This window comes from Williamsia soli (assembly GCF_017377795.1).
GTDB classification, from domain to species: Bacteria; Actinomycetota; Actinomycetes; order Mycobacteriales; family Mycobacteriaceae; genus Williamsia; species Williamsia soli.
Genome location: NZ_JAFRDR010000004.1, coordinates 112,245 through 169,137 on the forward strand (window position 1 = coordinate 112,245; position 56,893 = coordinate 169,137).

The 56,893-nt window shown below is 65.4% G+C and carries 55 protein-coding genes (2 of these 55 only partly in view); 36 read left to right on the top strand and 19 right to left on the bottom strand.

The window, feature by feature from the left end:
- From J3S28_RS12505 to manA, 3 genes are all read left to right on the top strand, one after another.
- Window positions 1-259: the 3' portion of a phosphomannomutase/phosphoglucomutase gene (locus tag J3S28_RS12505; RefSeq protein ID WP_207841033.1), read on the top strand. It extends 1,148 nt beyond the left edge of the window; the window shows 259 of its 1,407 coding nt (coding positions 1,149-1,407); its start codon lies off the left edge, out of view; the stop codon is at window positions 257-259.
- An 88-nt stretch (window positions 260-347) separates the two neighbouring features.
- On the top strand, window positions 348-1,442 hold the full coding sequence (locus J3S28_RS12510; RefSeq protein ID WP_207841034.1) for a hypothetical protein: 1,095 nt from the start codon (window positions 348-350) through the stop codon (window positions 1,440-1,442).
- The gene (manA, locus tag J3S28_RS12515; protein ID WP_207841043.1) at window positions 1,442-2,677 is read left to right on the top strand and encodes a mannose-6-phosphate isomerase, class I; all 1,236 of its coding nucleotides are present in this window, start codon (window positions 1,442-1,444) and stop codon (window positions 2,675-2,677) included. The genes J3S28_RS12510 and manA overlap by 1 nt, the downstream gene beginning before the upstream one ends.
- 65 nt (window positions 2,678-2,742) lie before the next feature.
- Here the strand turns inward: manA and eccE are convergent, their stop codons facing one another.
- Window positions 2,743-4,380, bottom strand: coding sequence for a type VII secretion protein EccE (gene eccE / locus J3S28_RS12520; RefSeq protein WP_307797078.1), 1,638 nt, complete (start codon window positions 4,378-4,380; stop codon window positions 2,743-2,745).
- A gap of 60 nt (window positions 4,381-4,440) precedes the next feature.
- Here eccE and eccB point away from each other — a divergent pair, with 60 nt between their 5' ends.
- Window positions 4,441-5,886 (top strand): type VII secretion protein EccB, encoded by a 1,446-nt coding sequence (eccB, locus tag J3S28_RS12525; RefSeq protein WP_207841045.1) that lies wholly within the window; start codon window positions 4,441-4,443, stop codon window positions 5,884-5,886.
- Between the two features lie 8 nt (window positions 5,887-5,894).
- Here eccB and J3S28_RS12530 read toward each other — a convergent pair whose 3' ends face one another.
- A complete protein-coding gene (locus J3S28_RS12530; RefSeq protein WP_372435999.1) occupies window positions 5,895-6,659 on the bottom strand; it encodes a TetR/AcrR family transcriptional regulator in 765 nt (254 codons plus the stop codon).
- 124 nt (window positions 6,660-6,783) lie between these two features.
- Here J3S28_RS12530 and J3S28_RS12535 point away from each other — a divergent pair, with 124 nt between their 5' ends.
- From J3S28_RS12535 to nrdF, 5 genes are all read left to right on the top strand, one after another.
- Complete coding sequence (locus J3S28_RS12535) at window positions 6,784-7,347, top strand: NADPH-dependent FMN reductase (RefSeq protein ID WP_207841047.1); 564 nt, start codon at window positions 6,784-6,786, stop codon at window positions 7,345-7,347.
- A 361-nt stretch (window positions 7,348-7,708) separates the two neighbouring features.
- On the top strand, window positions 7,709-7,960 hold the full coding sequence (locus J3S28_RS12540; RefSeq protein WP_207841049.1) for a redoxin NrdH: 252 nt from the start codon (window positions 7,709-7,711) through the stop codon (window positions 7,958-7,960).
- Window positions 7,961-8,008: 48 nt separating this feature from the next.
- A complete protein-coding gene (gene nrdI / locus J3S28_RS12545; RefSeq protein WP_207841051.1) occupies window positions 8,009-8,572 on the top strand; it encodes a class Ib ribonucleoside-diphosphate reductase assembly flavoprotein NrdI in 564 nt (187 codons plus the stop codon).
- Window positions 8,548-10,752 carry a class 1b ribonucleoside-diphosphate reductase subunit alpha gene (nrdE, locus tag J3S28_RS12550; RefSeq protein WP_207841053.1) on the top strand — a complete coding sequence of 735 codons (2,205 nt, stop codon included), beginning with the start codon at window positions 8,548-8,550 and terminating at the stop codon, window positions 10,750-10,752. The genes nrdI and nrdE overlap by 25 nt, the downstream gene beginning before the upstream one ends.
- A gap of 40 nt (window positions 10,753-10,792) precedes the next feature.
- Window positions 10,793-11,797, top strand: coding sequence for a class 1b ribonucleoside-diphosphate reductase subunit beta (gene nrdF, locus J3S28_RS12555; RefSeq protein WP_207841056.1), 1,005 nt, complete (start codon window positions 10,793-10,795; stop codon window positions 11,795-11,797).
- Between the two features lie 158 nt (window positions 11,798-11,955).
- Here the strand turns inward: nrdF and J3S28_RS12560 are convergent, their stop codons facing one another.
- Both J3S28_RS12560 and J3S28_RS12565 read right to left on the bottom strand, forming a co-directional pair.
- Window positions 11,956-12,447, bottom strand: a complete 492-nt coding sequence (locus tag J3S28_RS12560; protein WP_207841058.1) for a beta-class carbonic anhydrase — start codon at window positions 12,445-12,447, stop codon at window positions 11,956-11,958.
- Window positions 12,448-12,549: 102 nt separating this feature from the next.
- A complete protein-coding gene (locus J3S28_RS12565; protein ID WP_207841060.1) occupies window positions 12,550-13,530 on the bottom strand; it encodes an ABC transporter substrate-binding protein in 981 nt (326 codons plus the stop codon).
- Window positions 13,531-13,800: 270 nt separating this feature from the next.
- Between J3S28_RS12565 and ctaD (J3S28_RS12570) the strand changes: the two genes are divergently transcribed.
- The 7 genes from ctaD (J3S28_RS12570) to J3S28_RS12600 all read left to right on the top strand — a co-directional run bounded on the left by ctaD (J3S28_RS12570) (window position 13,801) and on the right by J3S28_RS12600 (window position 21,769).
- Window positions 13,801-15,582: an aa3-type cytochrome oxidase subunit I gene (gene ctaD / locus J3S28_RS12570; protein WP_207841062.1), complete on the top strand. Its 1,782-nt coding sequence runs from the start codon at window positions 13,801-13,803 to the stop codon at window positions 15,580-15,582.
- Between the two features lie 171 nt (window positions 15,583-15,753).
- Window positions 15,754-17,529, top strand: a complete 1,776-nt coding sequence (ctaD, locus tag J3S28_RS12575; protein ID WP_207841064.1) for an aa3-type cytochrome oxidase subunit I — start codon at window positions 15,754-15,756, stop codon at window positions 17,527-17,529.
- A gap of 1 nt (window position 17,530) precedes the next feature.
- On the top strand, window positions 17,531-18,793 hold the full coding sequence (gene serB / locus J3S28_RS12580; protein WP_307797080.1) for a phosphoserine phosphatase SerB: 1,263 nt from the start codon (window positions 17,531-17,533) through the stop codon (window positions 18,791-18,793).
- 2 nt (window positions 18,794-18,795) lie between these two features.
- Window positions 18,796-19,593: an aminoacyl-tRNA hydrolase gene (locus tag J3S28_RS12585; RefSeq protein WP_207841066.1), complete on the top strand. Its 798-nt coding sequence runs from the start codon at window positions 18,796-18,798 to the stop codon at window positions 19,591-19,593.
- Window positions 19,594-19,602: 9 nt separating this feature from the next.
- Window positions 19,603-20,046, top strand: a complete 444-nt coding sequence (locus J3S28_RS12590; protein ID WP_207841068.1) for a cupin domain-containing protein — start codon at window positions 19,603-19,605, stop codon at window positions 20,044-20,046.
- A gap of 92 nt (window positions 20,047-20,138) precedes the next feature.
- Window positions 20,139-20,969, top strand: coding sequence for an ABC transporter ATP-binding protein (locus tag J3S28_RS12595; RefSeq protein ID WP_207841070.1), 831 nt, complete (start codon window positions 20,139-20,141; stop codon window positions 20,967-20,969).
- Window positions 20,966-21,769, top strand: a complete 804-nt coding sequence (locus tag J3S28_RS12600; protein ID WP_207841072.1) for an NUDIX hydrolase — start codon at window positions 20,966-20,968, stop codon at window positions 21,767-21,769. The genes J3S28_RS12595 and J3S28_RS12600 overlap by 4 nt, the downstream gene beginning before the upstream one ends.
- Before the next feature lie 14 nt (window positions 21,770-21,783).
- On the opposite strand, the gene ligD is transcribed toward J3S28_RS12600, so the two are convergent.
- Window positions 21,784-22,752, bottom strand: coding sequence for a non-homologous end-joining DNA ligase (gene ligD / locus J3S28_RS12605; RefSeq protein ID WP_207841074.1), 969 nt, complete (start codon window positions 22,750-22,752; stop codon window positions 21,784-21,786).
- A 46-nt stretch (window positions 22,753-22,798) separates the two neighbouring features.
- Between ligD and J3S28_RS12610 the strand changes: the two genes are divergently transcribed.
- Entirely contained in the window at window positions 22,799-23,587 is a 789-nt protein-coding gene (locus J3S28_RS12610) for an enoyl-CoA hydratase-related protein (RefSeq protein WP_207841076.1), read from the top strand.
- A 30-nt stretch (window positions 23,588-23,617) separates the two neighbouring features.
- The gene (locus J3S28_RS12615; RefSeq protein WP_207841078.1) at window positions 23,618-24,583 is read left to right on the top strand and encodes a class I SAM-dependent methyltransferase; all 966 of its coding nucleotides are present in this window, start codon (window positions 23,618-23,620) and stop codon (window positions 24,581-24,583) included.
- A gap of 72 nt (window positions 24,584-24,655) precedes the next feature.
- Here J3S28_RS12615 and J3S28_RS12620 read toward each other — a convergent pair whose 3' ends face one another.
- The 3 genes from J3S28_RS12620 to J3S28_RS12630 form a co-directional block, all read right to left on the bottom strand.
- Window positions 24,656-25,153, bottom strand: coding sequence for an FBP domain-containing protein (locus J3S28_RS12620; RefSeq protein ID WP_207841080.1), 498 nt, complete (start codon window positions 25,151-25,153; stop codon window positions 24,656-24,658).
- A 239-nt stretch (window positions 25,154-25,392) separates the two neighbouring features.
- Window positions 25,393-26,157 carry a MerR family transcriptional regulator gene (locus J3S28_RS12625; RefSeq protein ID WP_207841082.1) on the bottom strand — a complete coding sequence of 255 codons (765 nt, stop codon included), beginning with the start codon at window positions 26,155-26,157 and terminating at the stop codon, window positions 25,393-25,395.
- A 99-nt stretch (window positions 26,158-26,256) separates the two neighbouring features.
- Entirely contained in the window at window positions 26,257-27,021 is a 765-nt protein-coding gene (locus J3S28_RS12630; RefSeq protein ID WP_307797083.1) for an HNH endonuclease family protein, read from the bottom strand.
- 36 nt (window positions 27,022-27,057) lie between these two features.
- On the opposite strand from J3S28_RS12630, the gene J3S28_RS12635 reads away from it, so the two are divergent.
- Window positions 27,058-28,248, top strand: a complete 1,191-nt coding sequence (locus tag J3S28_RS12635; protein ID WP_207841084.1) for a THUMP-like domain-containing protein — start codon at window positions 27,058-27,060, stop codon at window positions 28,246-28,248.
- 87 nt (window positions 28,249-28,335) lie between these two features.
- On the opposite strand, the gene J3S28_RS12640 is transcribed toward J3S28_RS12635, so the two are convergent.
- Window positions 28,336-29,640 (bottom strand): lactonase family protein, encoded by a 1,305-nt coding sequence (locus tag J3S28_RS12640; RefSeq protein ID WP_237341489.1) that lies wholly within the window; start codon window positions 29,638-29,640, stop codon window positions 28,336-28,338.
- Between the two features lie 100 nt (window positions 29,641-29,740).
- On the opposite strand from J3S28_RS12640, the gene J3S28_RS12645 reads away from it, so the two are divergent.
- A complete protein-coding gene (locus J3S28_RS12645) occupies window positions 29,741-30,487 on the top strand; it encodes an acyltransferase (protein WP_207841086.1) in 747 nt (248 codons plus the stop codon).
- Here the strand turns inward: J3S28_RS12645 and J3S28_RS12650 are convergent.
- From J3S28_RS12650 to J3S28_RS12660, 3 genes are read right to left on the bottom strand one after another with little or no spacing between them, the layout of a single operon-like run.
- Entirely contained in the window at window positions 30,474-31,760 is a 1,287-nt protein-coding gene (locus J3S28_RS12650; RefSeq protein ID WP_207841088.1) for a glycosyltransferase family 4 protein, read from the bottom strand. The two genes, J3S28_RS12645 and J3S28_RS12650, sit on opposite strands and share 14 nt — an antisense overlap.
- Window positions 31,757-33,280, bottom strand: coding sequence for a 1,4-alpha-glucan branching protein domain-containing protein (locus J3S28_RS12655; RefSeq protein WP_207841090.1), 1,524 nt, complete (start codon window positions 33,278-33,280; stop codon window positions 31,757-31,759). The genes J3S28_RS12650 and J3S28_RS12655 overlap by 4 nt, the downstream gene beginning before the upstream one ends.
- A gap of 26 nt (window positions 33,281-33,306) precedes the next feature.
- Window positions 33,307-34,110 (bottom strand): class I SAM-dependent methyltransferase, encoded by an 804-nt coding sequence (locus tag J3S28_RS12660; protein WP_207841092.1) that lies wholly within the window; start codon window positions 34,108-34,110, stop codon window positions 33,307-33,309.
- Between the two features lie 228 nt (window positions 34,111-34,338).
- Here J3S28_RS12660 and J3S28_RS12665 point away from each other — a divergent pair, with 228 nt between their 5' ends.
- The 7 genes from J3S28_RS12665 to J3S28_RS12695 all read left to right on the top strand — a co-directional run bounded on the left by J3S28_RS12665 (window position 34,339) and on the right by J3S28_RS12695 (window position 41,425).
- Window positions 34,339-35,124, top strand: coding sequence for an electron transfer flavoprotein subunit beta/FixA family protein (locus J3S28_RS12665; RefSeq protein WP_084894269.1), 786 nt, complete (start codon window positions 34,339-34,341; stop codon window positions 35,122-35,124).
- A 47-nt stretch (window positions 35,125-35,171) separates the two neighbouring features.
- The gene (locus tag J3S28_RS12670; RefSeq protein WP_207841094.1) at window positions 35,172-36,128 is read left to right on the top strand and encodes an electron transfer flavoprotein subunit alpha/FixB family protein; all 957 of its coding nucleotides are present in this window, start codon (window positions 35,172-35,174) and stop codon (window positions 36,126-36,128) included.
- Between the two features lie 142 nt (window positions 36,129-36,270).
- Window positions 36,271-37,116: a GNAT family N-acetyltransferase gene (locus J3S28_RS12675; protein ID WP_207841096.1), complete on the top strand. Its 846-nt coding sequence runs from the start codon at window positions 36,271-36,273 to the stop codon at window positions 37,114-37,116.
- Window positions 37,117-37,217: 101 nt separating this feature from the next.
- On the top strand, window positions 37,218-37,988 hold the full coding sequence (locus tag J3S28_RS12680; protein ID WP_207841098.1) for a lysophospholipid acyltransferase family protein: 771 nt from the start codon (window positions 37,218-37,220) through the stop codon (window positions 37,986-37,988).
- A gap of 64 nt (window positions 37,989-38,052) precedes the next feature.
- Window positions 38,053-39,273 (top strand): cysteine desulfurase family protein, encoded by a 1,221-nt coding sequence (locus tag J3S28_RS12685; protein WP_207841100.1) that lies wholly within the window; start codon window positions 38,053-38,055, stop codon window positions 39,271-39,273.
- Window positions 39,273-40,415 (top strand): tRNA 2-thiouridine(34) synthase MnmA, encoded by a 1,143-nt coding sequence (gene mnmA, locus J3S28_RS12690; protein ID WP_207841102.1) that lies wholly within the window; start codon window positions 39,273-39,275, stop codon window positions 40,413-40,415. Before J3S28_RS12685 ends, mnmA begins: the two co-directional genes overlap by 1 nt.
- Window positions 40,412-41,425: a uroporphyrinogen decarboxylase/cobalamine-independent methonine synthase family protein gene (locus J3S28_RS12695; protein ID WP_207841104.1), complete on the top strand. Its 1,014-nt coding sequence runs from the start codon at window positions 40,412-40,414 to the stop codon at window positions 41,423-41,425. Before mnmA ends, J3S28_RS12695 begins: the two co-directional genes overlap by 4 nt.
- Window positions 41,426-41,526: 101 nt before the next feature.
- Here J3S28_RS12695 and J3S28_RS12700 read toward each other — a convergent pair whose 3' ends face one another.
- Together J3S28_RS12700 and J3S28_RS12705 are read right to left on the bottom strand one after the other, a co-directional pair.
- Entirely contained in the window at window positions 41,527-41,787 is a 261-nt protein-coding gene (locus J3S28_RS12700; protein WP_207841106.1) for a GlsB/YeaQ/YmgE family stress response membrane protein, read from the bottom strand.
- Window positions 41,788-41,840: 53 nt separating this feature from the next.
- Window positions 41,841-42,245 carry an MmcQ/YjbR family DNA-binding protein gene (locus J3S28_RS12705; protein WP_207841108.1) on the bottom strand — a complete coding sequence of 135 codons (405 nt, stop codon included), beginning with the start codon at window positions 42,243-42,245 and terminating at the stop codon, window positions 41,841-41,843.
- A gap of 57 nt (window positions 42,246-42,302) precedes the next feature.
- Here J3S28_RS12705 and ligA point away from each other — a divergent pair, with 57 nt between their 5' ends.
- On the top strand, window positions 42,303-44,453 hold the full coding sequence (gene ligA / locus J3S28_RS12710) for an NAD-dependent DNA ligase LigA (RefSeq protein ID WP_207841110.1): 2,151 nt from the start codon (window positions 42,303-42,305) through the stop codon (window positions 44,451-44,453).
- Here ligA and J3S28_RS12715 read toward each other — a convergent pair.
- Together J3S28_RS12715 and J3S28_RS12720 are read right to left on the bottom strand one after the other, a co-directional pair.
- Entirely contained in the window at window positions 44,450-45,115 is a 666-nt protein-coding gene (locus tag J3S28_RS12715; RefSeq protein WP_207841397.1) for an ACT domain-containing protein, read from the bottom strand. The genes ligA and J3S28_RS12715 overlap by 4 nt on opposite strands.
- A 58-nt stretch (window positions 45,116-45,173) precedes the next feature.
- Window positions 45,174-45,524 (bottom strand): YbjQ family protein, encoded by a 351-nt coding sequence (locus J3S28_RS12720; protein WP_084836644.1) that lies wholly within the window; start codon window positions 45,522-45,524, stop codon window positions 45,174-45,176.
- A 75-nt stretch (window positions 45,525-45,599) separates the two neighbouring features.
- On the opposite strand from J3S28_RS12720, the gene J3S28_RS12725 reads away from it, so the two are divergent.
- From J3S28_RS12725 to gatA, 3 genes are all read left to right on the top strand, one after another.
- Window positions 45,600-46,217 (top strand): antibiotic biosynthesis monooxygenase, encoded by a 618-nt coding sequence (locus J3S28_RS12725; RefSeq protein ID WP_207841112.1) that lies wholly within the window; start codon window positions 45,600-45,602, stop codon window positions 46,215-46,217.
- A 102-nt stretch (window positions 46,218-46,319) separates the two neighbouring features.
- Window positions 46,320-46,619, top strand: coding sequence for an Asp-tRNA(Asn)/Glu-tRNA(Gln) amidotransferase subunit GatC (gene gatC, locus J3S28_RS12730; RefSeq protein ID WP_206186716.1), 300 nt, complete (start codon window positions 46,320-46,322; stop codon window positions 46,617-46,619).
- On the top strand, window positions 46,616-48,112 hold the full coding sequence (gatA, locus tag J3S28_RS12735) for an Asp-tRNA(Asn)/Glu-tRNA(Gln) amidotransferase subunit GatA (protein WP_207841114.1): 1,497 nt from the start codon (window positions 46,616-46,618) through the stop codon (window positions 48,110-48,112). The genes gatC and gatA overlap by 4 nt, the downstream gene beginning before the upstream one ends.
- A 76-nt stretch (window positions 48,113-48,188) precedes the next feature.
- On the opposite strand, the gene J3S28_RS12740 is transcribed toward gatA, so the two are convergent.
- Window positions 48,189-49,391, bottom strand: a complete 1,203-nt coding sequence (locus J3S28_RS12740) for an alpha/beta-hydrolase family protein (protein WP_207841117.1) — start codon at window positions 49,389-49,391, stop codon at window positions 48,189-48,191.
- Entirely contained in the window at window positions 49,388-49,993 is a 606-nt protein-coding gene (locus J3S28_RS12745; RefSeq protein ID WP_237341490.1) for a hypothetical protein, read from the bottom strand. The genes J3S28_RS12740 and J3S28_RS12745 overlap by 4 nt, the downstream gene beginning before the upstream one ends.
- A gap of 165 nt (window positions 49,994-50,158) precedes the next feature.
- On the opposite strand from J3S28_RS12745, the gene J3S28_RS12750 reads away from it, so the two are divergent.
- From J3S28_RS12750 to gatB, 4 genes are all read left to right on the top strand, one after another.
- Entirely contained in the window at window positions 50,159-51,430 is a 1,272-nt protein-coding gene (locus J3S28_RS12750) for a sensor histidine kinase (protein ID WP_207841119.1), read from the top strand.
- 15 nt (window positions 51,431-51,445) lie between these two features.
- A complete protein-coding gene (locus tag J3S28_RS12755; protein ID WP_207841120.1) occupies window positions 51,446-52,099 on the top strand; it encodes a response regulator in 654 nt (217 codons plus the stop codon).
- A gap of 116 nt (window positions 52,100-52,215) precedes the next feature.
- Complete coding sequence (locus J3S28_RS12760) at window positions 52,216-53,247, top strand: ATP-dependent 6-phosphofructokinase (RefSeq protein WP_084836651.1); 1,032 nt, start codon at window positions 52,216-52,218, stop codon at window positions 53,245-53,247.
- A gap of 100 nt (window positions 53,248-53,347) precedes the next feature.
- Entirely contained in the window at window positions 53,348-54,838 is a 1,491-nt protein-coding gene (gatB, locus tag J3S28_RS12765) for an Asp-tRNA(Asn)/Glu-tRNA(Gln) amidotransferase subunit GatB (protein WP_207841122.1), read from the top strand.
- 1 nt (window position 54,839) lies between these two features.
- On the opposite strand, the gene J3S28_RS12770 is transcribed toward gatB, so the two are convergent.
- Window positions 54,840-55,982 carry a PQQ-dependent sugar dehydrogenase gene (locus J3S28_RS12770; RefSeq protein ID WP_237341491.1) on the bottom strand — a complete coding sequence of 381 codons (1,143 nt, stop codon included), beginning with the start codon at window positions 55,980-55,982 and terminating at the stop codon, window positions 54,840-54,842.
- 100 nt (window positions 55,983-56,082) lie between these two features.
- Between J3S28_RS12770 and J3S28_RS28735 the strand changes: the two genes are divergently transcribed.
- Window positions 56,083-56,893, top strand: partial view of a DoxX family protein gene (locus tag J3S28_RS28735; RefSeq protein WP_307797087.1) — the 5' portion only. It continues 275 nt past the right edge of the window; only the first 811 of its 1,086 coding nucleotides appear in the window; its start codon is at window positions 56,083-56,085; its stop codon lies beyond the right edge, outside the window.

Sequence of the window (56,893 nt, forward strand, 5' to 3'; positions counted from 1 at the left end):
ACGTTATTCGAACTCGGGCGAGATCAATTCCACGGTGGACGACCAGGCCGCCCGCACGGCGGCAGTGTTGGCGGAGTTCGCCGATGAGACCGCGGGCACCACCAGGATGGACGGGGTGACGGTCGACCTGACCGATGGCTCGTGGTTCAACCTGCGTGCCTCGAACACCGAGCCGCTGCTGCGGCTCAATGTGGAGGCGGCGTCGCCCTCGCGCGTCGACGCACTGGTGGAGCGGATCCTCGGGGTGGTTCGGGGTTGAGAGCGGAACGTTGCCGGGCAGACGTCGACGGGTCGTGGGCTTGCGTGTGAGACGCCGCCTGATCGGCTCGGAGCACTAGGCTGGTGACATGCTGACCGGAGCTCCCGACCTCGACGATGTCGCCGCCCTGACGGATGCCGACGTCGAAGGTCTGCTGCCCGCGTCCGCGCTGGCCGGAGCACAGGTGCGTGCCGTTGTCGCGGCACGCGAGGAAGGTGCGCTCGAGCCGTTGCGGCATCTGCGGCCTCGCGCGGTCGTCGTCGTCTGCGGCGACGGGACTGCCGGACGCGCGACGGATCTGGTGCTGGCCCTGGTCGGCCCGCATATCGACGTGCCACTCATCAAGACCGCCGTCCTGCCGTCGTGGATCGGGCCGTTGGATGTGGTGGTCGTCGCCGGCGACGACGCGGGTGATCCGCGTCTTGCCGAGGCCGCGTCGAGGGCAGGTCGGAGACAGGCCGAGGTCGTTGTCGCCGGGCCTCTCGAGGGTCCGTTGCGCGAATCCCTTGGTGGACCGGTGCTCGACATGTCCCCGCGGATACGCGTACTCGAACGTTTCCGGTTCGCACACTACGTTTCGGTGCTCGTCGCGGTGCTCGACAACCTGGATGCTGTCCGGATGTCCGGCGAGCGGGCGAAGCTGGCGGAGCTGGCTGACGAACTCGACCGAGAAGCGGCAGGCAACCATCCCGGTAACGAGATGTTCCACAACGCTGCCAAGGAACTCGCCGCCCGGGTGGTCGGCAGACCGACCGTGTGGACCGCGGAGACCCCGGCCGGAATGGCTCTGGCCGCACACGCGGCGCGAACCTTCTTCGCGAGCGCTGGAAGTATCAGTGTGGCAACGGATCTGCATGACGTGGTGGCCGCGGGGCGGCTGCTGCACGGCGCGGCGTTGCCCACCGACTACGATCCAATCTTCCATGATGCGCAGATCGACGGTCCTGCCGCCGAACCGGTACGAGTCCAAGTGCTCACCACCCCCGATCGGGAATGGCTTGCCCGTCGTCTCACCGCGACCCTGCCGGAGGTCGACATACAGATCAGCGGTCCCGCCGAAGCACCGACCGGCGAGTCGCCGCCGTCGGGCCCGCCTGGGTTGGGAGATCTTGTGCCTCTGATGATCCTTGCGCTGCGGACCGATATGGCCGGTGCCTATCTGCGACTGGTGGGGGAACGCTGATGCGCCTGCTCGACGGCGTGGTCAGACCGTATGCCTGGGGGTCGCGGACCGCGTTGGCCGATCTGCGTGGATTGCCGACCCCGAGTGCTCACCCCGAAGCGGAGTTGTGGTTCGGCGCGCATCCGGCGGCGCCGGCGCCGGCGCACGATGGCAACTCGACAGCGACGCTGCTCGAGGTGATCGATTCTGATCCCGCGGGTCAGCTCGGCGCACAGTGTGCTGACCAATTCGGCGGACGTCTGCCGTTCTTGTTGAAGGTGCTCGCGGCAGAAGAACCGCTGTCCCTGCAGGCGCATCCCAGCCTGGAGCAGGCGAAGGAGGGATTCGCGCGCGAGAATGCGCAGGGGATCGAGGTCGGGGCCGCCAACCGTAATTACCGCGACGACAACCACAAACCGGAACTCGTCGTCGCTCTCACCGATTTCGATGCGCTCGCAGGCTTTCGCGATATCGCCGACACCGTCGAGTTGCTGCGGGTCTTGCAGGTACCTGAGTTGGACAGCCATCTGGGTATGCTTGCGGGGCAACCTGATCCGCAGGGGCTCCGAGCCCTGTTCACCACGTGGATCACCCTTCCGGAATCGGCGTTGTCGGTGCTGATCCCGGCCGTTCTGGCCGGGGCGATCCGATACCTCGAATCCGGGCAGACGCAATTCGCACTCGTGGCCCGGACCCTGCTCGAGATCGGCGAGAACTACCCGACGGATCCCGGGGTGCTCGCCGTGTTGCTGCTGAACCGGGTCGCTTTGAAACCCGGGCAGGGACTCTTCCTCCCGGCCGGCAATCTGCACGCGTACCTCGGTGGTACGGCCATCGAGGTGATGGCGAACTCCGACAACGTCTTGCGTGGAGGGCTGACACCCAAGCACGTCGACGTCCCGGAACTGCTCCGCGTGCTCGACTTCACCCCTGTCACCCCAGCGGACATCGCCCCGACGGTGCACACCGTCAACGCCGAAATGATCTATCAGGCGCCGGTTTCGGAGTTCCGGCTGTCCAAGGTGGAGTTGGACGGAACCGGTATGCGCCGGCCATCATCGATCTTGTTCGATGTCCCCGGCCCGCAGATCCTGCTGTGTACCTCCGGATCGATCGAACTGCGCGGATCGGCCAAGCAGTTGCTCGTACCGCAAGGGTCTGCGGCCTGGATCGGCGACGATGAGCCCGACGTCGTGGTGCACGCGGCGTCGGCCCATTCGACGTTTTTCCGTGCGCTTGTGCCGGGCAACTTCTGACTTTCCCCCGTCGAGGCCGCGTCGACCGGGTTCAGACCCCTCAGGTGACCGGATCGGGTCTACGGTCAGCTCTGGCGTGCCATCGACGGGAGGCTGTGCCCGATGAATCCGATCTCGTCTGGCGTGGCGACCATCGTCACCATCGTTGAACCGCTGGGCGTGCCGACCCAGATGTCCTGTGGCGCTGCGTGGTTCTGTTTCAGCCGAACGTCGGCCTCGGTGCTGTCGGTGCCCGGCGGCAGCAGCATGATGATCGTTGGCGCGTCGACTGCGACAGGCGACATCCCGTGGAAGACCGCCACCGTGAAGTGACCCGGCGAGACCCGGCCGCCGGCGAGGGCCAACAATCCGGGGTCGCCGACCGCCGTCACGAACTGGTGCCACTGAGCGGGATCGTCGGTGTGGACCAGCACGCGGGCGCCCACCGCGATCGCCCGCAGCAGCACCTGCTGGGCCAGATGCAGACCGCCACTGATGGCGACGACGTGTGGACCGCCTCCGAGCAGGTCGACGGCGACGGCGCGGCCACTGTGATCGGCGCCGATGAGCTGGCCGCATCCGGCAGCTGACAAGCGCAGGGCCGCCAGTGATTCGAGGGTGTGCGCCTGTTCGCCGACGGCCGGCAACGCGTCCGCCGCACCGACCGGCAGGCTCGCGGCGAGGGCGGCACGCTGACGGCCGACGAGGTCGATCAGTCCGTCGATCACCGGCTCGTCGTCACCGAGTGTGTTGAAGCGGACGAGCGCGCGGAGCGACGTCGTGCGGTCGCCCGCGGACCTCAGCCTGAGGGTGAGGGTGGTCGAGAGTGAGGGGACCGCCCACACCGAGCCGAGCATCGACGGCAGATGCTCGGGATCGACAGCGTAGGTCCGCATCCGGAGGCGGTCGGTGGTGACCGAGTCCCAATCCTCCCTGGCGGAACCGGAGTCGGCGCCATGCGCCAACTGTGTTGTCGCCGCGGTGATCTGGGCGGCGGAGAGGATGCTCACCGACAATCCGCGTTCGGCGATCCGGTTCGCGACCCTGCGGGTGGCGACGATGGCGGTACGCAGCGCACCCTCGGAGCCACCGCCGCGGCGGGCGACAGCGTCGGGACACCGCGTGGGGTCGAGACGCAGCACCACCAGCACCGAGCGGTACGCCGTGGCGGGCAGCGGTCCCAGGGTGCGTCGGTACACCTGTGCCACCCGACCCGTGCCGTGCGTGCGGATCCCGTGACTGATCACGTCGATCGACTCGAGGGCGATGTCGAATTGGTCGACGCACTCCGCCAGCGTCGACAGGGGTACGGCGGGGCCGCCGGTGCTTCGACCGGGGTCGAGGAAGTTCAAACCAGGTGCGGGGGTGTCGATACGGACGACGGTCACCATGCACGCGCCGTCCCAACGTGCGCCGATCGGACCTGCTTCGGGAACCGGGATGTCGAAGGGGGCCTGATCAGGCTTGGAACCGTCGGACTGGGGCGACCCGAACACCTGACGGCGCCACAGACCCACGCGGAGACCGATGCGCCTCGCGCCCGACATCCGTCCGGGTAGCGCGACCAGCATCAGCGACGCCGCGACGGCGACAGCCACAGCACACCACCACAGGGCACCGGCGTCGTAGGACAACACCAGAGCCCCCGCGATCAATAGTTCGATCCACACGATCGAGCTCCGCTGCGATACGCCCGGCCCGACGATCTTCATGAAATCCCCCACACCCATCGTCCCCCGCGATGCTGCTATACGCTACACCGCGGGAGGACGGGGGGTACGGCTGTGCCGGCTCAATTGACGACAAAGGCTCAGGTCAATGGCTATCGCTTTTTGCTGCGCCGACTCGAGCATGCGCTGATCCGGCGCGACGTGAGGATGCTGCACGATCCGATGCGTTCGCAGATGCGCTCACTGATGGTCGGTGTGGTGCTCGCGGTACTCGTCGTGGCTGGATTCGGTGTGTATGGGTTGATCAAACCGCAGGGCGCGGTGGGGAATTCGAAGATCATCGTGAGCAAGAAGGCGGGCGCGACGTATGTCGTCGTCGACGGTCGTCTGCATCCGGTGCTCAATCTCACCTCTGCCCGGTTGATCATCGGTACCGACGATTCGCCGAAATCGGTGGGTGAGAAGAAGCTCACCGGGTACCCCCGGGGTCCGCTCCTGGGCATCCCCGGCGCGCCTACTGCTCTGCCTGGGCCGGCTAACAAGGGGCAGTCGAACTGGACGGTCTGTGACACCGTCGTGGCGGGGCAGGTGACCACGGTCGCCGCGACCGCCGAACCTGAGCTCGGCGACCAGATCCGGGCCGCAGGCGGTGGGGAAGCGGTGTTGGTGTCAGCGGGCGATGAGGTGTTCCTGGTCGCGGGCGGCACGCGGTCTCGCGTCGACGTCGGCAGTGTCCCGGTGCGGCGGGCCCTGGACATCGACGGTGCAGATGTACGACCCATCAGCCCCGGTGTCCTCAACGCGCTCCCGGAGGTCGATCCGCTTGTGGTGCCGGCCATCCCGAACAGGGGTGCCCCCTCTGCACTCGGTCGCGACATCCCGATCGGCGCTGTGATCAAGGCTACGACGCTGACGGGCGAGCCGACGTTCTACGTCGCGTTGGCGCAGGGCGTGCAGCAGATCGGTGAGGTCGCGGCCGAGGTCATTCGACAGGCCGACCCCGTCGGGGGTGACAGCGTCCCGACCGTGAGTCCGGCAGAGTTGACCGGGGTTGAGACGGTGAGCCTTCTCCCGGTGGACGAGTTCCCGGTGAAGGTGCCCCGATGGGCTGGTGTCGAGGCCGATCCCGTGCTGTGTCACGCATGGTCGAGGTCTGCCGACGATCACGAAGCGGACGCGCGGTTGCTGCTCGGCTCGATACTGCCGTTGGGCACGCGCGAGATGCCCGTCGTACTCGCCGGTGCCGACGGCCCCGGCCCGGGCCTGGACGCGGTCTTCGTCGAACCGGGGCGCGGGCATCTCATCCAGGTGACCGGATCCGAACCGGACAGCACCCGCGCGGAATCGCTGTTCTACGTCAACGATTCAGGTGTCCGTTACGGGATCCCAGACCTGGACACCGCCGCGACCATCGGGCTCGGGGACACCCCCGCTCTGGCGCCGTGGTCGATCGTGTCGCTGCTCGCGGCCGGGCCAACCCTGTCCCGAGACAACGCCCTGGTGTCGCACGATGGCATGGCGCCGGATCCGGCCGGCAGTCGAATCGAGCCGCCGACCTGAACGACGGGTCAGGGTAGAGGACGTAGCGCGCGGACCAGGTTCTCCCAGTAGTCGCCGATCTCCTCCACGGACATTCGGTCGTTGTTGCGCATGTGATGGATCGCAGGTGCTTCCAGCGGAGCCAGCACAGCCATGCACATCACTTCGAGGTTTCCGCGGAAGCCGATCTGCGTCAACAGCATTCGTGTGTGCATGACAACGACGGTGCGGGTGGGGTGACTGAAGCGCTGGGGACCGGTGTCCTCGGCCTCGAGGAGGATGTCGAGGTGTGCCGAAGCCGTCGCCAGGCGGGCCCGTCCGAACGCGATCAAGCGATCGAGCGGGTCGACCCGCTCACCGGGCGCTCCGGGACCCAGCGGCGCGGGCCCGGTCAAGAAGGCCTGCTGCAACTGCATCTCGGAATGGTTGAGCAGTGCGAGCATCAGGCCGGTCCGGTTGCCGAATCTACGGAAGACGGTGCCTTTGCCGACGCCGGCCTCGCGAGCGACCGCGTCCATGGTCACCGCCGAGGCCCCCTGCGATTCGATCAGGCGGGTTGCGGCCTCCATGAGTAATTGGCGGTTGCGAGCGGCGTCGGCACGCTCGGATTCACCCGACTCGGGGACTGGGAACACATGCTCGTGGGCGTTCGACAGCGGCAGCGCCCTGTCGGTTGCGGCGGTGGGCGCGGCGGCGGGTGTGGGTGAGCCGAGACCGACAACCGGCAGCGCAGTGCTGTTGCCGGTGTGCTGGGGGTCCACACCCTGCGACGGGTGCCGAGAGGGCGTTGACACAACCCTGACTGTATCGGGTACCAAGATCGGGAATGGATTCGGACCACGGTCCGTTTGAGGTGGTGTCATGTGATCGACGCGAGAAGACCCGGGCGATCAACGGCCCGGATGAAGGAGGACTGTGATGGGCGACGAGAACAATACGAAGATCCTGGTGCTGGTCGGAAGTCTGCGGAAGGGCTCGGTCAACCGCTCCCTCGCTCAGGTGGCGGCGGACAATGCTCCTGCCGGCGTCGAGGTTCAGATGTATGCAGGCCTGGAGTTGCTGCCCTTTTACAACGAGGACATCGACGTCGAACCGGTGAATGCCGAGGTCGTCCGGCTGCGCGCGGCCGTCGGGGACGCCGATGCCGTGCTGATCTCGACCCCGGAATACAACGGGACGATTCCTGCCGTCTTGAAGAACGCGATCGACTGGCTTTCCCGTCCATACGGTGCAGGTGCGATCACGGGTAAGTCCGTTGGCGTCCTGGGCGCCGCACTGGCGCAGTTCGGCGGCAAATGGTCGCACGACGACACCAGTCGCGCGGTGGGTATCGCCGGCGGCCGCGTGGTCGAGGACATCGAACTCCACCTCCCGATCGGGCGGCTGGAAGGCCGACCGGTCACCGACGTTCCCGAGGTCGTCGAGCAGCTGCGGCAGGCCGTCACCGTGCTCGCTGCCGCAACCACCGAGGTTGCTGCCTGATCTTCCCCACAAACGTCCCCGTCAGCAGTGTCCGAGGGAACGCCGCCCTCGGACACTGCCGACGGGGACGTTTGTGTCCGCCGCATCATGGATTCTCGATCTGTGACGCACGACACGCCGGGACACGCCGGAATTCACGCTGGTGCACACACGCGACCTGGGACTTTCATGAATGTCATTCGCAACGTGTTGTGTTGTTCCCGAATGTCAGGCACTAGGTGTAGTGTTTGGAACACTGAACGGCCGCCAGGGGTTGAACCTGAGGAACAACACCGACAAGCCGACAGAATCAAGATTTGAAACACGTTTGAGCAGGTCGCGTCAACCGACCGTCGGCACGTCAAGAGGGAGTTCTGGGGATATGACAGCTTCGGCCACCGCAACCATCACCGTCTACACCAAGCCTGCGTGCGTGCAGTGCAACGCCACGTACAAGGCCCTCGACAAGAACGGTCTCGCGTACGAGATCGTCGACATCACCGAAGACTCTGACGCCCGCGACTACGTCATGGCCCTCGGTTACCTGCAGGCACCTGTTGTCGTCACCGGTGACAGCCACTGGTCGGGTTTCCGCCCCGATCGCATCAAGGCGCTCGTCACAGCAGCTGCCTGATCCATCGTTCTCAGCTCTACCCGTCGGCAACATCGTGGAGGTCGGGATATGGGGAAGATTCCCGGACGCTCCGCACCCGCAGAGTTCTCCGAGGCGCCGCTGATCGTCTACTTCTCGAGCGTCTCGGAGAACACGCACCGATTCGTCGAAAAGCTCGGACTGCGAGCGCGCCGGATCCCGCTGATCGATCACGACGGCAGTTTCACCGTCGATGAGCCCTACGTTCTGATCTGCCCCACCTATGGTGGCGGTAAGACATCGGGCGGACACGGAGCCGAAGGCGGAGCTGGACCGGTCAAGAGCGCCGGCGGCTTCGTTCCGAAGCAGGTCATCAGGTTTCTGAACAACCCACACAACCGTTCCCTGATCACCGCTGTCATAGCGGCAGGGAATACTAACTTCGGTGAAGAGTTCTGTTTCGCCGGAGACATCATCTCGCGTAAATGCCAGGTGCCCTATCTGTATCGGTTCGAGCTGATGGGTGACACCGAGGACGTCGAGCGGGTCCAGACCGGACTCCACCACTTCGCCCAAAGATCATCTGCCCCAGACCAAACAGCCCCAGACCACGCCCAGGAGTCGTCACAGTGTCGCCAACCGCAACCCCAGTAACCGATGCGCGAGTAGACGCCTCGGCCAGCAAGTCCGGTACCCACGCCGACCCGTCGGGGCGCGACCCGGGTGAGATGGACTACCACTCGCTCAACGCGATGCTGAACCTGTACGACGCCGACGGCAAGATCCAGTTCGAGAAGGATCGCGAGGCGGCCAACCAGTACTTCCTGCAGCACGTCAACCAGAACACCGTCTTCTTCCACAACCTGGAAGAGAAGCTCAAGTACCTCGTCGAGGAAAACTATTACGAGCCCGAGGTTTTGGCGAAGTACGACCGTGAGTTCGTCAAGGGACTCTTCGATCACGCCTACAGCAAGAAGTTCCGCTTCCCGACTTTCCTGGGCGCGTTCAAGTACTACACCTCGTACACGCTGAAGACGTTCGACGGCAAACGCTATCTCGAGCGATTCGAGGATCGGGTGTCGATGGTGGCGCTGACCCTCGCCGACGGCGACACCGCGTTGGCTCGCGACCTGGTCGACGAGATCATCGAAGGCCGCTTCCAACCGGCCACCCCCACGTTCCTGAACTCCGGTAAGAAGCAGCGCGGGGAGCCCGTGTCATGCTTCTTGCTGCGTATCGAAGACAACATGGAATCGATCGGTCGCTCGATCAACTCTGCGCTGCAGCTGTCCAAGCGGGGCGGCGGAGTTGCGCTGCTGCTGAGCAACATTCGTGAGCACGGCGCGCCGATCAAGAAGATCGAGAACCAGAGCTCGGGTGTCATCCCGATCATGAAGCTGCTCGAGGACTCGTTCAGCTACGCCAATCAGCTCGGGGCCCGTCAGGGTGCGGGCGCGGTGTACCTGCACGCGCACCACCCCGACATCTACCGCTTCCTCGACACCAAACGCGAGAACGCCGACGAGAAGATCCGGATCAAGACGCTCTCGCTCGGTGTCGTGATCCCGGACATCACGTTCGAACTCGCCAAGCGCAACGACGACATGTACCTGTTCAGCCCGTACGACGTCGAACGTATCTACGGGGTGCCGTTCGCCGACATCAGCGTCTCCGAGAAGTACCACGAGATGGTCGAGGACCGTCGGATCCGCAAGACCAAGATCAAGGCGCGCGAGTTCTTCCAGACCCTGGCGGAGCTGCAGTTCGAATCGGGCTACCCGTACATCATGTTCGAGGACACGGTGAACAACGCCAACCCGATCGACGGCAAGATCACCCACTCCAACCTGTGCTCGGAGATCCTGCAGGTCTCGACCGCCTCGACGTTCAACGACGACCTCTCGTACTCCCGTGTGGGCAAGGACATCTCGTGCAACCTCGGGTCGCTCAACATCGCCAAGACGATGGACTCTCCGGACATCGCGCACACCATCGAGACCGCCATCCGTGGATTGACCGCGGTGTCGGATCAGACCGCGATCACCTCGGTGCCGTCGATCCAGGAGGGCAACGACTCCTCGCACGCCATCGGCCTCGGCCAGATGAACCTGCACGGATACCTCGCCCGTGAGCGGATCTACTACGGATCCGAAGAGGGCATCGACTTCACGAACATCTACTTCTACACGGTGCTGTTCTATGCCTTGCGGGCCTCGAACCGGATCGCCAAGGAGCGCGGCAAGGCGTTCGGTGGGTTCGAGCGGTCCAAGTACGCCACCGGTGAGTTCTTCGACAAGTACCTCGAGAAGACCTGGGAACCGGAGACCGACAAGGTCCGGGACCTGTTCGGGCAGGCGGGGATCGCGATTCCGACGCAGGACGAATGGCGCGAACTCAAGGCGAGCGTGCAGGAACACGGCATCTACAACCAGAACCTGCAGGCGGTTCCGCCGACCGGTTCGATCAGCTACATCAACCACTCGACGAGCTCGATCCACCCGGTGGCGGCCAAGATCGAGATCCGCAAAGAGGGCAAGATCGGCCGCGTCTACTACCCGGCGCCTTTCATGGACAACGACAACCTGGGCTACTACCAGGACGCGTACGAGATCGGCTACGAGAAGATCATCGACACGTATGCCGCCGCCACCCAGCATGTCGACCAGGGTCTGAGTCTGACGCTGTTCTTCAAGGACACCGCCACCACCCGCGACGTCAACAAGGCGCAGATCTACGCGTGGCGTAAGGGCATCAAGACGCTCTATTACATCCGCCTGCGCCAGATGGCTCTCGAGGGGACCGAGGTGGAAAATTGCGTCTCATGCATGCTGTAAACATCTGGAATACAACACCTTCGAACATCAGGGGAGCCCGATGACGTCCACCCAGAGCCACAGCCCGGCCGACGGAGCGCCGATCAAGCTGGTCAGCCGGGTCTCGGCGATCAACTGGAACCGCGTACCCGACGAGAAGGACGCGGAGGTCTGGGATCGTCTGACCGGCAACTTCTGGTTGCCGGAAAAAGTGCCGGTGTCCAACGACATCCCGTCGTGGGGGACGCTCACCGAGGTCGAGAAGCAGCTCACCATGCGGGTCTTCACCGGCCTGACGCTGCTCGACACCATCCAGGGCACCGTCGGCGCCGTCAGCCTCATCCCGGATGCGAGCACCCCGCACGAAGAGGCGGTGCTGACCAACATCGCGTTCATGGAGTCGGTGCACGCCAAGAGCTACAGCTCGATCTTCTCTACGCTGTGCTCCACCAAGGACATCGACGAGGCGTTCCGGTGGTCCGAGGAGAACGAGCAGCTGCAGACCAAAGCGCGCATCGTGATGGACTACTACCGTGGCGACGACCCTCTCAAGCGCAAGATCGCCTCGACGCTGCTCGAGTCGTTCCTCTTCTACAGCGGTTTCTATCTGCCGATGTACTGGTCGTCGCGCGCCAAGCTCACCAACACCGCCGACCTGATCCGGTTGATCATCCGCGACGAGGCCGTCCACGGGTACTACATCGGCTACAAGTACCAGCGCGCGTTGGAGACCCAGTCGCCCGAGCGTCGTCAAGAACTGAAGGACTACACCTTCGAGCTGCTGTTCGAGCTCTACGACAACGAGACCGATTACACCGAGGCGCTCTACGACGACGTCGGTCTCAGTGAAGACGTCAAGAAGTTCTTGCGCTACAACGCCAACAAGGCGCTGATGAACCTCGGTTACGAGGCGATGTTCCCGCGGGATGAGACCGACGTGAACCCGGCAATCCTGTCGGCGCTCTCACCGAACGCCGACGAGAACCACGACTTCTTCTCGGGATCCGGCAGCTCCTACGTCATCGGTAAGGCCATCAACACCGAAGACGAGGACTGGGACTTCTAGCCCACCCAGAAGTTCGCGCCACCTACGATGAAACGCGCCAGTAGCAGCTGGCGCGTTTCGTCGTAAGTGGCGCGAATTCTGTTGGGGGAGTCCAAGCACAACGCTCCACCGGCCGCGTGGCCAGTGGAGCGTTTCTGTGCAGAGCCCCCGCCCCGATCTCAGGCAGAAACTTCTTCGAGCTTTCCGGTGGCGACATCGAAGATGAAGCCGCGCAAGGATGTGGTCTTGGTGACGAACGGGGAGTTCTCGATGCGGGCCAGTGACTGTTTCACGTCCTCGTGAAGGTCGGGGAACGCCTCGGCCGACCAGGGCGGCTTGACACCGAGCTCATCCTGGATGCCGCGCTTGAACTCGTCGTCGGTGAACGTGAGCATTCCGCAGTCGGTGTGGTGGATCAGGATGATCTCGGTGGTGCCGAGCAAACGCTGACTGATGGCGAGCGAGCGGATCTCGTCGTCGGTGACGACGCCGCCTGCGTTGCGGATGACGTGCGCCTCACCGTCCTTGAGTCCGAGAATGCGGTAGACGTCGAGGCGAGCGTCCATGCACGCGACGACTGCTACATGGCGACTCGGCGGTAGCGGAAGGGGGCCGGAGAACTCCGCCGCGTAAGCGCGGTTGTTGTCCAGGTATTCGTCGGTGACAGTCATGCAGTCATGCTCATGGGTGCATCAGTTGGGGCACAGGGTTGTCCTCAGGGTGATTCCAATCCCATCCGTTACTCCGACCCTGCCGAATGGTTGACCTGCAGATCAGTTCAGGGAGTCCCGGACATTCCCCAGCACGACATTTGCAGCCGACAGGCCGCCTGAGCTGTACCAGACGTCATCGGCAACGATCAGCACCCGACGCCAGCTCGGAGCGCCCATGTCCAGCCAGCGGTCGCTCTCCATGACGGACGTGCCGTACTTCTCGCCGTCCGTGCCCTGGAAACTGACGTAGACGACGTCGCCGTCCGCGATCTCGAAGTTCTTGTCGTCGATGATCGTGGGCTCGGGTTCCCGTTGTCCCGGCGGCCGTTGCACTCCGATGTCGGTGAGGACCTGCGCCGCAAACGCGTCGGTGCCTTCCACGATCTCGGAATCCTTGGCGAAGCGCACCAAGGATGCCTGCGAATACCGGGCACCGATACGGTCGCCGACCGCCTTGGAACTGTCGAGGTACGCCTGGAGCCGTTCTTTGCCGGCGCCCGTCCGGCCCACCGCTGCAGCGACGGCCGAAAAGCGTTTCTCCCACTCCTGTGCAGGGTCGATCGAGACGACCTCGACGGATCCCATGGCGCCGTCGAGGGGTGAATCGCCAGAGCTGAGGACCAGGTCCGGGTTCGCCGCTGCCGCCATGGCGACATTCGGCCGGCTCTTCTCGCCGATGGTCGGGAGGTCGTGCACCGCATCGCCCATGAACGTCGGCAGCGAGCCTCCGATCGTCGTGCTGGCCACTACCCGGTTCTGCAGACCCAGCGCGCACAGCGCATCCAGCAGATTTGGATCGGCGACCACAATCCGTCGGGGATCGGGAGCACCGGCGTCGGCGGGAGCGGCCGGCTGACACGTCAGGTTGGTGTCCCGCGTCGGATCGACCAGGTCGACCGATGCGATCCGGGTGGTAGTCGTCGTGATCGTGCCCTCGCCACCGGGAACCTCGGAGTCGATACACCCACTCACGGCTACGCTGACCAGCGCGGTAAGGACCACAGCCGCCCAGCCGCGCGGACGGCGGAACACATCGCTCACTGGAGGACTCTTTCGGTTCTGCGGGCAGCCGGACAAGGGTTGAATTCTCGAACAAACTAGCACTCGCGATCGTGCTGACCGCCCAGGCCACGAGGGGCCCGGGTTGTTGCTCAAAACAAATACGACACTTCGTAGGACCCACTCAAACGGCGCTCCCGCGACGGGATACGATCGTGCACAGCGCACATTCATCGCCGTGCCCTCATGTCGTGGGCGGGAGAACATCTCGCCCGGCGGCGTTCCGGAGTGGCCACGCAGGTAGGAGGATCAGTGACCGCGGTAGACCAGCCCACTACTCAGGTGGCTCCGGTACGGCCTTACCCCGAGCGCACGGGGGCCAAGGGGTCGTTCATCTACAAGATGTTGACGACCACCGACCACAAACTGCTCGGCATCATGTATTTGGTTGCCTGCTTCGCGTTCTTCCTCATCGGTGGCCTGATGGCCTTGCTGATGCGGTCCGAGTTGACTGTTCCGGGCCTGCAGTTCCTGTCGACCGAGCAGTACAACCAGCTGTTCACCATGCACGGCACCGTGATGCTGCTGATGTACGCGACGCCGATCGTCATCGGCTTCGCCAACGTGGTGCTGCCCCTCCAGATCGGCGCGCCGGACGTGGCGTTCCCGCGGTTGAACGCCTTCAGCTTCTGGCTGTTCGTGTTCGGCTCGACGGTGGCCGTGGCCGGATTCATCACCCCCGGTGGTGCGGCCGACTTCGGCTGGACCGCCTACACGCCACTGACCGATGCGGTGCACTCTCCGGGTGCCGGCGCCGACATGTGGATCCTCGGCCTGGCCGTCTCCGGTCTGGGCACGATTCTCGGTGCGGTCAACATGATCACCACCGTCGTCTGCCTGCGCGCGCCCGGCATGACGATGTTCCGGATGCCGATCTTCACCTGGAACATCCTGGTCACCAGCGTGCTGATCCTGCTGGCGTTCCCGCTGCTCACGGCGGCGTTGATGGGTCTGGAGGTCGACCGACAATTTGGCGCCCAGCTCTATGACCCGGCCAACGGTGGCGTGATCTTGTGGCAGCACCTGTTCTGGTTCTTCGGTCACCCTGAGGTCTACATCATCGCGCTGCCGTTCTTCGGCATCGTCTCGGAGATCTTCCCGGTGTTCAGCCGTAAACCCATCTTCGGGTACAGCGGTCTGGTCTATGCAACCTTGGCGATCGCTGCGTTGTCGGTGGCGGTGTGGGCGCACCATATGTACGCCACGGGTGCAGTGCTGTTGCCGTTCTTCTCGTTCATGACCTTCTTGATCGCGGTGCCCACGGGTGTGAAGTTCTTCAACTGGATAGGCACGATGTGGAAAGGTCATATGACCTTTGAGACACCCATGCTCTTTTCTGTCGGCTTCATCATCACGTTCCTGTTCGGTGGTTTGACCGGTGTGCTGTTGGCGAGCCCGCCGCTGGACTTCCACCTCTCGGACAGCTACTTCGTCGTCGCGCACTTCCACTACGTGCTGTTCGGCACCATCGTGTTCGCCACCTATGCCGGTATCTACTTCTGGTTCCCGAAGATGACCGGGCGGATGCTGGATGAGCGTTTGGGCAAGATCCATTTCTGGTTGACGATGATCGGCTTCCACACCACGTTCCTGGTGCAGCACTGGGTCGGAAACGAGGGCATGCCGCGTCGGTACGCCGACTATCTGTCCTCGGACGGGTTCACCACGTTGAACATCGTGTCGACGGTCGGTGCGTTCATCCTCGGTGCTTCGACGCTGCCGTTCCTGTGGAACGTGTTCAAGAGCTACCGCTACGGCGAAGTGGTGACCGTCGACGACCCGTGGGGCTTCGGTAACTCGCTGGAGTGGGCGACCAGTTGCCCGCCGCCGCGGCACAACTTCACCGAGCTCCCACGCATTCGGTCGGAGCGGCCTGCGTTCGAGTTGCACTACCCGCACATGGTCGAGCGGATGCGGGAAGAAGCCCACGTCGGTGCCGCTCACGGCAAGACCAGTGACAAGGCCGAGAAAGCTCGTCGCGATCCGCTGACAGTCGGAACCCACGAGTCGTCGACCGACCCAGATCCGAGCTGATCGCGCCACCTTCTACACCGAAACCGGCTATCTCCTACGAACCGTCGTAGGGGATAGCCGGTTTCGTCGGCCCATAGGGTTTACGATCATCTCCAGTGCGCTTCGCGCCGCCGTGGGCCAAACAGCCGACCACGACGACTCGGAGCGAGTGGCGGCGCCATAGGAGGATCTGTGACTGCGTTAGACCAGCCCACAAATGCGGTGGCTCCGGTACGGCCTTACCCCGACCGCACCGGGCCTAAGGGCTCGTTCATCTACAAGTTGTTGACGACCACCGACCACAAACTGCTCGGCATCATGTATTTGGTTGCCTGCTTTGCGTTCTTCCTCATCGGTGGTCTGATGGCCTTGCTGATGCGGTCCGAGTTGACTGTTCCAGGTCTGCAGTTCCTGTCGACTGAGCAGTACAACCAGCTGTTCACCATGCACGGCACCGTGATGCTGCTGATGTACGCGACGCCGATCGTGATCGGTTTCGCGAACGTGGTGCTGCCATTGCAGATCGGCGCGCCGGACGTGGCGTTCCCGCGGTTGAATGCCTTCAGTTTCTGGCTGTTCGTGTTCGGCTCGACGGTGGCCGTGGCCGGATTCATCACCCCCGGTGGTGCGGCTGACTTCGGCTGGACCGCTTACACGCCACTGACCGATGCGGTGCACTCTCCGGGTGCCGGCGCCGACATGTGGATCCTCGGCCTGGGTGTCTCCGGTCTGGGTACGATTCTCGGTGCGGTCAACATGGTCACCACCGTGGTGTGCCTGCGCGCGCCCGGCATGACGATGTTTCGGATGCCGATCTTCACCTGGAACATCCTGGTCACCAGCGTGCTGATCCTGCTGGCGTTCCCGCTGCTGACGGCGGCGTTGATGGGTCTGGAGGTCGACCGACAATTTGGCGCCCAGCTCTATGACCCGGCCAACGGTGGCGTGATCTTGTGGCAGCACCTGTTCTGGTTCTTCGGTCACCCTGAGGTCTACATCATCGCGCTGCCGTTCTTCGGCATCGTCTCGGAGATCTTCCCGGTGTTCAGCCGTAAACCCATCTTCGGGTACTCGACGCTCGTCTATGCAACCCTGGCGATCGCTGCGTTGTCGGTGGCGGTGTGGGCGCACCATATGTACGCCACGGGTGCGGTCCTGTTGCCGTTCTTCTCGTTCATGACCTTCATCATCGCGGTGCCCACGGGTGTGAAGTTCTTCAACTGGATAGGCACGATGTGGAAAGGTCACTTGACCTTCGAGACACCCATGCTCTTTTCCGTCGGCTTCATCATCACGTTCCTCTTCGGTGGTTTGACCGGAGTCCTGCTCGCGAGCCCGCCGCTGGACTTCCACCTCTCGGACAGCTACTTCGTCGTCGCGCACTTCCACTACGTGCTGTTCGGCACCATCGTGTTCGCCACCTATGCCGGTATCTACTTCTGGTTCCCGAAGATGACCGGGCGGATGCTGGATGAGCGTTTGGGCAAGATCCATTTCTGGTTGACGATGATCGGCTTCCACACCACGTTCCTGGTGCAGCACTGGGTCGGAAACGAGGGCATGCCGCGTCGGTACGCCGACTATCTGTCCTCGGACGGGTTCACCACACTCAACGTGATCTCGACAGTGGGTGCGTTCATCCTCGGTGCTTCGACGCTGCCGTTCCTGTGGAACGTGTTCAAGAGCTACCGCTACGGCGAAGTGGTGACCGTCGACGACCCGTGGGGCTTCGGCAATTCGCTGGAGTGGGCGACCAGTTGCCCGCCGCCGCGGCACAACTTCACCGAGCTTCCGCGCATTCGGTCGGAGCGGCCTGCGTTCGAGTTGCACTACCCGCATATGGTGGACCGCATGCGCGACGAAGCCCACGTTGGCCAAAAGAGTCACAAAGCCGAAGAGATCAAAGAAGAGCCGTTGACGGTCGGGAGTCACGAATCGTCGGGCGAATCAGATTCCGGTTCGAACTGAGGTGACCACCGATATCAACCCCGGCCGCGCCGACACCGCGGGGCCGGAGGGCACGTCTGTGCTCATCACCGTGACCGGACACGACAAACCTGGCGTCACGTCAGTCCTGTTCGGGGCATTGTCTACCCGCAACGTCAGCATCCTCGATGTCGAGCAGGTGGTCATTCGCGGCCGCCTCACGCTCGGCGTCCTCGTCCGGTGCATCGGTGACAGCGAGGAGCTGCAGGAGGTCATCGAGCAGGCGATGGACTCGGTAGGCGTCGACGTCACCGTCGAGGTCGGCGCCGAGAACGGCGACCGCAGGCTCTCGACGCACGCTGTGGTTGTCCTCGGAAGTCCGGTCAGCGCGAAGAGTTTCAGCGCTCTCGCCGGTGAACTCGCCCGCCAGGGTGGCAACATCGATTCGATCCGGGGCATCGCGGACTACCCGGTGACCGGCCTGGAGCTGCTCATCAGTGTCGATCGCGACAGCGTCGCGGCAGACGCCGCGCTGCGTAAAGGGCTGGCCGGTGTCGCGAGCAAGTACGGCATCGACGTTGCGGTCGAGCGTGGTGGCCTGGCCCGCCGGGCCAAACGTCTCATCGTCTTCGACGTCGACTCGACGCTGATCCAAGGCGAGGTCATCGAGATGCTCGCCGCTCGTGCGGGCCGCGAAGCCGAGGTCGCCGCGGTAACCGAGGCTGCTATGCGCGGTGAGCTCGATTTCGCCCAATCGCTGCACGAGCGCGTCGCCGCGCTGGCCGGACTCGATGTATCCGTGCTCGACGAGGTCGCGAACGAACTGGAACTGACGCCGGGCGCGCGGACGACCATCCGGACGCTGCACCGGATGGGTTATCACTGTGGCGTGGTCTCCGGCGGATTCCGCCAGGTCATCGAACCGCTGGCCCACGAGCTCGAACTCGACTTCGTCAAGGCGAACACGTTGGAGATCGGCTCCAACAACAAGCTGACCGGACGGGTTATCGGTGAGGTCGTCGACCGTGCCGGAAAAGCAAAGGCGCTCAGGGCGTTTGCCGACAGTGTCGGCGTGCCGATGGAACAGACGATCGCCGTCGGCGACGGTGCCAACGACATCGACATGCTGACGGTCGCCGGATTGGGTATCGCGTTCAACGCCAAACCTGCGCTACAGGAAGTCGCCGATGCGGCCCTGTCGCATCCGTTCCTCGATGCCGTGCTGTTCATCCTCGGCGTGACCCGGGACGAGATCGAGGCCGCGGATGCGATCGACGGCGTCATGCGCCGGGTACCGCTGAACTGACCATGGATTCGGAGCCGGACGACGTCTCGGAGGCCCAAGGCAGTGAGGCTCGGCCATCGACCTTTGCTGAGCGATTCGATCGATTGGTCGGATACGTTGGCGGGCACAGTGATCCGCCGGATCCCGGGCAGGTGCTCGCCATGCAGATGGTGCTGCACATACCCAAGGCAGAGCAGCCCGATCGCACCGACCTTCTGAATGCCGCGGCATCGGCGGTCGCACTGCTGTGTCTGGACGAGCGCAGTGGTGGCGACGGCCCATGGGCGGGGCCGATGGATGCCTGGTGCGATGCGCGGATCAGGAAGATTGCGCGGCGTGCGCGCGGTGCTCATTGGGAAGCCGCGCAGGAGGTTCCAGGGGTGACGGCCGGCTGTGGGACGGCGAGCGCCAGGGCCATTGTCCCGGGTCCGGTGGGGGAAACCGACAAACGCATTGCTCGCCTGCAGATCGGTGGCACCGAGATCTCGGGAGAAACAGCTGCCGGCCGGGCGCCCGACGGACCAGTGCTGTGGGTCAACCCTGCGCTCGAGATGACGGTCGGGAAGCTCGCGGCACAGGTCGGGCATGCCTCGATGCTGGCTGTCAAGCTGATGAATCGAGAGCAAGCGGCCCAATGGTTTTCTGCCGGCTGTCCGGTGTCTGTTCGAGACTCGTCGACCGGCGATTGGGATCGACTCCTCGCCGCAGATGCGGACGGAACGGCTGTCGCGGTCAGAGATGCCGGCTTCACCGAGATCGCGCCCGGTTCGGTCACCGTGATCGCCGAGACGAGCCGGGCGGTCCGGCCGGCGCCGGACTAATCTGGCCGTATGACAGAGCTGCCGGAGTGGGCCGTCGACCTCGCATTGGAGCCCCACCCCGAGGGCGGTTTCTATCGGCAGACATGGGTCAGCGATCTGACCATCCCGAAATCGGTGCTACCGGAGGGGTATCCCGCGGAGCGCGCCGCCGGTACCGCAATCCTTTTCTTGCTCCTACCCGGCCAGCATTCTGCATGGCACACCGTGCGCAGCGCGGAGATCTGGCTGCACCACCGCGGGTCCCCGGTTGCACTGGGCCTGGGTGGTCAGGGCAGCGCACCAGCGGATGAACACACGGTGCTGGTCGGCTCGGACATCCTCGCCGGGCAGCATCCGCAGTACGTGTTGTCTCCGGGACAGTGGCAGCGTGCCACCCCTCATGGAGACGAACCGTCGCTGGTGAGTTGTATTGTCGTGCCGGGCTTCGACTTTGCCGACTTCACGATGGGTTGACGCCGGCACGGCCGTAGATACGCGACCCGCGGATTCGGCGACACTCTGGGCATCGGACGGTCAGTCGCCCCGCGGTGCGGCACGATAGGGGGGTGCGTGAAACCGACCCAGACCTATTGATCGACTTCGAGGACGTGGCGTTGCGGCGCGGCGGAAACACCCTCGTCGGGCCCATCTCCTGGAAGGTCGAGCTCGACGAACGGTGGGTGATCCTCGGCCCCAACGGTGCAGGCAAGACCTCCCTGATGCGGATGGCGGCCGCCGAAACCCACCCCTCCAGCGGCAGCGCGTTCCTGCTCGGTGAACCGGTCGGCCGCACTGAGGTCCGCGAGCTGACCACCAGGATTGGCGTCACCTCGGCGTTGCTCGGTGAGCGGATCCCGGAACAGGAGATGGTCAGCGACCTCGTCATCTCCGCCGGTTACGCGGTGCTCGGCCGCTGGAAAGAGGCGTACGACGACGTTGATCGTGAACAGGCCCTCGAGATGCTCGAGTCGATGGGGGCCGAACACCTTGCCGACCGCACTTTCGGCACGCTGTCGGAGGGCGAACGCAAACGCGTACTCGTCGCGCGGGCCCTCATGATCAACCCGGAGCTGCTGCTGCTCGACGAACCCGCCGCAGGCCTGGACCTAGGTGGTCGTGAGGAACTGGTGGCCCGGCTCGCAGTCCTGGCGACCGACCCCGACGCCCCGGCGACCGTCCTGGTGACGCATCATGTCGAAGAGATCCCGATCGGGTTCACTCACGCGATGCTGCTCAAGGAGGGTCTGGTCGTGGCTCAAGGCCTGATCGAAGACGTCATCACCGCCGAGAACCTGTCCAGCGCATTCAGCCAGTCCATCGCTCTGGACAAGGCCGACGGCCGGTTCTTCGCCCGCCGGGCACGTGCGGCCGGTGGCCATCGGAGGCGTGCCGAATGACGTTCACCCTCGTCGACGACCCGGAATCGGTTCCGATGCGCGACGCCGCCACCGTGGTGCTCGTGCGGACTGGGGCGAGTGCGCCGATCGAGGTGTTCCTGATGCGTCGGGTGAAGCAGATGGAGTTCGCCGGCGGCATGACGGTGTTCCCCGGCGGCGGTGTCGACCCGCGCGACGCCGAGGTCGATCTTGCCTGGACTGGACCCGACGAAGACTGGTGGGCCGAACAGTTTCACACCGAGCCTGCGACCGCCCAGGCGCTGGTCTGCGCAGCAGTACGCGAACTCTTCGAAGAATGTGGCGTGCTTCTGGCTGCCCGCTCGGACGGCAGCTTCCCCGACACGTCACAACTGACGGCTGAACGTGCCGGGCTCGTCGACAAATCCCTGTCATTCGCGCAGTTCCTGCGCGAGGCCGGTCTGTCGCTGCGTGCGGATCTGCTTCGCCCACTCGCGCACTGGATCACCCCGCTCGGTGAGAAGCGTCGCTACGACACCCGGTTCTTTCTCGCCGTCTTGCCGGAGGGGCAGACCGCTGACGGTGAGACCACCGAGGCGTCCGAGACCGGTTGGGCGACCCCTCAGGCGGCGATCGCGTCGTGGGATGAAGGAAAACACTTCTTGCTGCCTCCCACCTGGACCCAGCTGAAAGAACTCTCGAGTTTCGACAGTGTCGACGACGCGCTCGCCGCCGACCGGGTGGTCGAGAGCATCACCCCGAACTTCGTGTCCACCGGCGAAAAGGTCCGAATCGAGTTCGACGGCGAGGAGGAATACCGTCGTATCAACGATCTCTTCTGATCAGGGAAACGTGCTCAGGCGTCGGGATCAGGTGTCGGTTCGGCGCCTTCGCGCTCGTCGCGGTCGGCCCACTCCAGCAAGGTGTCGAGGCGGTAGGCGCGATCGTCGATCTCCGCGTGTAGATCGCCGAGTTCGGCGTATCGGGCCGGCACGGTCGCGATCGTGAGGGCCTGAGGTTCCACCTCGTCGATCTCGTCCCAGCTGATGGGTGTCGAGACGGTGCCTTCTGGGTTGCCGCGCACCGAGTACGCACTGGCAATCGTGTGGTCTCGAGTGTTCTGGTTGTAGTCGACGAACACAGCGGTGGGGTCGCGGTCTTTGCGCCACCACGTGGTGGTCACCTCGCTCGGCGCCCTGCGCTCGACCTCTCTGGCGAAGGCATGCGCTGCTCGGCGGACGTCGGCGAACCCCCAGTCGGGCTCGATGCGGACATAGATGTGCAGGCCGGATCCGCCTGACGTCTTCGGGAATCCGCGTATACCGAGTTCGTCGAGGACCTCGTTGGCTACGTGAGCGGTCCGCCGCACCTTGTCGAAGGAACAATCGGGCATCGGATCGAGGTCGATGCGCCACTCATCGGGCTTTTCTGTGTCGTAGCGCCGAGAATTCCAGGGATGGAATTCGACAGTCGACATCTGGACCGCCCAGATCACGCTGCCGAGCTCGGTCACACAGACCTCATCGGCTGTTCTGCCGAACCGCGGGAAAAAGATGTTGACGGTCTCGAGCCAGTCCGGGGCGCCCGCGGGGATCCGCTTCTGGTGGACCTTCTGCCCGGCGACGCCTTTGGGGTAGCGATGCAGCATGCACGGCCGATCGAGGAGGGCCCGCACGATTCCGTCGCCGACCGACAGGTAGTAGTTGACGAGGTCGAGCTTGGTCTCACCGCGAGCCGGAAAGTACTCGCGCTGTGGGCTCGAGACGCGCACCACGCGGCCACCGACCTCGATCTCGACTGCCTCACCGTGTGGGGTCGCTGCCATCCCCCGACAGTAGGGGATCACCGGTGCACCCGGTAGCCTGCGGAGCATGCCTGAGTTCGTGACGTTGCAGACCTCTGACGAGTTTCCCGGGGTCGCGACCATCCTGCTGAACCGTCCCCCGATGAACGCGCTGAGCCGCCAGGTCCAGGCCGAGCTGGCCGAGGCCGCACGAGAAGCGACCGTGCGCGACGACATCAAGGCAGTGGTCGTCTACGGCGGTCCGAAAGTGCTCGCCGCGGGCGCCGACATCAAAGAACTCAACGATCTGACGTTCTCCGAGGTTCAGAAGGTCGCAGGCCGCCTGCAGGCCGACCTCGGTTCCATCGCCGCCATCCCGAAGCCGACCGTTGCGGCCATCACCGGATATGCACTGGGCGGCGGACTCGAGGTGGCACTCGGTGCCGACCGCCGGATCGCCGGGGACAACGCCAAACTGGGAGTGCCCGAGATCTTGCTCGGCGTGATTCCCGGTGGCGGAGGTACCCAGCGTCTCGCTCGACTGATCGGCCCCGCGAAGGCCAAGGACCTGGTGTTCACCGGGCGTTTCGTCGGTGCGGCAGAAGCGCTGGATATCGGACTCGTCGACGAGGTCGTCGCACCGGACGAGGTCTACAACGCTGCGCTCAAATGGGCGTCGAAGTTCAGTGGCGCCGCGAGCGTCGCGCTCGCCGCCGCCAAAGCTGCCATCGACGAGGGCCTCGACGTCGATCTGGCCACCGGACTCAAGATCGAAGAGCACGTCTTCGCGGCACTGTTCTCCACCGACGACCGGAAGATCGGAATGGCCTCCTTCGTCGAGAACGGCCCGGGCAAGGCCGAGTTCACCGGTAAGTAGCCTCCCTCTACGGAAAGTGGTTGTAGACCCATGACTTCGTCTCCCAGCGATCCCGCTCCCAACCCGCACGCCAGTGCCGATGAGGTGCAGGCAGCGCTCAAGGACACCAAGCTCGCCCAGGTGCTCTACCACGATTGGGAAGCAGAGACCTACGACGACAAGTGGTCGATCAGCTACGACGAACGGTGCATCGATTACGCCCGTGGCCGATTCGACGCGGTGGCCGGCGACCAGCCGTTGCCGTACGGACGCGCCTTGGAACTCGGTTGTGGCACCGGCTTTTTCCTTCTGAACCTCATGCAGGGTGGCATCGCCACCAAGGGATCGGTCACCGATCTCTCGCCCGGCATGGTCAAGGTCGCCCTGCGCAATGCCGAGAACCTCGGCCTCGACGTCGACGGCAGGGTTGCCGATGCCGAGACGATTCCTTACGAAGACAACACCTTCGACCTCGTCGTCGGGCATGCGGTCCTGCACCACATCCCCGACGTCGAGAGGTCGTTGCGTGAGGTGTTGCGTGTTCTCAAGCCCGGCGGCCGCTTCGTGTTCGCGGGTGAACCGTCGACGATCGGTGACTTCTACGCCCGCTGGCTCTCGCGTGCCACCTGGGCCGCGACCACGAACATCACCAAACTCGGTCCGCTGCAGGACTGGCGCAGGCCGCAGGCAGAACTCGACGAATCCTCCCGCGCCGCAGCACTGGAAGCCGTTGTCGACATCCACACCTTCGACCCCGCAGATCTCGAGACGATGTCGCGGTCGGCAGGCGCCGTCAACGTCAAGACCGCGACCGAGGAGTTCGCTGCCGCGATGCTGGGGTGGCCCGTCAGGACCTTCGAGGCCGCAGTACCTCCGGAAAAGCTCGGTTGGGGCTGGGCCCGGTTCGCCTTCGGTGGCTGGAAGCGGCTCACCTGGGTGGATGAGAACATCCTGCGAAAAGTGGTGCCGCCCAAGTTCTTCTACAACGTCATCGTCACCGGTACGAAGCCGAACTGAGATCAGTCTGAAGGCACAGAAGAAGACCCCCACCACGACCGGTGGGGGTCTTTTTCGTCCTGGCGCGAGCGATCAGACGTCCTCGACGGACAACGCATTGGAGACGAACGCCTCAACGCGTTGCCTCAGCCCCGCCACCGCTTCGGATCGCAACGCATCGAGGTCGGTGGCTTTGTGGAAGGCCGGCGGAAGTCGGCGAGCGTTCCGTGGACAGCTGAAGTCCTCACACACGAGGACGCCGATCGTATCGCCGCGACGCCCGGCCTGTCCTGCCCGACGAGTCGAGAACATCACTGCCACGCTGGTGAGGTTGACGTCGCGGCACCACGCGCACATCGCCCGCCTTTTCGGTACGGCGTCCGCTTGCGTCAGCAGCAGCGTCACGAGTTCGCCCTGATGGGGCACACAGATGTACCCGCGGCGCGGGATCCTTCGGTCCCGCCATCCGTAGAAATCGAGTGCGTCGAAGTCGGTCTCGTCGAAATCGGCCGGGAAGGTGACCCGTTTGATCTCGCTGCGCGTCGCGCCATGAAACGAGTCGATGATCTGTTGCTGAGTGAGGTGCTGCATGGTGCATCCATCCCGGCAGGCATCGGCGACGCAATACCTGCCATTGGAGAACCGCGTCCGCGACGCGGTGAGTCGAATCCCCGACGGCGTCGGGGCGAGGACATGGCTACGCAGCCGACCGTGGGGGTCGGCTGCGGGGCGCAGTCATCTCGATGCGGCGCTCGGGGCGCCAGCACCTGCTTCGTCTCGATGGATCACCTGACCACCGTACCGCGGGGGAGGACGATGACGCATCCCGATTATTGCGCGAGCACCGTATCGGCGTAGACCGCCATCGCGTCTCGGTAGTAGCCCGCAAGGCCTTTCGCGACCTTGTCGTACGTCGCGGTGAACCGCGGATCGTCGACGTACATCTCACCGAGGCATCTGAAGGCCGTGGCATCGGGTGTCCACATCCTCGATATCGTCCGGTACGCCGCGTCGATCTCGACCTGGACGACCGGGTCGTCGACGGGTGTCTTCGCGGCCATCAGTTCCGCCATGCGGATCATGGCCGCCGTCTGCTCACGTTGCAACTGCTCGATGTCCTGCGGCGTCATCGAGGCCGTGCGATTCTTCGACTCCTGCCACTGCTCGGGCCAGCGTTCTTGTGCCTCCTCGTCGTATTCGGTCGGGTCGAATCCGTCGAAGAGATTCTCGGGGCGGGCGATGTTCGACACGGTGGTTTCTCCTTCGTGTTCTTTGAGTTCTGCGATGGTCCGGGCCACTGTGTCCGCCACCAGCGTGAGCCGGTCGCGTTCACGCAACAATCTCGCGTGATGGCCGCGTAAGGCCTCGACCTGGTCGGACTGCTGGTCGAGTATTGTCTGGATCTCGGCGAGTCCGAGATCGAGTTCCCGCAGCACGCGAATCTGTTGCAGTCGCAACAGATCATCTGCCTCGTAGTAGCGGTAGCCGTTGCTCCGTACGCCGGCGGCCGGCAGCAGCCCGATCTCGTCGTAGTGACGCAGGGTCCGCGATGTGACCCCGGACATCCGGGCGACCTCCACGATCGACCACGACATCTGCCACCTCCACCTGAACCATTCGGCAACTCCGACCATCCATGACGCTAGAGGTTGACGTCGCGTAAACGTCAAGACCCGCGCCCGAAAGTGGTGGGTTCAGCAGGTCGACAGGACCCCCACCATGGCGTCCTTTTCCGCGGTGGTGACCCAGAGTCCGTAGCGGGCTTTCACCTCCATCTGCCGGGCGACGTAGGTACAGCGATAGGCCTTGTTCGGAGGTAACCAGGTGGCAGAGTCGCCGTTGCCCTTCTGCTGATTCGTCGGGCCATCGGTGGCCTGGAGGTTGGCCGGGTCGTTGGCGAAGTCGGTGCGCTTGGCCTTGTCCCATTGCGCGGCGCCTTTCTGCCACGCGTCGGACAGTGCGACGACATGGTCGATCTGCACTGCGGGAGAGGTCTTCTCGCCGCGGACGAAAGCGATGGTCTTCCCGGAATACGGGTCGACGAGTACCCCGGTGAGCACCACGCAGTCCCGGGTCCCGGGTCGAACGGTGATGGCGGTGAGGTCGCGGCGCAGGACGTCGTTACGGGTGTCGCAACCGTTGTGACCCTCGGGAACATTGACATCGTCGGTCCAGGCCTGGCCGAACTCGCTCCGGTCATAGCCGGTTTTCGGGGCGCGCCCCTTGACGTCGAGCGAGTCGAGTTGGGCTTTCGCGATAGACGGTGAGACCGGCGCAGTCGGTGATGAGAGCGGGGGAGCGGGAGCCGAAGTCGTCATCGACGGTGCCGCACCCTGCTCGCCCCCGCCGGTGTTCGCGCCGATCCAGGTCAGGCCCGCGATCGTCACCACCGCGATCAGTGACACCGGACCGGCGGCCCGGCAACGCATACGGCGGCATCGGGGTTTGGGTCGGTTCACGTTCTCCTCTTGGCGGGCATCGATACTGTTATACCTGTGGGATACGACTTCACCATCGACGACGTCACTTTTCTGCGGTCGGATTCCGGACGCAGCGCTCTCGCGTACGCCGATTCGCTTGTCCTGCAACCGGACACAATGCTCGCCGACATCGGAAATCTCTCTCGGCGATTCCCGGAACACCAGGCGGCGTTGGTGGAGACCGTTACGTGTCGTCGGAAGGCGGTCGGTAAGCTGCGCCATCCGGATCGGTTGTTGCTGACTGCTGATGCCCTGCAGCAGGCGACCGCGTTTCAGGTCGCCGAACACCGCGCCGCTGAGATAGCGGACCGGTATCCGGACGCGACCGTGCACGATGTCACCTGCTCCATCGGCGCCGATCTCGCTGCACTGACGGCGGCCGAAGGCATCGCCGGAACGATCGGCAGCGATCTCGACATGGTCAGGCTCGCGATGGCGGCCCACAACGTCCCCGGCGCGACCCTGGCTCGCGCCGATGCGCTGACACCGACGAGCAACGCGGACGTCGTGATCGCCGATCCGGCCCGCCGCAGTGGAGGTAGGCGCAGCTTTCGGATCGAGGACACCCAGCCTCCGCTCCTGGAGGTACTTGCGGTGTACGCGGGCAGGCCACTCGTGGTGAAATCGGCGCCGGGCGTGGACTATCGACTGCTACGGGACCGGTACGGATTCGCAGGTGAGGTGCAGCTGGTGTCGTTGAACGGGGGCGTTCGGGAGGCCTGCCTCTGGTCGCAGCCGAGTCCCGGTGTACGTCGCCGCGCAACGGTGATCCGTACGGCTGGAACGGGTTTCGAGATCACCGACGCCGCGGATGATGCGGCAGGCGTCGATGACGCCGGCACCTGGATTCTCGACCCCGACGGTGCGGTGATCCGGGCAGGCCTGGTCCGGCATTTCGCGCAGGCGCACGGGCTGTGGCAACTCGACCCCCAGATCGCTTATCTCAGCGGCGAGGAGTTGCCGCCGGGGGAGCGTGGCTGGCGGGTCATCGAGCAACTCGGCTTCTCGGAGAAGAATCTCAAGCGCCGACTCGCCGAATTGGAGTGCGGAACTCTGGAGATCACCGTCCGTGGCATCGATCTAGACCCGGATCGGTTGCGTAAACGGCTCAAGCTCAAGGGTTCACGATCGCTCGCTGTGGTGATCACGCGCGTCGGAAGGGCCGGGGTCATGTTCATCTGCGAGGCCGGTGTCCGGCAGACTTAACGAGCCGTCACGAACCCAGCTGGTGCAGGCATACCCACCTGCTGCAGCACGTGGGTTTGCCTGGAGGGCCTGGGTTTGTGGGACCGGCTACTGCTGCTTCGGTAGGTCGTAGAAGTAGACCTCGCCGAGGTTGGTGGCGGTGGCGACCTGACCGGACGCCGACACCGCGACCCCGGTGGTGAAACCGACCGAACCCGGGACGGCCAGTTCGCGTTTGGTGGTTCCGTCGGCGGCGTTCAGTTCCATCAGGGTGAGCTCGTCCTCGCCAGGCTTTCGGACCACGGTCCAGGCGGTGCCGTAGTTGGTCAGCGCCGAGAGGCTGACCGACCGCAGATCCGTACGCTGCCACACCGGAACCGCTTTGTCGCCTTCATCTTTGAACGCTCTGACCGGTGAGTCGAGAACCCCGGTGGGGATGAGCAACCCGTCGGGTGTGATGGTCATGGTCGCGAACCCGTAGTTGTCGACGAAGTAGTCCCACTTCGGGGTCCCGGTCAAAGCGTCGAGTGCATAGATGCTGCCGAGCCGGTTGAAGACGTACACCGTGCGACGGTCCGCAGACAGGGTCGGTGGGCCGATGACACCGCCGGGAATCTCGGCCTGCCACGATTCGCGGATACCGCGTCCACCGTCTTGCTCGGCGTATTCGTAGCCGCGCACCTGGGACGCGATGGCACCTTCGGGCCAGTAGTTCAGATAAAAGCGTTCACGGTCCGAGTCGACGGCGGGCGGCGCCTGCACGGGGCAGCGGGGGCCTCCGGACACGCAGTCGCCGAGACCGTACAGCGGCTGATTCGGGTCGGCATCAGGGCGCAGGGCGATGCCCGGTGCCGCGAGTTTGCCGGTCTGCGAATCAAACAGCAGGATCTGGCCCAGGTGACTGACCATCAACACCAGTCCGGGTGCCGCGAACTTCGCCGAGAGCGGCACTCCCACGGTGCCGAAGCGCCAGCGGACGTCCCCGGATCCGGTGAGCCCGAAGAAGGTCCCCGCCTCACCGAGATAGATGTTCTCGTACTGATCGACGAGCATGGCGTTGAGCTGAACACCGTCGGCGAGGTGTTTACAGAAGTTCTTCCGGCCGGCGCGAGGGTCGAACAGGAAGGTGTTGCAGCCCGACTCGGTGCCGGCGGTGACGCCGACACTGGAGCGTCCGGAGATGGTCAGCGGAGCCGAGATCGGTCCTCCGACAGGCCGCGACCAGGAGAGCGTGAGTTGATCGCTGACCTCGGGGTAGACGAAGTTCGAGTTCTGAGCGTTCCCGCCGAAACTCGACCACCCTGCGCTCGGGATCGAACGGACATCATCGACGCCGTCCGAGCAGGAGCTGATCAGCACCGCGAGCAGCGGCACCAGCACCAGCAGGGCGCGTGTGGTGGTCCGGCGGCGCATCGTGCTCCTCATCGTCACTCGCACTTCTCTTCGATCGCCCGTGAGCCTATCGCGAACGACCAGCACGACCCGGTAACGGTGTCCATTAGGGTTCCTAGACATGACGAGCATGTGGAATGCCCCGCTGCATCGCCGGTGGCGGGCAGGCCGGCGCCGAGACAAGGCGCAGGCCAGGTTCCTGACCCGGGAGTCGTTGCACTGGGTGATCGCGAATCGGGCGTACTCGCCCTGGTATCTCGTGCGCTATGCGCGACTGCTGCGGTTCCGGCTTGCCAATCCGCATGTGGTGCTGCGGGGAATGGTGTTCCTGGGCAAGGACGTCGAGATCCACGCGACCCCGGAGTTGTCGCGGATGGAGATCGGTCGTTGGGTGCACATCGGTGACGGGAACTCGATCCGATGCCACGAGGGCTCCCTCAAGATCGGTGACAAGGTCGTGTTCGGCGAGAACAACGTGGTCAACACCTACCTCGACATCGAGATCGGCGCGTCGACGCTGGTCGCCGACTGGTGCTACATCTGCGACTTCGACCACAAGATGGACGACATCACCGTCGCGATCAAGGATCAGGGGATCGTCAAGGGTCCGGTCCGGATCGGTCCCGACACGTGGATTGCCGCGAAAGTCTCGGTGCTGCGTAACACGGTGGTCGGCCGCGGGTGCGTGCTCGGTTCGCACGCTGTCGTCAAGGGTGTGATCCCTGACTTCTCGATCGCTGTCGGCGCTCCCGCGCGGGTGGTCAAGAACCGTAAGGACGACTGGGCCACCAACGCGCAGGAGCGCGCCGAATTGGAACGGGCCTTGGCCGACATCGAGCGCAAGAAGGCTGCTGCTAAGGGAGAATGACGTCGGCCGGCTTTGCCGGATCTCGTTCGGGTAGCGGACGTTCGACGATGTTCGGCCGTCCGAGTGGACGGCGGATCCGGCGCTTGGCACCGAGATATACCCCGGCCGTGCGCTGGGCGACCTGATTCCACGCGAAGCCTTCCGCGACACGATGGCGTGCGGCGATCGCGCGATTCTGCGCGGCCTCGGGGTCGGTGAGGGTGCCGCGGACAGCGGCGGTCAGTCCGGTGACGTCGCCAGGGGCGAAGCTCATACCGGTGACCCCGTCGGTGACCGCCTCGCCGAGCCCACCCGCGGTGGAGGTCACCAGCGGTGCGCCGGTCGCAGCTGCCTCCAGTGCGACGATCCCGAAGGGTTCGTACCGGCTGGGGAGCACCATGGCGTCGCACCGGTGCAGCAGTGTGGTCAGACCTGTGCGATCGACGCTTCCGACGAAGCGGACCGCCCGCGAGACACGATGCTTGCGGGCGACCTCCTGCAGCCAGGCCAGCTGGGTTCCGTCCCCGGCGACGGTGAGTGTGGTGCCCGGGTGTGTGCGGCGCACGCGGGCAAGCGCCGCGATCGCGTCTTGCAGGCCCTTCTCGTATTCGAGCCGGCCTGCGAACAGGAGCTCGGGGCCACCCGTGCGGCGGGTCCGGGTGGCGAACGGCCAGGCGTCGATGTCGATGCCGTTGTGGATGGTGTGGATTTCGGCGAGTTCCGGTCCGAAGAGCCTGTTGACCTCGTCGTGCATCGATACCGAACACGTGATCAGAGCGTCCGATTCCGCGGCGAGCCACCACTCGATCGAATGGACCTGCCTGTTGACCCGACCGCTGACCCAGCCGCTGTGCCTGCCGGCTTCGGTGGCGTGGAACGTGCTCACCAGCGGTACGTCGAAGTGTTCGGCGAGTGCGATCGCCGGGTGCGCCACCAGCCAGTCATGGGCGTGAACGACATCGGGGATCCACGGGCCTTTTGCGCCAAGGTTTTTCGAGTCGCCGAGCTTCAAGCCTGCACGAATGAGTGAGTGGCCCATCGCCAGTACCCAGGCCATCATGTCCTCGCCGAACACGAAGTGCGGCGGATCCTCGGCGGCTGCGATCACCCGGACGCCCTCACAGATGCGGTCGCTGCCGGGGTGGCTCAGACCGTCGCTACCGCTGGGCTGGCGGGAGAGCACCACCACTTCGTGGCCGGCGCCTGCCAACTCCACCGCCAGGTGATGGACATGACGACCGAGGCCGCCAACGACCACCGGCGGGTACTCCCACGACACGATCAGGACTCTCATGCAACCCCCAGCCGGCGGGCGTCGAGCCCGGGGAAAAGATTGTCGGCGGCGTTCCACCGCGCCGCGAGGTTGTCCGCCAGCGGTTCTCGGCCGCGGTCGGCGGCATCGCAGATCTCGCGGGTCGCGTGGGCGTGGGTGTAGAGCCGGTTGCGGGCGTAGTCGGCGGCGGTGTCCTTGGAGACCATGAACGGCCAGTCCGACGACGCCGTCAACAGTGCCTCGCGCAGAATCTGATCGCTGACCCGGTCCCGTGCCATCAGGCCGCGGTCTCCTCGCTTGGTGACGGTGGCCAGCGCGCTCTGCACGACTTCGGCATTGATCTGCACCAGGTCCGCCACCTGGGGGCCGTTCCACACGCGCCAATCCTTGCCCGAACCCCATGACGATCTCTGCAGAGGAGCAGGTGTGCCGACGTATCCCTGTTCGCGTGCCACCCCGAGCGTGCCGACCCGGATACCGGCTTCCGGGAGGGCACGCAGTACCGCCTCGAGCCATTGCGGCCCCTCATGCCACCAGTGCCCGAACAGTTCGGTGTCGAAGGCGGCCACCACCAGCGCCGGCCTTCCGATGCGTGCACTCTCGTCGATAAGACGGGCGCGGACGCAGTCCACGAAGTCGGCGACATGGCGCTCCAGCGCTGCCTTCGCGCGGTCCGGTTCGTACGGTTTCTTCTCGGACCCGCTGACGCCGCGCCCCGTGACCCGGGCTGGTTTGAGCCCGAAATGATGGTCGTAGGTGTGGAAGTCGCGGTACGCCGCGTGGCCCGGGTAGCCCGATTTCGGCGACCAGACCCGGTAAGACACCTGCAGGTCGCGTCCGAAGGCGACGACGTCGCTGTCATGGACCGGCCGGCCCAGCGCGGTGTCCCCGTGGAGCGCAGGGCCATCGACTAGGAAATGACCGACGCCCGCACGCTGATAATCGATCTCCATGCCCGGCGCATAGGCACATTCCGGCGCCCAGATACCGCCGGGACCGGAGCCGAACCGCTGCGCTCCGTCGGCGAGACCCTCGCGCAGCGAGAAGTCGCGCAGCCGTGGATCCAGCAGTGGTCCGAAGGGGTGCGCGAGTGGGCCGCCGAGGAGCTCGATGGTGCCCGCGTCGAGTATCGACCGGACCAGAGCCGAACAGCCGTGGCGCCAATGCGTCTCGAAATCGGTGAGTGCCGCTGCCGCGGCACGGTATTCGCGTCCGCCGAGGGCGTTGATAGCCGATGACGGCCGAGCGTCGGTGCCGGATTCGTCTCCGGCCACGGCGGCCTCGCTCGCCCGCACTTGCCAGTCGCCCAGCCACTGGTGCATCGCAGAGAGGCAGTGCGGGTCGTCGAGCTGGGCGGCGAGAACCGGGGTGATACCGAGGCTGAGCTGGTCGGTGAATCCGTCCGCGGCCAGCCGGCGCAGTGCCGCGAAGACAGGTTGATACGACCCCGCCCACGATTGGTAGAGCCATTCCTCGCCGACGGGCCAGCGGCCGTGGTTCGCGAGCCACGGCAGGTGAGAGTGCAGTACCAGAGAGAACATCCCCGGAACCGTGTGACCGTCTGCGGTCAAGGCTTCACCGCGACGTACAGCAGATCCAGACTGGCGTCGAGGTTGGAATCACTGATGTCGAAGTCGGCGGTGGTGATCGCTGCGACGTCGGCGGTGAGCTCCTGCGGCCACGGCTGCCCCGACAGCGCGCGCTCGATCTGAGCGTCGATGAACGACCCGCCCCAGACCGCATCGAGATCTCGCAGAACTGTGCCATGCGACACACCCAGCGTCTCGGTCACGGCGAATCCCTGTGTGGTGAGGAGCTCGCGCAACTCCGCCGGATTCAGTTCGCGGGTGTGAAACGGGTTGAGCGGGGTGTCGCGGCCGGGGGAGAACGTGATGCGGTTGGGGGTGGAGATGAGAAGTTCCCCGCCGGGGCGCAGCACTCGCAGGCATTCGGAGATGAAGGCCTGCTGGTCCCATAGATGTTCGATGACCTGGAAGTTGACCACGGTGTCGACGGAGGAGTCCGGTAGTGGCAGATCGATCAGGTTGGCCTGGTGAATCGTCAGATGTGAGTAGCGCGCACGGGTGTGTTCGACCGCCGAGCGGTCGTAGTCGACGCAGGTCACGGCAGTAGCGACCCTGGAGATGAGGTTCGCTCCGTACCCCTCGCCCGACCCGGCTTCGAGCACCGTGCGGTCGCGGCACCGTTCGAGGATGTACTCGTAAGCCACCTCGTGTCGCCGGAACCAGTAGTTCTCCTCGGCTATGCCGGGCACCGTCCTCTCGCCGGTCAATGCAAGCGTTTCGTGCTCTGTTTGCACTGGCTGCGGCGTTGAAATGGTGTCGTGTGATCCACGCGGTCCTCTGGCCATGAGGGGAGCCTAGTAGGCGACGAACGAGACCTGAAGCAGCAGCTAGAACCGGAGTACAGAACTCGGGAAGAACCGCACGAATGTGACGCACTTCATTGCACGCGTAATCTGGTGTTCGACCTGGCATTAGGCCGCGCTAAGGTGGGTAAGACCCCGGAGTACTTACCGCTTAGTAAGTTCCTTTCGGTAAGTTGTCCAGAACCCTACGCAGGAGGTCGACGAAGACCCATGACAAACATTGTCGTTCTGATCAAGCAGGTCCCTGACACCTACTCCGAGCGCAAGCTCAGCGATGGTGATTACACCCTGGATCGCGAAGCTGCCGACGCCGTTCTCGATGAGATCAACGAGAAGGCCGTCGAAGAGGCGCTGAAGATCAAAGAGGCAGGCGAAGGCGAGGTGACGGTGCTCGCAGTCGGACCCGACCGCACCACCGACGCCATCCGCAAGGCTCTCTCGATGGGCGCCGACAAGGCGATCCACATCAAAGACGACGCGATCCACGGCAGCGACGCGATCCAGACCGCATGGGTCATCGCCCGCGCCCTGGGCACCGTCGAAGGTGTCGAGCTGGTCATCGCCGGCAACGAGGCGACCGACGGTCGCGTCGGCGCCGTGCCCGCGATCATCGCCGAGTACCTCGAACTGCCTCACCTGACCCACATGCGCAAGCTCAGTGTCGACGGCGACAAGCTGTCCGGTGAGCGCGAGACCGACGAGGGCATCTTCCACCTCGAGGCCACGCTCCCGGCCATCGTCAGCGTCGGTGAGAAGATCAACGAGCCCCGCTTCCCGTCCTTCAAGGGCATCATGGCTGCGAAAAAGAAAGAGGTTCAGGTTCTTTCGCTCGCGGACATCGGTGTGGAAGCAGAAGAGGTCGGACTGGCCAACGCCGGTTCGACGGTCACCAGCTCGACCCCGAAGCCGCCGAAGACCGCGGGCGAGAAGGTCGTCGATGAGGGTGACGGCGGCACGAAGGTCGCCGAGTACCTGGTCGGTCAGAAAATCATCTGACGGCCGGCCACACCACCCATCGACCACAGTCCCAAGGAGTAACCACCATGGCTGAAGTACTTGTCCTCGCTGAGCTGGACGCCGAAGGTGCCCTGAAGAAGGTCACCTCTGAGCTCATCACCGCTGCCCGTTCGCTGGGCAGCCCGTCGGTCGTCGTCGCCGGTAAGCCCGGTACCACCGACAGTATCGCCGACGCACTGAAGGAAGCCGGCGCAGAGAAGATCTACGTCGCCGAGTCCGATGACGTCGCCGGCTACCTGATCACCCCGCAGGTCGACATCCTCGGCACTGTCGTGGAGCAGGCATCGCCCGCCGGTGTGATCGTGGCCGCGACCGCGGACGGCAAAGAGATCGCCGGCCGTCTCGCCGCGCGCCTGGGTTCAGGCGTGCACGCCGACGTCATCGAGGTCAAGGAAGGCGGCGCCGGTGTGTACTCCATCTTCGGTGGCGCCTTCACCGTCGAGGCAACCGCCGGCGGCGACGTTCCCGTGTACTCGGTCCGTCCCGGTGCCGTCGAGGCCGCACCGCAGGCCGGCGCCGGCGAGCGCGTCGATGTCGAGGTGCCCGCAGCGCCTGAGAACGGCGTCAAGATCACCAAGGTCGAGCCCAACGTCGGTGGCGACCGTCCCGAGCTGACCGAGGCCACCATCGTGGTCTCCGGTGGCCGCGGTGTCGGCAGTGCCGACAAATTCTCGGTCGTCGAGGAGCTCGCCGACTCGCTCGGTGCCGCAGTCGGCGCATCGCGCGCCGCAGTCGACTCCGGGTACTACCCGGGTCAGTTCCAGGTCGGTCAGACCGGCAAGACGGTCTCGCCCCAGCTGTACGTGGCGCTCGGCATCTCCGGTGCCATCCAGCACCGCGCAGGCATGCAGACCTCCAAGACGATCGTGGCGGTCAACAAAGACGAAGAGGCCCCGATCTTCGAGATCGCGGACTTCGGCATCGTCGGCGACCTGTTCAACGTCGCCCCGCAGCTGACCGAAGCGGTCAAAGCACGCAAGTGACACCGCCCGGCTGCTGACAGCCTGAACACTCAAACGGCCCCCTGGTCACCGACCCGGGGGTCGTTTGCTGTTCACTCACCTTGCATCGACACGTCACGCCGCCGCAGCCGCGAGGTACACCTGGCTCGATAGACCTGTGCCCATGAGGACTACAGCAGAGACCAGTCGTGCCGGAGACGAAGCGCAGCGGAGCTCGACCAGAATCACTGCAGCACTCGTAACCGGCTCGACCTACAGCCTGTTCCTGAGCACCGACCTCCACGACATCGACCTGATCGCCCGGCTCCGCTATCGCGTCTTCGCCGACGAACCGGGGTTCGCCGATTCGATGGCGGCGATCACCGACGGCCGCGACACCGACCGCTTCGACGAACACTGCGACCACCTGATCGTGCGCCACAACCTCACCGGAGAAGCGGTCGGCTGCTACCGGCTGTTGCCGCCGCCCGGCGCAATCGCCGCCGGAGGTCTGTACACCGCAACGGAATTCGACCTCACCGAGCTCGATGACCTCGCCCCCCAGACGGTGGAGATGGGCCGGGCCTGTGTGGCGGCCGAGCACCGTTCGGGCGCGGTGCTGGCGTTGATGTGGGCCGGGATCCTCGTCTATCTCGAGCGCACGGATTACCGCTACCTGATGGGCGCGACGTCGGTCCCGGTCCTGCGGGACGTCGACGGCGGGGTCGCGGGGTCACAGATCCGGGGGATCCGCGATTTCGTCTCCGAGCGTCACCGCGGACCCTGGCAGGTCCATCCTCACCAGCCGGTGCTGCTCGACGGCAAGGCACTCGATGAGATCGCTGCACCCGCTCGGCTGGCGTTCCCGCCCCTGCTGACCGGATACCTGCGCATGGGTGCCTGGATCTGCGGGGAGCCCGCCCACGACCCGGACTTCGGGGTCGCCGACTTCCCGACCGTGCTCGACCGCAGGCGGGCCAACACCAGGTATCTGGAACGGCTTCGTCACATCACGGCGGGCGCGCGATAGTGGGCGCGCGAGCGACGCACAGCTGGTTCCCGTCCAGCTCGTGCGACGACAGTTGTCTCACCGACGAGTCGGTGGCCGGCCGGGTCCGGCAAGGATGGCGGGTGTTCGCTCTGCTGACCACCGCGGCCCTGGTGCTGTCGGTGGGGATGGCCATCGGGCTGCTGCCCCGCAGCGCCCGCGCACGCTACGTCCGGACCGCTGCGCACCTGATGATCAGCTCGCTCGGCATCCGGATCGAGGTCCATGACGATCGACCGAACCACCTCGATGAACGGAACCCGCAGGATCGATCGGACAACGGTCTGATCGTGTCGAACCACATCTCGTTCCTCGATGTGCTCGCGATCGCGTCGGTGAGGCCGGCACGTTTCGTGGCGAAGGCGGAACTGGCAACCTGGCCGGTCATCGGACCCATCACCCGCAGGCTCGCGGTGATCCCGATCCGGCGGGAGTCATTGCGCGAACTCCCCGCCGTCGTCGACACCGCACGCAGCGGTCTGCTCGCGGGGGACAACGTGGGCGTCTTTCCCGAGGGCACCACGCGATGCGGGCGGGGCGGAGGCCGTTTCCGGCCCGCGCTCTTCCAGGCGGCGGTCGACACGGGCGTCCCCATACACCCGGTGGTGGTGAGTTTCCACACATCCACCGGCGAACTGAGCACTGCTGCGTGCTTCATCGGCGCCGACGACATCGGCGACACGATGCGCAGGGTCCTGGCGGCGAAGGGCCTCGTCGTCCGAATACAGATGTGCGAGCAGCAGCTACCCGGGGACGACCGTCGTGAGCTGGCGCGGCGTTGCGAACGAGTGGTGTTCGGCCATCCGGTCGCGCTGACCTCCACGGACACCACCTCGGTGGCCCTGGCGGCCTGATCCGGGCACGGCAGCTACCAGCGGGAACAGAACCACCTGCAGATGTGGTTATCCTTGGTTGGTTATGTTCTCAGCCGATCGAAGCCCGATTTACCTCGACCACGCTGCCGCGACCCACATGGTTCCCGCCGCAGTCGTGGCGATGAACCAGATCCTGGGAACGGCCGGAAACGCTTCCTCGCTGCACGGATCTGGTCGCCGAGCGCGCAGGCAGCTCGAGGAATCTCGCGAATCGATCGCCGCGTCGCTGGGTGGGCGACCGTCCGAGGTGATCTTCACCGGCGGCGGAACAGAGAGTGACAACCTGGCCGTCAAGGGTATTTTCTGGGCTCGCAACAAGCCCGACGCCGCCCGCCCGAATGGCAGGCCGCGCATCATCGCCTCCGCCATCGAGCATCATGCGGTGCTGGACCCGGTGCTGTGGCTGGCCGACTCCGCAGGTGCCGAGGTGACCTGGTTACCTGTCGACAGTCGCGGACTCGTCGATCCCGCGGACCTGCGCGCCGAACTCGCCGCTCACGCCGACGCGACGGCTCTGGTCAGCGTGATGTGGGCCAACAACGAGGTCGGTACGGTCCAGCCGGTCGTCGAGCTCGCCGCGATCTGCCGCGAGTTCGATGTGCCCATGCATTCGGACGCCATCCAGGCTGCCGGCCACCTTCCGATCGACTTCGCAGCGAGCGGCCTCTCGGCGATGAGCGTCGCTGCCCACAAATTCGGAGGCCCGCACGGCATCGGTGCGCTGATGCTGGGTCGCGACGTCGACTGTGTGCCCCTGTTGCATGGGGGCGGACACGAACGCGATGTCCGGTCCGGTACTCCGGATGTGGCAGCTTCGGTCGGAATGGCTGTGGCGCTCGATCATTCGGTTCGCGAGCTGACGACGACCATGCCTGCGGTCGCGGTGCTGCGGGACAGGCTTTTCGACGTGCTCACGCGGTCCACGGATGACTGTGTGATCAACGGGCCTCTCGGCGATGACAGGTTGCCCGGGAACGTGCACGTCTCGTTCCCCGGCTGCGAAGGTGACTCGCTCCTGATGTTGCTCGACGCCAACGGCATCGAGTGTTCTACCGGGTCGGCGTGCACGGCGGGAGTGGCGCAGGCCAGTCATGTGCTGACCGCGATGGGCGTCTCGACCGCCCGCGCCCGCAGCTCGCTGCGGTTCTCGTTGGCCCCGTCGACGACCGCAGAGGAGATCGACGCCGTCGGAGCGGTCATCGGTGAGGTGGTGTCCCGGGCACGGGCGGCAGGAATGGCGACGGCTATGGCAGGAGAGCGCTGATGCGGGTACTGGCGGCGATGAGTGGCGGAGTCGACTCTGCCGTGGCGGCGGCACGCGCCGTCGACGCCGGTCACGACGTGGTGGGCGTGCATCTTGCCTTGTCCACCGCTCCCGGCGCCTTACGCACCGGTTCACGAGGTTGTTGCTCGCGCGAAGACGCCGGAGACGCGCGTCGCGCTGCCGACGTGCTCGGAATCCCGTTTTACGTATGGGATTTCGCTGATCGCTTCAAGGACGACGTGATCGACGAGTTCGTGGCGGCCTACGCGGCCGGCCAGACCCCGAACCCGTGCCTGACGTGCAACGAGAAGATCAAGTTCTCGGCATTGTCCGAGCGTGCGGTCGCGCTGGGTTTCGACGCGGTGGCCACCGGTCACTACGCGCGGCTCGAGAACGGGGAACTGCGCCGGGCCGTCGACGAGGACAAGGACCAGTCCTACGTGCTGGCCGTGTTGACCCCGGAGCAGCTCTCGCGCGCGATGTTCCCTGTCGGCGACACCCCGAAGGACCAGATCCGCGCCGAGGCCGCAGCTCGCGAGCTGTCGGTGGCGAACAAGCCCGATTCCCACGACATCTGCTTCATCCCGACCGGCGACACCCGAGCCTTCCTCGGTGCCACCATCGGTGTCCGGCCCGGCAAGGTGGTCGATGCCGACTCCGGTGCCGAACTCGGAGATCACGAGGGTGTCCACGGCTTCACGATCGGGCAGCGCAAGGGGCTGGGTATCGATGCCCCCGCCGCAGACGGCAAGCCTCGCTACGTCACCGAGATCGACCCGGATTCCGGCACGGTCACGGTGGGATCGTCTGAGCACCTGCAGGTCTGGACGATTGTTGCGCGCCGGGCCATCTGGACCTCGGGCACGACGCCGACCGAACCCTTCGAGGCGATGGTCCAGGTCCGCGCTCATGGTGGGTTGGCTCTCGCCGACGTCGAGCCGATGGACGGCGATGGCACCGACGGCGTGGAGGGACCGGCATTCCGGATCAGGCTGCGCAGCCCGTTGACCGGAGTCGCGCGTGGTCAGGCGGCGGTGCTCTACCGGCCCGACGCCGACGCGGGCGATCTGGTACTCGGCAGCGGCCGGATCGCGGTCACCGGATCGGTCCCCGGCGAACTCGCCACCAGCGCGGGCACGTGAGTTCGATCCCGGTGGGCACCGGGTCCGGCGTCGGCTCGATGCCGGGGCTCGACCCGCTTCGAGCTGCCGAGATCAGCGTCGGTGAGTGCGAATTCGCGTTTCTTCCCGAATTACCCGCGCGTGGGCTCGGCGCCGACATGGTCGGTCGTGCGGCGGCCCTGCTCGTGGACATACCGATGGACTATGCCGCCTCCGGGTACCGACTCTCGACCAGGCAGTCGGTCATGGGCAGGCGGAGTCGTGATTTTCTCAGCGCCGACCTCGACGCCTTCGAGGAGGCGTGGGAGCGGGCGGGCCTGCGCGGCACCGAACGGACGGTGAAGGTGCAGGCCTGTGGGCCGTTCACGCTCGCGGCGTCGGTCGAACTCACCAACGGGCACAAGATCTTGCACGACCGTGGGGCCTGGACCGATCTCGTCGATTCGCTGGCCGAAGGCCTCCGCGTACATGCCGATGAGGTCCAGAAACGGACCGGCTCCACGGTGGTCGTGCAGATCGACGAGCCGATGATCAGCCGGGTGATCGAAGGGTCGGTGACTCCGCTGACGCGGTTCAACATCATCAACCCGATCCCGGAGCAGGTGCTCGCCGAACAGTTCGACAACTTCATGACCGTGGTCGCCAGGCCTGTGATCTTGCATGACTGCTCGGCGGACGTTCCGTGGAATCTGTTGGCACGCACTCGTTTCACCGGCGTCAGCGTCGATCTGGCACAGATACGGACGGCAGATCTCGACGGCATCGGTCAGCTTCTCGACGAGGGACGGGACGTGATCATCGGGGCGGTGCCGGGTACCGCCCCGGACCCCGTGCCCGCGGCAGAGCAGGTCGCTGCCTCATGCGCAGAGCTGACCGACCGGATCGGTCTGTCGCGCAAGGTACTTGCCGAGCATGTCGTCGTCAGTCCGGCCTGTGGCCTGGCCGGCGCGGACGACGAGTGGGCCAAGAGAGCACTCGGACTGTGTTCGACTGCGGCGCACGGGCTGTTGGCCGACCCGACCGCAGTCTGAACCACCGCCGGGAACATTTCGCCGCCGGGTCGACTCTGACCTGTATGAGCTACTACGAACGGACCTGCGGCCGCCCGTCGAGGTGCAGCCCCCGCCGCCGGTCAGGCGGCCGAGCGCTTTTTGTACCAGAGCCACCCTCCGGTCACCAGTATCGCGCCCACCAGCGAACCGATGATGCCGCTGGGTCGGAAATCGAGGCCGTCGCCGGCGATGAGACTGATGAGCAGACCGCCGACGAATGATCCGACGAGGCCGGCGACGATGGCCAGACCCCAGTTGATCCCACCTTCGGGTCTACCGACGATGAGTTGGGCGCCGGCGCCGATCAGCATGCCGAACAGAATGAGACCGATGATGAGCATGCGAGGAGTATATGCAGGTGAGGTCACGTGTCCCGCCCCGCCACACCCACCGATCAGCGCAGTTCTGCAGGTCGCTCCCCGTCATCGAGACGGGCGATCAGCTTTTTCGGAGCGATCAGGCGGTAGCTCGCGTCGAGGAGTTCTGCGACCTCCCGCCAATCCGGCTTCTTCGACAAGTCCAGACCCAGCCAGCCGTACGGACCCACGTATGCCGGGTAGAAGAAGCGGGCATCCTGCTCCAGTGCGGCGCGGTCGGTTTCCTCGACCTTGAACAGCAGAGAGGTCTCGAACTGCGGCCCACCCTTGACCCCACCGCCGTACATCCCGAACATCTTGCCGCCGCGAAAGGTGGGCCGACCGTGTGCGACGACCTCCGTCGCGTCGGGAAACGCGAGCGCGACCTCGCGAAGCCGGATCAAGACCGGGTCGTCGTCGGAGAACATGATCGGGTGCGGCATGGGACCAGCGTAAAAGACCTCGGATGATCTGTCGGTCCACTCGACTATCTTGGTTGAGTGGCCGACAGTGCAGATATCACCGAAGAGACGCCCGCCGAACCGACGCCGTCCGCGGCGAGGGAGAAGTGGTCGAAGCTGGCGGAAGAGCTGCGTGATCACCAGTTTCGTTACTACGTGAAGGACGCGCCGGTCATCACCGACGGCGAGTTCGACACGCTGCTGCGCAATCTCCAGGCGCTCGAAGAGCAGTACCCGGAGCTGGCCGTCGCTGATTCGCCGACCAAGCTCGTCGGCGGCGGTTTCGCGACCGAGTTCAAGGCGGTCGACCATCTCGAACGGATGATGTCGCTGGACAACGTCTTCGACGCCGACGAGATGCGGGCGTGGGTGGCCAGGGTGGAGGCGGACGCCGGGACCGGTCTGGACTACCTCTGCGAACTCAAGATCGACGGGGTGGCACTGAGCCTGGTCTACGAGAAGGGTGTACTCGTCCGCGGCACCACCCGCGGGGACGGACGGACAGGGGAGGATGTCACCCTCAACGCCAAGACCATCGACGACGTCCCCCACCGACTCTCGGCATCGGACGAGTACCCCATCCCGGACCTGCTCGAGGTCCGCGGCGAGGTCTTTTTCCGGGTGGAGGACTTCGAGGCGTTGAACGCGTCCCTCGTGGAGGCCGGCAAGGCGCCGTTCGCCAACCCGCGAAACTCTGCCGCAGGTTCCCTACGGCAGAAGAATCCACAGATCACAGCGCGGCGCCGGCTCGGGATGATCTGCCACGGGCTGGGCCGACTCGAAGGCATGACGCCGAAGACCTTGCGCGACATCTATCTGGCACTCGGGGCCTGGGGCCTGCCGGTGTCGAAGCACACCACCACACTCGTTGGCGCCGAAGCAATCTTGGAGAAGATCGAGTACTGGGGCGAACATCGCCACGACGTCGAACACGAGATCGACGGCATCGTCGTCAAGGTCGACGATTTCAGTCTGCAACGTCGACTCGGATCCACCTCGCGAGCACCGCGCTGGGCCATCGCCTACAAATATCCGCCAGAGGAAGCAACCACAAAGCTGCTCGACATCCTGGTCAACGTCGGCCGGACCGGCCGCGTGACCCCCTTCGCCTCGATGACCCCGGTGTTGGTGGCCGGGTCCACCGTCTCGATGGCAACGCTGCACAACGGATCCGAGGTCAAACGCAAAGGTGTCCTGATCGGTGACACCGTCACCATCCGCAAAGCGGGCGATGTCATCCCGGAGGTGTTGGGACCCGTCGTCGATCTCCGCGATGGCACAGAGCGCGAGTTCGAGATGCCGACGCGCTGCCCCGAGTGTGGCACCGAGTTGGCGCCGCAGAAAGAAGGTGACGCCGACATACGTTGCCCGAACAGTCGATCCTGTCCGGCGCAGCTACGCGAGCGGCTGTTCCATATCGCCGGCCGCGGTTCGTTCGACATCGAAGCGCTGGGCTACGAGGCCGCATCCGCCTTGCTGACCAACAATGTGCTCGACAACGAAGGTGATCTTTTCAGTCTCACCGAGGACGATCTGCTCAAGACCAATCTCTTCACCACGAAGGCCGGGGAACTCTCCGCCAACGGCAAACGGTTGCTGGCGAACCTGGCAGCCGCCAAGAAGGTACCTCTGTGGCGGGTCTTGGTGGGCCTGTCGATCAGGCATGTCGGGCCGAGTGCGGCGCGGGCGCTGGCCACCGAGTTCGGCAACCTCGCGGCGATCGAGTCCGCGACGGTCGAACAGTTGGCTGATGTCGAGGGTATGGGAAACACGTTGGCGCAGAGCGTCGTCGACTGGTTCGAGGTGGATTGGCACCGGGAGATCGTCGAGAAGTGGCGTGCTGCGGGGGTGCAGATGGAGGACGAGCGCGATGCATCCATCCCGCGCAACCTCGAGGGTTTGAGCATCGTCGTGACCGGGTCACTGCAGGACTTCTCACGCGATGGGGCGAAAGAAGCGATCCTGATGCGCGGCGGCAAGGCGTCGGGGTCGGTGTCGAAGAAGACCGCGTTTGTCGTCCTCGGTGAGTCACCTGGCTCCAAGGCGGCCAAAGCGGAGCAACTCGGGGTGCCGATCCTCGACGAGGACGGATTCAAGAAGCTGCTCGCCGAGGGCCCCCCGGCGGCGGAGCCAGACGACGCGGACTCAGAGGAAGAAACCGAAGACCCGGACAAGCCGGTCGAGGCCTAGGGCTGGGCCAACACCGTCGTCACGATCTTCGACAGATAACCCAGGCGGGTGATCTCCGAGGGACGGAAGTCCGGCCCACCGGGCCGACCCAGGAGCAGCGCCTTCCCGGGCGAACCGATCGGTGCTGCGGCCAACCGGGTGTCCATGTCCCGCCACAGCGCGGGCACCCAGCTCGATTCCGGATCGAGTTCCTGAGCGTGGGTGATCGGCAGCCAACTCGCATCGGTCACTTGGGTTTCAGGAGCACTGGAGCTGCCGAACAGCTGAATGGCGCCGGCGCCGCCCGAGGTGATGATGGTGGCCCAAGCCACTCGGAGCACACCTGGAGCGGCGTCGACGAGCACCTGCAATCGTTCGCGGCCCGCACCGGCGATGTCGTTGACGAGTTCGAGTTCGCGATGGGTCTCGAGGACCCCGGTGTAGGGCCGAATCGAATCGACCCGGACGCCGTCCACCTTTTCGGCCGCGGTGATCAGGGTGTCGGGCAGGGCGCCGCGCGGTACCTCCACGACGATGTCATCGACCGCGTAGCCTTCGCCTCGCTCGACGACATCGAGCGACAGGATGTCGGCACCGATCGAGCCGAGCGAGACAGCGAGCAATCCGAGCGATCCGGGGCGGTCTTGGAGGTAGACGCGCAAGAGGTATGACACGCCGGATATTGTCGCACCGCGCGGTCACCTGCGCCGCGCGCCCGGTCGCGACCGTCGTCGGGCCCGGTCAGAACTCGCTGGGACCGGGGACCGTTCCGGGCAGGGGTTCGATGGCGACCGCGGTTCCGTATGCGCAGACCTCGATGCCGGTCCCACCGAACTCTGTGGTCTCGAAACGGAACGCCGTGACGGCGTTGGCGCCGCGTTGCTGGGCCTCGTTTGCCAGGCGCTGCAGCGCTTCCTGCCGGCAGTCGTGCAGCAGCTGGGTGATGCCTTTGAGCTCACCGCCTGCCATGGCCTTGAATCCGGCGCCGATGTTCGAACCGATGTTCCGGGAGCGAACCGTGAGGCCGAAACATTCGCCGAACGCGTAGTTGATTCGGTAGCCGGGGATCTCATTGGATGTGACGATGATCATTCGTCGACCCTACCGAGCAGGCGCGTTGTCGGCAGCGGTTGTGCACTTGCACCCGGAAGGCGGGACCATGACGTCATGGTTACCGAACACAGTCCACAAGACTCCGGTGATCCGAGCGAGCAACAGTCGAATCTGCCCGATCGGCAGGACGATTCAGATGTGACCACATCCGTTGCCCGACGGATCGAACCAGAGCGCGAACACGACTTCGTCGCCTGGACCGATGCCGGCATCGCGCTGGCCCGGACGTTCCCCGGATTCCTGGGTGGCGGCTGGGTCCGTTCGTCCAGGATTCGCGACGAGTACTACGTGATGTACCGATTCGAGACCCACGCGCAGGTCGACGACTGGGTGTCGTCGCCGGTCCGAAAGGCGTGGTTGTCGCGCGGGGAAGGCATCGCCGTCGACTACGCGACCCATCGTCTGTCGGGCATCGAGGGCTGGTTCGAGCCCCAGTCGACGTTGACGAACGCGGTCCGGATCCTCAACCCCCCGCCGCCGCGCTGGAAACAGGCGATCACCATCTGGCTGGGTTTCTTCCCGTTGAGCCTGGCCATCAACTTCCTGGTCATCGCTCATCTGGGCACCCTGCCGTTGGTGGTCAAGACTCTGATAGCGACGTTGATCAACACGCCGCTGATGGTCTACCTGGTCTTGCCGTGGATCACCGCAAGGCTCAAACGCTGGCTGTGACCGGACGGCCTGCCGGGGGAGTGCGCTCGGCGACTAGGCTGGTCCGGGGTTCCGGCCCATGGCCACGAGCCACACCACCGATTTTAGAAAGGGTGCATCTGCGTGTCTGCCATCTCGCGCGATGAGGTTGCGCATCTGGCCCGGCTGTCGCGGCTGGCGCTGACCGACGACGAACTCGACCACTACGCAGGACAGCTCGATTCGATCCTGTCGCACGTCGCCAACATCTCCGAGGTCGCCGCCGCCGACATCCCCGGGACCGCACACCCGGCTGATCTGGCCAACGTGCTGCGGCCCGATGTCGTTGTTCCAGGCCTGACCACCGAAGAAGCGCTGTCCGGCGCGCCCAACGTCGAGCAGGGCCGTTTCGCCGTACCGCAGATCCTCGGAGAAGACGAATGAGCGCCCCCACCACCCGCGAGTCCGGTGCCATCACGGGACAGTCGGCTGCCGAACTCGCCGAGAAGATCCATTCCGGCGACCTGTCCGCCGTCGAGGTCACCCAGGCCCACCTGGATCGCATCGGCGAGGTAGACGGCGAGCTGCACGCCTTCCTGCACGTGAACTCCGGCGAAGCGCTCACCGCTGCCGCTGAGGTCGACAAGGCTGTCGCGGCCGGACAGAAGCCTGCCTCGCCACTTGCGGGTGTGCCGCTCGCGCTGAAGGACGTGTTCACGACCACTGACGCGCCGACCACCTGCGGTTCGAAGATGCTCGAGGGTTGGGTGCCCCCGTACGACGCGACGGTCACCGCACGGTTGCGTGCCGCGGGGATCCCGATCCTCGGCAAGACCAACATGGACGAGTTCGCGATGGGGTCCTCCACGGAGAACTCGGCGTACGGCGTCACCCGGAACCCGTGGGACACCACCAAGATCCCCGGCGGCTCGGGTGGCGGCAGCGCTGCGGCGCTCGCATCGTTCCAGGCGCCGCTCGCGATCGGTACCGACACCGGTGGTTCGGTGCGTCAGCCCGCGTCGGTCACCGGCACCGTCGGCGTCAAACCGACGTACGGCACGGTCTCGCGCTACGGCCTCGTCGCCTGTGCGTCGTCCCTGGATCAGGGCGGGCCGTGTGCACGTACCGTGCTCGACACCGCGTTGCTGCACCAGGTGATCGCCGGACATGATCCACGTGATTCGACGTCGATCGACAAGCCCGTCGCCGACATGGTCGCGGCCGCGAAAGCCGGTGCGACCGAGGATCTTTCCGGTGTGAAGATCGGGATCGTGACCGAACTCCAAGGCGAGGGCTACCAGGCCGGCGTGCTGAGCTCGTTCAACGCTGCCGTAGAGACCCTCAAAGAGCGTGGCGCGGAGATCGTCGAGGTCTCGTGCCCCCACTTCAGTTATGCGCTCGGCGCGTACTACCTCATCCTGCCGTCGGAGGTGTCGAGCAACCTCGCGCGGTTCGACGCCATGCGGTACGGACTGCGGGTCGGCGACGACGGCAGCCACAGTGCCGAACAGGTGATGGCGTTGACGCGTGAAGCGGGCTTTGGTGCAGAGGTCAAGCGGCGCATCATGATCGGAACCTACGCGCTGTCGTCGGGTTACTACGACGCGTACTACGGCCAGGCCCAGAAGGTACGGACGCTGATCGCCCGTGACTTCGCCAAGGCCTACGAGTCTGTCGACGTCCTGATCTCACCGACCACCCCGACGACCGCATTCGCGATCGGCGAGAAGGTCGACGATCCGCTGGCGATGTATCTCTTCGACCTGTGCACCTTGCCGGTCAACCTCGCAGGAAACTGCGCGATGTCGGTGCCGTCGGGCCTGTCGGCCGACGACGGTCTGCCCGTCGGGTTGCAGATCATGGCCCCGTCTCTGGCCGATGAGCGGCTCTACCGCGTCGGCGCCGCCTACGAAGCTGCCCGAGGCCCGATCGTCTGACCCCAAACCCCCGAAATTGGGCCCTTTTGGCGGTGCCCACCTGGGCGTTTGGTCGCCAAAAGGCCCCATTTTCGGTCTATCGGGGGCAGCTGGGAACGGTGAGTCCCTGCTCCGTGCCGTACTGATGTCCGTGGCCGGCGGGGTACGACAGCGCACCGATCAGGTCGACACTCGCCTGGACAAAACCGGCGACCGGAAACCACGGCGGCGTGGGCAGGTCTGAACTGGTTGCCGGCGGTAATACCGGTGGCTGCCACAGCAGTCGCGGCGACCATCGCACGACGGGATCTGAGCCGTTGGCGACCACGGTGGTCCTTGCCGCTGCGAGTGCGGCCGAATCGGCAGGCGCGCCGACCAATACCGTGTGGCAGATGGAGTCCGGGGCGCGGCGCTCCGCCCATGACCGGGCGGCGTCGGCACCCACCGCCCCGAGGCTCTGGCCGTAGACATAGATGCTGGGCCGCGAGGATTCCGGAGCCGCACCGACGGTGCGCACGAGCGCGGACACCAGCGCGACGGCGCTCGCACGGGCCGGTTCCGGACTGCCCAGAAAAGCCTGCCAGGACGGGATGTCGCTGTACTGCAGCGCGATCACACTGACGTCACCCCCGAACCGCGACTCGAATCCCCTCAACGCGTCGCCGTCGACCCAACCCGATCCGGTCGGCACCGCGACCACCACCGCGCCGCGCTCCATACCTCCCGCGATCTGCCAGCGGTGCACGGTCGCCGCGGCACGGTTGTCGAAGTCCTTGTCGGAGCCCTCGAGTGAGCCGTAGATCCGTAAGGAGGAGGGCTGCGCGTCGGCGCTGACAAAAGTGGTCGCCACCGCCTCGGCGGGGTTCGCGCCTGCGGGTGACGGCATCGCCGTGAGCGCGAGGGCTGCGGCGACCACCGCAACAACGGCGCGGCTCCGGCGACCGAGCGCGCACGCTGCCGCGACGACCACCGACGGGGCGAGCGCGGTCACAATCCACACCGCGTCGACCGGTCGGGTGCCCAGCGCACCACGGAGATCGTTCTGCCACAACACCATTGCTGTGAAGAATGCGAGACCGAGGGTGCCTGCGACGGCGGCCGCGATCCGTCGCGACCGGTTGCCGCACGGCCGCCAGTGACCCGCGATCGCGCCGAGCAGGGCGCCCAGGCCACCGAATGCCGCGAGCAGCAGTCCGGCGATCAGACCGGTGCGCGGTAGTGAGCCAGGCGCCAACGCAACAGCGGCGCCCATCAGCGCGCCGGTACTGACGAGGGAATGAGGCCACCGCGGCGCGCTCATCGCAGGCCTGCCAGCGACATGATCTCTTCGCCGCCGCGGGCGAAGGACGATGCGATGATCGCCGGCGTCGACTCCTTCGCCACCGGGGCGCTGCCCCGCTGGCGCCAGGTATTGAAGGCAACGCCGGCATGCGCCAGGTCGGCTGCCCAGTCGCAGGCCGGGTTACTGCAGGTCCGATGCATTCTGTCGCCCAGCATGCGGTCCAAGGCGACGCGGGCCCATCCGCCCAGCGGCGTGCCGTTCCTCGCGGCAAGCCGCAGTAGGTCGTACCCGAAGTCGTGGACCTTGCACGGCGCCTCGAACCGGCCGGGCAACGGGACCGGCGACGAGCAATCGCCTGCGGGATCGGTAGGCGCGCCGTCGACCAGGACCGGGCGGTAGCCCATCTCCGCCTCGAAATCCGCGGGTAGAACGGACAGGGCGATCGCAGGATCCGGGCCGACGAGAGCGGACACCGCGGCGCCGGCCGGGGTGCGGAGGTCGGCGGCGTCGCTATACGGACCGGCGGCAGACGCCACCGCGGACGCCGGCCACACCCCGAGTCCGACGACAAAAGAGATCGCCAAGCTGGACAACAACATTCGACTTCGTGCTGCGTGCATGAAGTCAATCTAGGAATGGATGGCACGGTCCCACATCGGTCGGATGTGGGACCGCGGGCCACCCTGCCGGCGTGAGGTCGGCCGCGGGTGCGCGCCGGAAGTCAGACCGTCATCTCCCTCTCAGGTATGAGGACCGATGAGGGTTCGGTGGCTACCGTGAACGCAATGAGACTGTGGAATGCCGCCACCGACTACGTGGTCGACGAGGCGAAAAAGTTGCCGATCGCCACCGAGCCCGCGGTCGCGCACTTCCTGGGTCAGAAGATCAACCTCTTCTTCACCGTCGTCGCACTGATCATGTACTCGATTGCCTGGCCGACCCTGGCCGTCACGCATGAGGTGCAGCCGGCCATGTTGCCGATCATCTCGGCGTTCGCTGCCTTGCCGATCATGTTCGGATGGTCGAACCCGACCCTGGGGTGGGCCATCTCGGTGATCTCGGCGCAGGTCATCGGGCTGACCGTCGATCGCATCAACGATTGGAACTACACCATCCAGGTGGTGCACCTGATCGAACTGTTGGTGCTGACGGTGTTGGCGTACCTGCGGGCACCACTGCGATTGTTGCCGGTGTTCTGGGCGGTCTCGTGTGTCGTGGTCTACATGGCGGCGCCGCCGGAAGCCGAGGACGGCTGGGTGGTGGGGCTGACCATCGCGGCGGTGATCTGCGTCTTGATCAGGATCATCCTGCGGTCCCGTGCCCAATTGGCCCAGCAAACCATGTTGAAAGACACCGAGAAGTCGAAGAACGCCGTACTCGAAGAGCGTACGCGAATCGCCCGAGATCTTCATGACGTTGTGGCGCATCGGATGTCGGTGGTGGTGGTGCAGTCGCAGACCGCGAAATACCGGATCGACGGCGTGGGGGAGGCCGCCGCTGCCGAGTTCGACGCCATCGCCGATGTTGCGCGAGAGGCACTCGACGAGGTCCGCGTGATGCTGGGAGTGCTTCGGCTCGAAGATGATTCGCCTCGTGCGGAAGCGTATGCGCGAAATCCGAACCCCGGGATCGCCGACATCGACGGCATCGTCGCCGCGACCAGAGGGGCCGGCGTCGACGTCAGTTATCGACCGTTGGACACCGGCGCGCACGTGGGGGATGCCTGCGCGCTGGTGGCGTACCGCATTGTCCAGGAGTCGCTGGCGAACGTCACCCGCTACGCCGCCGGTGCCCGGGTCGACGTCGTCCTGTCGGTATCGGGCGACGATCTCGACGTGGTGGTGTCGAACACCGTGCCGACCGCCAGTCCCATCAACCTGGAATCGGCTGGCGGTCAGGGAATCCCGGGAATGCTCGAACGCGCGAAGGCCGTCGGCGGGGTGCTCTCGGCGGCTCCGCAGCCCGACGGGGGCTTTGTGGTCCGAGCCCGGCTGCCGTTGCGGGCCGTCGGCACACCCGGACTCGGGCAATGGGGTCCCGTCGCCGAGTCGGCCTGAAAGTAGGGTGGGGGCGTGTCGATCACGGTCTTCATCGCAGACGATCAAGCGATGGTGCGGCAGGGCTTCGGTGCTCTGCTGGGCGCGCAGTCCGATATCTCGGTGGTCGGTGACGCAGCGGACGGTCAGGCGGCGGTCACCGCAATCCGTCAATTGCATCCCGACGTCGTGTTGATGGATGTGCGGATGCCCAAATTGGACGGCCTGGCCGCAGCCGAACAGCTGTTGACCGGCCCCGGCAAAGTCCAGAGCAAGATTCTGATGCTGACCACATTCGACATCGACGACTACGTCTACCAGGCGCTCCGGATCGGTGCCTCCGGCTTCATGTTGAAAGATGCGCCCGCGGAGGAGCTCGTCCGGGCGGTACGGGTCGTGGCGGCGGGGGAGGCGCTGCTCGCGCCGTCGGTCACCCGCCGGCTCATCGCCGAGGTGACCAGCAGGCACAGGCCCCGTAGAGCGGAACCCGGCGAGCTCGCCGGCCTGACTCCGCGCGAGCGTGAAGTGCTCGAACAGGACGCCGAGGGCAAGTCGAACGCCGAGATCGCCGGGCATCTGTTCGTGGCCGAACAGACGGTCAAGACCCATGTCAGCAACGTGCTGTCGAAGCTGCATCTGCGCGACCGCGCGCAAGCGGTGGTCTATGCCTACGAAAACGGAGTTCGCTGACCACCTCCGACGCCGGTAGCTCAGCCAGACCCGGCGATGAGTTGCACAATTGACCATGGCGGGCAGATGCCCGCCCGACCCGAACGATGATCGCCAGACGAGGAGCGGGACACCACATGCGCATTGGAGTGCTTACTGGCGGCGGCGACTGCCCGGGCCTGAACGCGGTCATCCGCGCGGTGGTCCGGACCAGCGAGGTGCGGTACGGCTCGGCGGTGGTCGGATTTCTCGACGGCTGGCGCGGATTGCTCGAGGACCGGCGCATCCACCTCGCGGCCGACGATCGCAACGACCGGCTGCTCGCCAAGGGCGGCACCATGCTCGGCACCGCTAGGACCCACCCCGACAAGCTCCGGGCCGGCCTCGATCAGATCCGCCAGACGCTCGACGACAACGGCATCGACGTCCTGATCCCCATCGGCGGTGAGGGGACGCTGACCGCGGCCACCTGGCTCTCGGATGAGGGAGTACCTGTGGTCGGTGTGCCCAAGACCATCGACAACGACATCAACTGCACCGACGTCACGTTCGGCTTCGACACCGCACTGACCGTCGCCACGGATGCGATCGACCGTCTGCACAGCACCGCGGAATCGCATCAGCGCGTGATGCTGGTCGAGGTGATGGGACGGCATGCCGGCTGGATCGCACTGCATTCCGGGATCGCCTCGGGCGCACACATGATCCTGATCCCCGAACAGCCCTTTGACGTCGAAGAGGTCTGCCGGTTGGTCAAACGACGTTTCCAGCGCGGTGATTCGCATTTCATCTGCGTCGTCGCCGAGGGGGCCAAACCCAAGGAGGGCACCTTCTCGATGGCCCAAGGCGGTATCGACGAGTTCGGTCATGAGCGGTTCACAGGCGTCGCGCAGCAACTTGCCATCGAGATCGAGCGCCGGATCAACAAAGAAGTCCGCACCACAGTGCTCGGACATGTCCAGCGCGGCGGTAAGCCGACCCCCTACGACCGGGTGCTGGCCACGAGGTTCGGTGTCAACGCCGCCGACGCCGCGCACAACGGCGACACCGGGATGATGGTCAGCCTGCAGGGCCCGAACATCGGACTGGTCCCGATCGGCGAGGCAACCAAGGAACTCAAGCTCGTCCCGCAGAACCGGTACGAGGACGCGGCGGCCTTCTTCGGCTGACCCACCTCCCGGTCTTGGTGGGTTTCGGCGATGCCGACCTGGGCGTTTGTTCGCCCGAACCCACCAATTCCGGACCGCGGGAGGCGGTTAAACTCGTGGTATGACTGACTTGCTCGACTATGACGACGTGATCGCGGAGTTCGACCCGGTGATGGGTATGGAGGTCCATGTCGAGCTGGGCACCAATACCAAGATGTTCTGTGGTTGCCCCACCGCGTTCGGCGCCGAGCCCAACACCCAGGTGTGCCCGGTCTGCATCGGTCTGCCCGGATCGCTGCCCGTCGTGAACGAGAAGGCCATCGAGTCAGCGATCCGGATCGGCCTCGCACTGAACTGCTCCATCCGGCCGTCGAGCACGTTCGCGCGCAAGAACTACTTCTACCCGGATCAGCCGAAGAACTACCAGATCTCGCAGTACGACGACCCGATCGCGCACGACGGTCACCTCGACGTCGTCTTGGATGACGGCACCACGTGGCGTGTCGACATCGAGCGCGCGCACATGGAAGAGGACACCGGCAAGTCCCTGCACATCGGCACCACCGGGCGGATCTCCGGGGCCAGTCACTCGCTGCTCGACTACAACCGCGCGGGCGTGCCACTCATCGAGATCGTCTCCAAGCCCATCGAAGGTGCGGGCGCCCGAGCTCCCGAAGTCGCCCGGGCATATGTGACGGCTCTGCGTGACCTGCTCAAGTCTCTCGACGTGTCGGATGTGCGGATGGATCAGGGTTCGATGCGCTGTGACGCGAACCTGTCGTTGATGCGCAAGGACGCCACCGAGTTCGGTACCCGTACCGAGACGAAGAACGTGAACTCCCTCAAGAGCGTCGAGGTCGCGGTGCGGTACGAGATGCGCAGGCAGGCAGCGCTTCTGCTCGCGGGAACCGCCATCGTCCAAGAGACCCGGCACTTTCAGGAGACCGACGGATCGACCTCCGCGGGCAGGCGGAAGGAAACCGCGGACGACTACCGGTATTTCCCCGAGCCAGACCTGCCGCCGGTGCAGCCCGCCGCGGACTGGATCGAAGAGATCCGTGCCACCCTGCCCGAGCTGCCGTGGCTGCGCCGGGCGCGGATCCAGCAGGAATGGGGCGTCTCCGACGAGGTGATGCGCGACCTCGTGAACGTCGGTGCGGTTGACCTGATCATCGCCACCGTCGACGCCGGAGCGCCGGTCGAGGCGGCCCGCGGATGGTGGGTGTCCTTCCTTGCGCAGCAGGCCAATTCCCGCGACACCGAGCTGGCTGATCTACCGATCACCCCGGTTCAGGTCGCCAAGGTCGTGGCTCTCGTCGAGGAGGGCAAGTTGACCAACAAGCTTGCCCAGCAGGTGGTAACCGGGGTCCTCGACGGTGAGGGCGAACCCGAGCAGATCATCGCGGACAAGGGCCTGGAAGTGGTCCGCGACGATTCGGCCCTGCAGAAGGCTGTTGACGAGGCCCTGGCCAACAACCCCGACATTGCCGAGAAGATCCGCAGCGGCAAGGTCGCGGCCGCAGGCAAGATCGTCGGCGACGTCATGAAGGCCACCCGCGGCCAGGCCGACCCGGGCCGCGTCAAAGAGCTTGTGTTGGCGGCCTGCCAGTAGCTCAGACGTTGGTGTCGGCGGGACCCTGCGGCATCGGGATGATGATCACCCGATCATCGGTGGGGCCCGCGGTACCGGTCTGTTTGTTCACGGTGCCGACCTGGAACAGACCGGCGGGAACGGCGGTCAGGCGTCCGAGCGCACCGTAGCGCCGCTCCAGCACCGTGATGGGCTCGGCCGTGGTGGGCTTCTCCTCCGTCGGCGCGGTGATGGCCTGCAATCGCTGAGTCCTCGTCTGCGACACCATGATCACGCCGTTGACGGCCGCGCAGCCCGCGGTCTCGGGCTTGTCGGGCCAGGTCCACAGCGTGCGTCCGACGCCGGTCGGGCTGATCAACTGCAGGCGATCCTCCGCAGGTGCCCGGTCGCTCAGGTACAGGGCGCCGGTGACCACGTCCGGACACAGCGCGGGATTCTGGCCGAGGCCGCTGGTGAGCACCCGCGGGGGAGTATTGCCCCCCGACGACAGATCGGTCACCGACAACAGTTTCCCGGCCAGTGAGCCCGGATCTGCGGCGGCAGCGGGATCGCCTGCGTCCCCGGTTGCCACCAGCAGTTCGCCCGGACTCTTGAAGTGGATTGTGCCCATGTTGCCGATGTCGCCCTTGGGGATACCGGTGAGAATCGGCTTCGGCACGTCGCCCGGGGCCAGCCGCACCACCCGGTTGTCGGTGGGGGTGGTGATGTACGCGTACATCAACTGGTCCTGCGCGTAGTCGGGGGAAGGTGTGAAGTCGAGCAGACCGCCGTCGCCCGAGGCGTCGACATCAAACGACGCGATGTCCACCGTCGGTCCACCCCGTTTGGTGCGGACGATCTTGCCGCTCGTGCGCTGGGCCACCACGGTCGACGTGGCGTCCGCGCTGGCAGCGATCAGACCGCTGGTCGCGTCCAAGCAGGTGGCGATCACGGTCGGGTCCGGATCGGGGCAGGGGCCGGTCGGGGCACCGGGATCCGCGCGAGGTGTGCTCGGCGGTGTCTGTTCCGGCTGCTGCATCGGGGGATTGATGTTCGTGGAGAACTCGCCGGCCTCTCGGTTCCGGTCCTGCTCGGCGAATCCGCCCGAACATCCGGTCATCACGACGGCGGCCGCCACCAGCATGATCACGATCCGCGCGATCGCAGACCGGTGGGGCGTTGTCATGGCGTCCACACTACTGATCTGGCGGGGCGAGACGTCTGATCGGGCGCGCCGTGGCCAGGGCAAGGATGCGTTCGACCGACATGCCTCTAAGGTCACTAGGGTGACCGAACGAGATCCCGACGGCCAAGGGTCGAGCCCATACGACGAACCCACCGAACAGATCGAGTTGCCCGTGACGCGGGCAAGCGAGCCTTATCCGGCCGAAGGTGAGACCGGCGCCTACGGGTACGCCCCGTACCGGTCGAACAAGGCAGGCCAGGACGAAGCGGCCCGATTCGATGAGGATCTCGAGGAGACCGAGCAGATCCCCACCCTGCGCAAGCAAGCGGTGGGCACTTCTCCTGGGAGCGCTTCTCCCGCGTCTACGTCTCGAGGGCCCAATCCCCCTGCAGGCGGCCCGGTCGTCCGCGACGACGTCGCCGATCAGGACACCGATGTCGTCGGTGCCCCATCTGCCCACACCACCCGGATCCCGGCGGGGGTCGTCGACCGCGACGACTTCCACCGCGAGCACGGACCTGCGCCGCGCTACGACGACGACGATGACTTCGCGCTGCGGGGCCCTGCCGAGCCGGAACCCATCGAACCACTCGTCACCGAGATTCCTGCCCGCCGCGGCACCCTCGATCTCGGGTTGTTGCTGCTTCGCGTCGGAGTCGGCCTCATAGCGATGGCACACGGAAGTCAAAAGCTGTTCGGTTGGTGGAATAGCCCGCGACTCAGCGGTTTCGAGGACTACCTCCTGAACGCCGCGAACACCAACATCGGATTCAGCTCGGACGCCGCGAAGCCTCTGGCGATCATCGGTGCTCTCTCGGAGACCATCGGCGGACTCATGTTGGTACTCGGGCTGCTGACCCCGATCGCGGGTTCGGCGGTGCTGGGCGTGATGACCGTCGCCGCGGCCTACA

Excerpts from the sequence above, each read along its gene's own strand:
- J3S28_RS12665 (WP_084894269.1), top strand. The coding sequence starts at position 34,339 with ATGACAAACATTGTCGTTCTGATCAAGCAGGTCCCTGACACCTACTCC.
- nrdI (WP_207841051.1), top strand. The coding sequence starts at position 8,009 with ATGGGGAAGATTCCCGGACGCTCCGCACCCGCAGAGTTCTCCGAGGCG.
- J3S28_RS12585 (WP_207841066.1), top strand. The coding sequence starts at position 18,796 with ATGGATTCGGAGCCGGACGACGTCTCGGAGGCCCAAGGCAGTGAGGCT.
- J3S28_RS12590 (WP_207841068.1), top strand. The coding sequence starts at position 19,603 with ATGACAGAGCTGCCGGAGTGGGCCGTCGACCTCGCATTGGAGCCCCAC.
- gatA (WP_207841114.1), top strand. The coding sequence starts at position 46,616 with ATGAGCGCCCCCACCACCCGCGAGTCCGGTGCCATCACGGGACAGTCG.
- J3S28_RS12645 (WP_207841086.1), top strand. The coding sequence starts at position 29,741 with ATGACGAGCATGTGGAATGCCCCGCTGCATCGCCGGTGGCGGGCAGGC.
- J3S28_RS12540 (WP_207841049.1), top strand. The coding sequence starts at position 7,709 with ATGACAGCTTCGGCCACCGCAACCATCACCGTCTACACCAAGCCTGCG.
- gatB (WP_207841122.1), top strand. The coding sequence starts at position 53,348 with ATGACTGACTTGCTCGACTATGACGACGTGATCGCGGAGTTCGACCCG.
- J3S28_RS12725 (WP_207841112.1), top strand. The coding sequence starts at position 45,600 with ATGGTTACCGAACACAGTCCACAAGACTCCGGTGATCCGAGCGAGCAA.
- J3S28_RS12615 (WP_207841078.1), top strand. The coding sequence starts at position 23,618 with ATGACTTCGTCTCCCAGCGATCCCGCTCCCAACCCGCACGCCAGTGCC.
- manA (WP_207841043.1), top strand. The coding sequence starts at position 1,442 with ATGCGCCTGCTCGACGGCGTGGTCAGACCGTATGCCTGGGGGTCGCGG.
- J3S28_RS12655 (WP_207841090.1), bottom strand. The coding sequence starts at position 33,280 with ATGTTCTCTCTGGTACTGCACTCTCACCTGCCGTGGCTCGCGAACCAC.
- J3S28_RS12560 (WP_207841058.1), bottom strand. The coding sequence starts at position 12,447 with ATGACTGTCACCGACGAATACCTGGACAACAACCGCGCTTACGCGGCG.
- J3S28_RS12700 (WP_207841106.1), bottom strand. The coding sequence starts at position 41,787 with ATGCTCATCATCGGTCTCATTCTGTTCGGCATGCTGATCGGCGCCGGC.
- J3S28_RS12670 (WP_207841094.1), top strand. The coding sequence starts at position 35,172 with ATGGCTGAAGTACTTGTCCTCGCTGAGCTGGACGCCGAAGGTGCCCTG.
- J3S28_RS12720 (WP_084836644.1), bottom strand. The coding sequence starts at position 45,524 with ATGATCATCGTCACATCCAATGAGATCCCCGGCTACCGAATCAACTAC.
- J3S28_RS12675 (WP_207841096.1), top strand. The coding sequence starts at position 36,271 with ATGAGGACTACAGCAGAGACCAGTCGTGCCGGAGACGAAGCGCAGCGG.
- J3S28_RS12750 (WP_207841119.1), top strand. The coding sequence starts at position 50,159 with ATGAGACTGTGGAATGCCGCCACCGACTACGTGGTCGACGAGGCGAAA.
- J3S28_RS12650 (WP_207841088.1), bottom strand. The coding sequence starts at position 31,760 with ATGAGAGTCCTGATCGTGTCGTGGGAGTACCCGCCGGTGGTCGTTGGC.
- J3S28_RS12745 (WP_237341490.1), bottom strand. The coding sequence starts at position 49,993 with ATGCACGCAGCACGAAGTCGAATGTTGTTGTCCAGCTTGGCGATCTCT.
- J3S28_RS12535 (WP_207841047.1), top strand. The coding sequence starts at position 6,784 with ATGGGCGACGAGAACAATACGAAGATCCTGGTGCTGGTCGGAAGTCTG.
- ligD (WP_207841074.1), bottom strand. The coding sequence starts at position 22,752 with ATGGCAGCGACCCCACACGGTGAGGCAGTCGAGATCGAGGTCGGTGGC.
- J3S28_RS12510 (WP_207841034.1), top strand. The coding sequence starts at position 348 with ATGCTGACCGGAGCTCCCGACCTCGACGATGTCGCCGCCCTGACGGAT.
- J3S28_RS12770 (WP_237341491.1), bottom strand. The coding sequence starts at position 55,982 with ATGACAACGCCCCACCGGTCTGCGATCGCGCGGATCGTGATCATGCTG.
- J3S28_RS12685 (WP_207841100.1), top strand. The coding sequence starts at position 38,053 with ATGTTCTCAGCCGATCGAAGCCCGATTTACCTCGACCACGCTGCCGCG.
- J3S28_RS12760 (WP_084836651.1), top strand. The coding sequence starts at position 52,216 with ATGCGCATTGGAGTGCTTACTGGCGGCGGCGACTGCCCGGGCCTGAAC.
- mnmA (WP_207841102.1), top strand. The coding sequence starts at position 39,273 with ATGCGGGTACTGGCGGCGATGAGTGGCGGAGTCGACTCTGCCGTGGCG.
- J3S28_RS12660 (WP_207841092.1), bottom strand. The coding sequence starts at position 34,110 with ATGGCCAGAGGACCGCGTGGATCACACGACACCATTTCAACGCCGCAG.
- nrdF (WP_207841056.1), top strand. The coding sequence starts at position 10,793 with ATGACGTCCACCCAGAGCCACAGCCCGGCCGACGGAGCGCCGATCAAG.
- J3S28_RS12625 (WP_207841082.1), bottom strand. The coding sequence starts at position 26,157 with ATGTCGTGGTCGATCGTGGAGGTCGCCCGGATGTCCGGGGTCACATCG.
- J3S28_RS12740 (WP_207841117.1), bottom strand. The coding sequence starts at position 49,391 with ATGAGCGCGCCGCGGTGGCCTCATTCCCTCGTCAGTACCGGCGCGCTG.
- J3S28_RS12705 (WP_207841108.1), bottom strand. The coding sequence starts at position 42,245 with ATGCCGCACCCGATCATGTTCTCCGACGACGACCCGGTCTTGATCCGG.
- J3S28_RS12610 (WP_207841076.1), top strand. The coding sequence starts at position 22,799 with ATGCCTGAGTTCGTGACGTTGCAGACCTCTGACGAGTTTCCCGGGGTC.
- J3S28_RS12620 (WP_207841080.1), bottom strand. The coding sequence starts at position 25,153 with ATGCAGCACCTCACTCAGCAACAGATCATCGACTCGTTTCATGGCGCG.
- J3S28_RS12600 (WP_207841072.1), top strand. The coding sequence starts at position 20,966 with ATGACGTTCACCCTCGTCGACGACCCGGAATCGGTTCCGATGCGCGAC.
- J3S28_RS12640 (WP_237341489.1), bottom strand. The coding sequence starts at position 29,640 with ATGCGCCGCCGGACCACCACACGCGCCCTGCTGGTGCTGGTGCCGCTG.